The organism is Myxococcales bacterium, assembly GCA_012513515.1.
Lineage (GTDB): Bacteria > UBA10199 > UBA10199 > 2-02-FULL-44-16 > JAAZCA01 > JAAZCA01.
Genome location: JAAZCA010000029.1, coordinates 114,771 through 172,441 on the forward strand (window position 1 = coordinate 114,771; position 57,671 = coordinate 172,441).

The following is a 57,671-nucleotide window of genomic DNA, read 5'->3' on the forward strand; positions in this document are numbered from 1 at the left end:
AGCTAGCTGCAACAATAACTTCGACCATGAACAATTGACCATCGACCAAAACCACCGATCGCAGCTGTTCAATGGTCAATGGTCCATTGTCGCTGATCTTTGATCAGCCTTTTGTAAGATTAGCTTATATCCGCAAATAATCGTTATTAAGATCAAGATCAGAATCAGGATTAAGATGAAGATTGAGAATCAAGATTAAGATTAAGATTAAGATTAAGATATCGGATTAAAGGACCGTAACTATTCAATTTCCTTTAAAATTTGTTTTACAACCGCCTTCGGATCCTTGGACTGATAAACCGGACGCCCTATCACTATATAGTTGGCGCCGGCAGCTATCGCCATTATCGGGGATGAAATCCTCCTTTGATCCTGAGCCGCGGAACCTATCGGACGCACCCCGGAGGTCATGACCAAAAATTTCTCACCGCATGCCTTTCTGATCGGCTTTATCTCAAGAGGGGATGCGAGTACACCGTGCAAACCGCTCTCCTTTGCCATTTTGGCAAAACGAACTACCTGCTCCCTGACCTCGAACTGAACTCCTATATCCCCGAGGGACTCCATGCTCGTCAAAACGGTCACTGCAAAAAGAAGGGGCATCTTCGATTTGCTGCCGGCAGCGAACTGGGCTGCTTCCACCGTCCTCACCAGCATGTCATGACCGCCTGCAGCGTGAACATCGAGCATCGAAACGCCCAACTTGGTGGCAGCTCCCACCGCCTTAGCGACGGTAGAGGGAATATCGTGATACTTCAAATCCAGATAGACCTTGCAGCCGTTATCATGGATCATTTTAATGACATCCGGGCCGAGCGATGTGTAGGTAGGAGCACCGACCTCAAAGGTCTTCACGTCATCTCTTAAAAGCTTTACCATCTTTTCAGCATCTTTCATCGACTCGGCCAAAAGAGCTACGATAAGTTTGTCTTTATTGCTACCCGCCTTTTCTGCCATATAAGCCTCCCATGCAACCGGTCCTTATCCCTTTTTGACTATGCCGGCAATCCTTTCAACCACATCCGCCGGACTGAGGCTCTCGACGAGATCCCCTCTCCTGCTTTTTAACTCCACCTTCCCCGAGGCGAGCCCCTTTTTTCCTACGATTATCCGATATGGAACTCCTATGAGATCCGCATCAGCGAATTTGACTCCCGCCCTTTCATCCCTATCATCGAGGAGAGCCTCGACACCAACGGAAGAGAGGCTGGAATATATTTCAGCGGCAACCCTTTCCTCATCCCCTCCGATCCCCAGGGGTATTATCTCCACGTGAAAAGGCGCTATGGGAAGAGGCCATATGATTCCGTTTTCGTCATGATTCTGTTCTATCGCAGCAGCGGCAGTTCGACCTATACCGATCCCGTAGCATCCCATATAGATCGTTCTGCTCTCACCGTTTTCATCCAAATAGGAGGCATTCATAGGAGAGGAATACTTCATGCCAAGATAAAAGACCTGCCCGACCTCGATCCCACGATATTCCTCAAGATGCCCTCGGCATCTGGGGCATCCATCGCCGGCGACCGCCCTTCTTATGTCCGCAAATTTTGTGATATGAATATCGGCGCAGTTGACCCCCACTAGGTGCTGGTCGTCTTCGTTAGCACCTACCACAAAATCGGAAAGAGAGGCTATTTCGTTATCTGCATAAACCGGAATTTTCAACCCGACAGGACCGGAGAATCCAGACGAAGCGCCTGTGACCTTGCGAACGGTATCTTCATCGGCCAGATGACACCACTCGCAGCCTATGGCCTCTTTGAGCTTCGATTCTTTCAGCGATCTGTCGCCGCGAACAAGCCCGGCAACAGGACCAAGATCCGTATCAAAAATAAGAGTCTTCACCAGAGCGCCTTCATCGCATTTGAGAAAAGCTGAAACATCCTCGACGCTCTTGTGGCCCGGGGTATGAACTTTCTCGAACGAACCTGATTTTTTAGAGGACTTGCCGGAGGAATTACGTACCTCGGCCTTTTCCACGTTCGCCGCATATTCGCACGAATCGCATGATACGATTTCATCCTCGCCCGACTCAGCGAGCACCTGAAACTCGTGCGAACGCGAACCGCCTATCGTCCCAGTAGTGGCTTCAACTGGGCGATACCTCAACCCACACCTGGTGAAGATCCTCTTGTACGCATCGTACATAACATCGTATGTTCTGTGTGCTTCCTCCTCGGTCCTGTCGAAGGAATAGCCGTCCTTCATGATGAACTCCCTGCCGCGCATCAGGCCGAATCGCGGACGCACCTCGTCACGAAATTTGGTCTGGATCTGAAAGCAGTTCTTGGGAAGATCACGATAGGAGCGAACGTAGTTTCTCATAAGATCGGTGATAGCCTCTTCGTGCGTGGGTCCGATGCAAAATTCGCGATCATGCCGGTCTTTGAATCTGAGCAACTCCTTACCATACATCTGCCATCTTCCGGTTTCCTGCCATATCTCGGCTGGCATGACTATAGGCAGAAGCAGCTCCTGCGCGCCGCCCGCCGCCATCTCCTCCCGCACAATCTGTTCAATCTTTCGAAGGACGCGAAGGCAGAGAGGCAGGTAGGTATAAACGCCTGACGCCATCTTCCTTATGTATCCTGCGCGCAGCATGAAGCTGTGGCTTTTGACCTCGGCATCGGCGGGGGTCTCTTTCATCGTTGGAATGAGCAAATTCGAATATTTCATATCAAAAAACCTCTCGATAAATTATTTTTTATCCATCTCCTCAGCGATCTTTTCGACCTCCGAAACAAGAATTTTTTCTATGTCGGCCTCATCGCAGGTGGTCAAAATCTTTCCCGCCTTGAATATGACGCCCTTGCCATCCCCTCCGGCGACGCCGATATCGGCTTCCTTTGCTTCGCCTGGGCCGTTAACCACGCAACCCATCACAGCGACCTTTATCGGCGCCCTGATACCTATGAGACGATCCTCTATCCTGCGTGCAAGCCCCTCCAAATCTATTTGGGCGCGTCCGCAGGTGGGACAAGAAACAACTTCGGGGAAGGGCCTTTGCCTTATCCCGGCGTCTGCAAGTATCTCGTAGGCAGCGCGAACCTCCTGCACGACGTCCGCGGTGAGGGAGACCCTGAGAGTATCGCCTATTCCATCCAGGAGTAGTGTCCCTATTCCAAGCGCGGATTTAATAGCGCCGGCGAGCAGGCTGCCCGCTTCGGTGACTCCCAGATGCAGAGGATAATCCACCTTGTCGGAAAGCATCCTGTAGGATTCTATTGTATCGAGAACGTTGGAAGCCTTCACCGAAATCTTTATATCGTGAAAATCCATCCCCTCCAAAATCCTCACATGGTGAAGCGCCGACTCCACCATAGCCTCAGGAGTGGGCTTGCCGAATTTTTTCAGGAGATGTGGCTCCACCGAACCTGAGTTCACACCTATCCTGATAGGCACTCCCCTACTCTTCGCCGCCTCTATCACCGTTCTCAACTTTTCATCGGAACCTATATTGCCTGGGTTGATGCGAACGCAATCCACACCGGAATCTATCGCCTTGATTGCGAAGTCGTGACGAAAGTGTATGTCAGCAACAAGAGGTATCGATATTCTGAACTTTATCTCTTTCAAGCTGTCGGCCGCCCCCTCGTCTGGAACAGCGACTCTCACGATTTCACACCCGGCCCTGGTAAGCCTATCTATCTGCGCCACTGTGGCATCGACATCCGATGTCCTGGTGTTGGTCATGGACTGAACTGATATCTGCGCACCGCCGCCGACCTCGACATCGCCGACCTTTATTTTTCTTGTGATACGCCTAGACATTCTTTTCATGCCTCCTTCTAACAAGATCCGAGGCCAGGACTGAAGTTATTATCGAGAGAAAGAGAAAAGCAGCGGTCCCTACCGCGCCGCCTGCTGTGGTGAATGAACATGAGGCCGACGATTCTGCATCACCGTTGGAGCCATCATCTTCAGAGGCGCAGGGATTTGGTGTATCGATCGTAGCGGATGCCATCTCTATGGTATCACCGCCCTTGCTGCACTTCACTGTGGAAGCACCGGAGGATGAAGTAATTATGCCTGTCTCAAAACCTCTCGGCTTGATGATGTTGGGTTCGAAACCCGAGGCCCCTGTGTACGCGGAATTAAGAGGCTCATATGAAACCTGATAAGGGACGCCGGGAAGAATTCCATACAGGTAATATTTTGCCCCCCCTTTGCACCCGGAATGAAGAACCCCGGAAACGAACGACCTAGAATCCGTTCTTGCAATATCTTCTTCGACATCCGCACGCGACGCTATTACGTTTACGCCTTTGAGAGGCTTACCGTCGGCATCGAAAATCTCTCCGGTTATGAGGCAAAAATCGCTCTGAAATTCTGTGCTCGGATATATCCAAGAAACCGTGACTCTGTCATCCATGCTCAGAGCTCCCTGCGTGAAAGTAAGGAGCTCCGGATACATCGTCGGTATATACTTACCCTTCTCACCACATTCACCACCCCTCGTATAGAGAGTTCCCTCTCTACCGCACTCTTGAGCTATCGAGTCATTCACCTGGCTGTGATCAAGATTGATCATGTGCCCTATCTCGTGGAGTATGGTCGCCTTAAAAAGTTTTTCCGCCACATCACTTTCTGGGGCGAGTTTTCCATCATCCAGCACATATCCGTTGAAGAGAGCAAAACCCTTCGTGATATAGAGTCCGGAGTAATCAGAAAGCAGCGGAGCTGATAGACCAACTACAGTCGCCCTGTTAGAAGCCCCGAGGAGCTTAGCGGTTATATCCCCATCTTCGTCGAAGATGATGGAGCTCACCCCGGAAGATGCACTGAGATATGGATGAGAATTTTGAGAAGTCACATCCGCCGGCAGATTCCCTTCGTAGTGCGATTTGAAGGTCGAGGTTTTGACAGGCTCACCTTCGGCATTAGGTATAGTAATATCCCTCCATGTATCCAAAGCCTCATTGACCCAATCCTTACCTGTGGAATTTTCAACGCTATTTGAAACCCGGCCAGGATCTAAATACCAATTCATGGTGTCGTTCTTCCATCTAAGAGCGACCCCGCTGTCGTTGATCACATCTACAGCAAATGGCCCTCCTGCATAGGAATGGGTTTGAAGAAAAAAGATGAAAAGGGAAAAACCCGCCGCGAGAATTTTTTTCACAGCCCCTCCCCATTCTCTATTCTCCTGACCAGATCGGAGAGCAGGCTGTAGTCTATAGGGCCCGAAGTCGGAGCCGAAGCACCGGAGAACTCGATCGATTTGGCGAGGGATGTGCCAACCGCGCCCGTGAGTAAATTTTTGTTTCCTCTGCCGTTTAATACTTTGACCGAGCCATCGGCAGCGATTGAAACCTTGAACGCACCCTGCTCCAGCCCGACGGGGGCGCGCAAGCCCATGGATGTCTCCTCGGATAGAAAGACCAGGTAATCCGAACCAACCTTGTAGAGCGGCAATCCGTAGATATAAGGGGCGTTGAATTTTTTAGAATTAGAAAGGCTTCCGCCTACCTGCGTAAACTCTAATTCTTCCCTGATATCCCCCTTTAGAACTTCACTAATCTCAAAAGTATATTTCGTCGCAAAAATTCCATTCGGCAATCTTTTCGGAGCCACCCCCAAACACCTTCCCCGAAAGACTACATCCGAACCGGCGACCATTTCTTCAAGATTGACCGGCAAGATAGTCGCAGCATCCGCAACGAAAATTGCGAACAGGGAGATGCAGAGGAAAGCGGCACAGGCACTCGTTTTGATTTTCATCGGAATCTCCGAGGTAACTTAGGGCAAGCTAATTGGAAGAGCAAATAAAGTCAATAAGATCAGGGGTTTTGGAAATAAAAAAGGGCCCGACGCGCATATGTCGGACCCTTCGGCTAATTCAATCAAGAACAAACTTATATAGCATCCTCATCGACAGGAACCGAGGCATCCGCCGGGGGCTCCTCGCCTCTCATCAACTCGATGGTATAGGTAGCGCAGCTCTCACCAAACTCACCCGCATCGTCGGCCTCCATAACTTCACAGCTTCCTTCGATGCCGCCTTCGACGAAGGTCAGATAGTACACCCGCTGAACGCCCATGATAACTGACATGAGAACTATCGATCTATCTTTTAGCCTGGAGGAAAAGAGACGTGAGTAACCTTCGAAGGTAGCATTCACAAACGAGCCACCCTCCTCGTCCTCTATCTTCACCGCCAGCTTGTTCTCCACGCCGGCCTCATCGGATATAGATTCACAGCTGTTGTTATCGAGAGTCATGGTGCCGACATAGTAGCCGGAGTTCGGCCCGAAGCGCTTGCCCTCACTGGGCTGACCCGGCCTGTCTATACCACGGCCAAAACCTTCGATGGCATCGGTGTCCCTATCGAACGCCGCGCATGACGAAATGAGCAAAAGAGAAAGAATCGCCAGAAACAGCCTGAATCCCATATACCCTCCCAGGTAACTTGAGTGTGCACGCCGCACACTGCGATGGTTAGTGAAGTTCTCCCATATGATGTATCGTCTCTCCCCCGAGAAAGTTGCTACTTTTTTTAATACTTTTAAAGTGCTTATTTTACAAGTAGTTATGAGCGTAGAGAGCCTATGATAAAGCGCCCGCAGCGTTCGCACACATAAACGGAGTTGGGATTTCTCTTCATCTCGTAGGCAAGCCCGCTCGACAGCTGCATATTGCATCCGTGGCATATGCCATCGTTGGCCTCGACCAGAGCCTCGCCGTAATGGCTGATAAGCCTGTCAAACCTCGAGAGCATGCTCCCTGAGAGCTCATCCCTTGCAAGCTCTATCTTTCTCGCCAGCCCTTTTGCACCGGATGACTTTTTTGCCTCCAGGAGTTGAAGCGTAACAAGGATATCGGCCTCCCATTTGGTGGCGCGCCCTGCGAGCATATCCACCTTCACATCGGCAAAAAGCGCAGCAATCTCCTTGGCATCTTTCGCCTTCATGATGTGATCGCGGAAATCGGGATCTGCGAGTTTGGAAACGAGTCCGGCAAAGAGCCTGTTGAAAAGACCCGGCTGTTCCGGCTGCCACAGGATCAGGACTATGATATGAACATCGCCGCGGTCAGGAGCACCAAAATCTATTCCCTGTTTATGCCTTCCAATCGCTATAACGGGCTTCGGACCGACTTCCAAACGGGCATGGGGAATGGCGATGCCATCGCCAAGCGCTGTCACTGCAAGATCTTCCCTCTCGAGAACTCTTTTCAACGCCTCCGCCTTCTGCGGGATGAGATCCTTCCGGTAAAGGAGATCGATGATATCCTCAATTGCCGCCTTCTTGCTTTTATTCGTCATATCTTCGATCACATGTCCGGCGTCGAGAAGTTCCCCGAGCGGCACAACTTTCACATACTCGCTGACCATATATCTCTGCTCCTTTTCATGCTGATGGTTTAATGCTTTGTTGAAACAAAAACGCCAGCTAGGAAAGAAAATCCATACGCCTGTATCGTTTTACAGTCAAGAAATTCTGGGTCAAAAAGGAAGTCGCCCTATGAAATTTAGCGCCTTGTTATCATCCGGAATCCAAAGGATATTACACTTCCACAAGACCTTGCTGCACTCGGAAATCAGCCGATCCGGATGTATTTTCAGCAGCTCTTTCTCCGGATCGATCCTGCAAAGGATATTGTGGGCGGTCGCCGAAAGAACGACCCTGTCGTTCCCCCTGATTCTATGCGTCTTATGAACTATATCCTTTTTATCCGCTTCATCCTCGGAAAAAGTAACACAGTTGTATCTCTCCATGTGTTCTTCAAGCCTTATGAGAACCAAATCCTCAGCAATCTCAAAGCAGCCGTCAGGATAGTCGTCCGGACAGGAGTCGCGCTCAACCCACTCTATCGCGGATATCGATCCCATCGAGCCGTGGTATGATGAAATAGCGTGAGCGCATTCAGCATTTGAAGCGGCAAATGAAAATACGCAGAGCGACAAGGCGCTCGCAAATAGGGATCTCAAGATTCTCCCGACAGCCATGACACACACTCCTCCCAGATATATTTTCGGCAATTTTCAATTTTTGTTGCTCAGTCATTTCCCTCCCTCCAACCTTTATTTAAGGGCATTGGGGGAAAATAGGCAGACTCGTCCGGGCTCTGTCTTCCGGATTTTTCTCTGAGGATTGAAGGTTGACATATGTAATTCATGCCGATACTCGAATCCGAACGATGAAAATTGGAATCCCCATACCATCCCTTCTTCTGCTTATCACGGCGCTGATCTTTCCCTGCGACATGGCCAATTCGGAGCCATCCCAGGAACATCCCCTTGGAAACGGAATAGTGACTCTATACAGGCCGGACAAGGATGAGAGAGCCACATTCGCTTATCGGGATAAAAACGGCGCATACGACAGGGATGCCCTTGTCGAGATCGCCCATTTCTTTCGTTGCCGCCTCACAGATGAAGAACACGAGATATCCCCCAAATTGATTGAGTTGCTGGACGCCATGGAAGATCATTTCGACGCCCCTGAGATACAGCTGATCTCGGGATACCGCAGCCCTCTCAGGAATTCCATCATGAGCGCTAGAAGCAGGCGCGTGGCAAAAAAGAGCCTCCATACCGAAGGTATGGCCGCGGATATAAAAATAGCGGGCATCTCCAACAGACGCATCAGAAGCTTCGCTTACCGATTGGGCCGCGGGGGCGTAGGATACTACGGCCAAAAATCCTTCGTCCATGTGGATACCGGACCGGTCAGAACATGGGGCTGGATGCCGCCCGCACTTGCCGGCAGGCGCTTGGCAGGTACACAGAAGTAAGCCCGGCTTCAGGATAAACGTTTGAGTATGTCAGGAATCGGTCTGAAAAATTCTACTCCACATTCCGCGTCACCGCCTTCAAGCTCTTTCACCCACCTTGCATAAGCCTCCGCCGCATCGCTGGCCGACCCTCCGAAGGCAACGGAGAGGTGATCGCCTATTTCGACATCCACATCTGTAACGATCTTGATTCCAAGGGCGCTGGCGTCGAGGACGCGTGCCCTCTCCCATTTCCCCGAACCCTGCGGGAGAATCCAAACCTGTGCATCGACCTGAAAACGGGGAGCGCGGCGCACGTCAGCCCTTCCCTTATACAGATTCCTATAAGAGGAATCATAACGGGCGCGCTTGCCCGGATCCTTCAAGACCTCATAGGCCTCGTTTATATCCTTGGCGCACTCCTCATCACCTCCGAGATCAGGATGCATTTTAAGGGCATACATCCAGGTCTTATACACCGCGTTGATTATTTCGAGCGGAGCATCCGGCGCAACGCCAAGCAATCTGTAATAATCTTTTTTCATTCCTTTGAATCGCCTCGATACACAGCTGTAAAAAATTCCACTGCTCTCAAATTAAAAAATTCAGAAAACTCTTCTTCTCTACAGGAGAGACGAGTTCACTCCAGGTCCTTCCGCCATAGCGAATTTTTATGGGAACCTCCGAGCCTCCGTGGTCAGCGTAGGTCGCGCATATGGACGCCACAAGGTTGACATCCCTTATGGACTTCGGAGAGAGCACTATCGCAGCGGGGCCAGGGAGAACATCGGAGATTAAAAGCGCCCCCAGAGATTCGGGAAGCGCCTCGATCTTCTGATTATTTTTTTCATTCCTTCCGACGATAGCCTTTACCCCGTTCTCGAAGCGAAAAAACCTTCCGAGTTTCAGCAGCTCCACGTCATCGCACCCTGCTTCCGGCAAATCATGAAGTAAAACCTCGAGCCTCTTCGAAAAAGCCGGATCCGTAAGAAGGCAGCCCCCCGCAGGCTGAATGTAATGAACAATTCCATATTTCTTCGCGAGTTCCATCTGAGGCTTTCGCGAACGCCCGCTTATCGCACCAAGGCGCGATCTGTCGATCAACCCCTCCCTCTCCGGTTTCGTGGAATCGAGGAGCCTCGCTGATAGAGGCCTAAGAAGTATTTCGGAGCAGCCGGAATTTTTCGCCACCGTATCGAGAGACCGCCTATTCTGGGACATCGGCCTTTCGTTTAAAACCTCGCCGGTCGCAACTATATCGAAGCCCTCGGTTACCGCTATCTCCCCCGCCTTGCGAACCATCATGGCATGGCAGTCTATGCAGGGATTCATATTCTTGCCGCGGCCATGTGGAGGATTTTTGACCATCGCAAGATGCTCATCGGAAATATCCACGATCCTTATGGGAATTTTCATCTCTTTGGCTGCATCCTCGGCATTTTCAGATCCAAAAAAGGGGGTGGTGAAGGTAAGTCCGACCACCTCGATCCCCTGTTCCTCGAGCATACGTACTGCCAAAAGGCTGTCTAAGCCGCCGGAAAGAAGTGAAAGCGCCCTTATTTTTTTACCCACGCGATGTCTCCCTATTCCTGTTCGCCTGTAGCTATTCAATGGTGAGGCATAATTTAAGAGAGAGACAAAGGCAATAGAAAGGGTTGAAACTATTGATACAAAATAGAACCGATAATCGTCATTTTTCACATTTTGTAGATAAAGCCGCGATTGACGCAAGCGTAAATCTGCTCTAGATATATTAGCATGGAAAAACTCAACATACCGAAGTTCGACCCCCCGCTGAATGTTCTGGCGGTGGACGATGACGCCACCAATCTCCTGATAATCGAAAAGATGCTCAAGCCCTATGGTTGCATCGTGGAAAAAGCTGCTTCCGGCCAGGACGCGCTAAACAAGGTCTGGAAAAAACTCCCGGATATCATCCTCCTCGACGTTATGATGCCGGGGATGGATGGCTTCGAGGTCTGCAGGAACCTGAAGGGAAAGGAAAGCACGAGACTCGTTCCGATAATCATCGTCACAGCGCTTCATCAGAAGGAAGACCGAATAAAAGGAATCCAAGCCGGCTGCGATGATTTCATAAGCAAACCGATCGAACGCCTAGAGTTAATAGCCAGGGTTCACGCATTGGGACAGGTCAAGCGCCTCAACGACGATCTCGACCATGCCGAAGCGGTCGTCCTTAGCCTCGCGCGCGCAGTCGAGGCAAAGGACCACACCACTGGCAACCACTGCGACAGACTGATGCGCCTCAGCAGGGCATTCGGCGAATATCTTGGGCTGGATGAGCCCGACATCCGCACTCTAGAGCGGGTAAGCATACTTCACGACGTGGGCAAGATAGGAATCCCAGATTCGATCCTGCTCAAGCCCGGGAAGCTCACCGAGGATGAATGGGAGATGATGAGACAGCATCCCATACTGGGGGAGGAGATATGCCACCCACTGCGCTCTCTTTCCGACGTTTGCCCGGTGATCAGGCACCATCATGAAAAATGGAGCGGTATCGGATATCCCGACGGACTTATGGGGGAATCAATCCCTTATCTGGCTCGCGTTTTTCAGATACTCGACGCCTTCGACGCGCTGACCAGCGAACGCCCGTACAAAAGGGCGTTTTCAGCTCAGGACGCCCTGAAAACCATAGAGGATGAATCCTCGATGGGATACTGGGATCCAACGCTTGTAAAAAAATTCCGGGAGTTTTTAAATTCACGGGACGCCTCGAAGCCGTTGTGAAGAAGATGTCACGAACGAGAGGGATCTAGATTGAAAAAAAACTTCTTCTGTTATCCTTTCATTATCAAACGACCCAAAAAAAACAGCAACTACCGTCTCATATCTCTAGCGGTTGTGGCTGCCGTCATTTCCATCGCCTTCGCATCCTGTTCGAAAAAAAACGACCCCGAGCCGATAAAATCACTGGCGACATCCGTCACGCTGGAAGTAAACCCATCAAAACCCTCGATCAATTTTATCACCTGGAATGAGGACTATCTGCATGCCATGCGTGAAAAAATCCCAGCCTTCGAAAAGGAAAACGGCATAGAGGTAACTTGGAGGCTTCTGAGCGAAGATGTGGTGCGCGAAAAGGTTTTAATTGATCTGGCATCCGGCGCAGGAGAATACGATCTAGTCCTTACCGACGTCTGGATACTTCCGGAACACGTACATTTCGGATATCTGGAGCCGCTTGATGAATTCGCAAAATCGGATCCGGCTTTTAAGAAGGATTTCTGGTATCCGGAATTTCTCGACGCACTCACCTACGAAGACCACCTTTATGCCCTTCCAACGGAGAGCTTCGGCGCCGCGATGATGATCAGAAAAGACCTGCTCGAGAAAAAAGGAATTTCTATTCCCAAGACTACCGACGAACTCGAGGCCGCTGCAAGAATGCTGACGCTTGATTTAAGCGGCGACGGCAAGATCGACCTCTTCGGCGCGGTTTCCAGGGGAAAGGCCGGAGAGGAACCGACCATAGTGGTCTCCGGATTCGCCTGGGCATATGGGGGAAGTTGGTTTGAAGGGGGAGCTTCAACAGCTTCAGAGATACGCACCAAGCAGGCCAAGCCGTCATTCAACTCACCTGAATTCATAGCGGGATTTAAAAAATACTGCGACCTGCTGCGCAAATTCGGCCCTCCGGGAATTAAGGACTACAGCTGGTACGAAATAATAGAGCATGGCAAAAAGGGGACCGCCGCAATAATACTCAACTCGGATTTCAACGTAGGCGCTCTCGACAGACCATCTATCGGGATGAGGGAGAAATACATAGCCGCCCTTCCCGTCAAAGGACCGGCAAGGTATACTCAGGAAGCCTTCGCAATGGGTTACGGAATAAACAAGCACTCCCGCAATAAAAAAGCAGCATGGCAATTTTTGAAGTTTTTGACCGGCACGGATTTCATGGAGGACGTGGTAAAAAATCACGCCACATCCATCGCAATACGATCCCTGCGCGAGGGAGACCTCTACAGGGAGATGCACCCATACAAGACCGATGATGACAAGTTCGTTTTGGAGGAAAGCATACGCTTGATAGACTGGGATTACATGCCGAAGATTCCGGAGTACTCCGTAATTTCCAACATGTTGGGCACCGCCACCTCCGAAGTAATAGCCGGAAAGAAAAACCCTAAGGAGGCGATGGATCATTTGAACAACTCCGTATTTAAACTTATGAAGCAGTCGGGCTATTATAACTGACGGGAGCAAACGAGGCTCACCAATGTTTAAAAAGATAAAAATTAAATTTTTGATTCCAATACTCCTCCTCCAGCTGGTCGCCCTCGGCGTACTTGGCTTCATAGCCCACCGATTCAGCAGCGATCTCTTGACCACCTTGGCCGAACGCGAGTTCAATCTCACAATAGAATCAACCAGACAGCACATAGAATCTGCAATCAAGGACAGGCTGGACAAATCCAAGGCATTGCTGAACAACGCGGTGTTCATAAAGTTCAATGCGGCACAGTTTTATAAAAGCGACGCCGACGTGGCTGTTTTCAATTTCCAGAAAGGAAACGGACTAATCTTCTCCGAACCCGAGGTCGGGGGCCTCGTCAACTACCCAATCGGACTTCTCGCCAATGAAGGCAACAGGGGCATATCGAGCATGGGTCTCTTTCCATCACAGGAATACGTCGGCAGTGACGGGATGGTTCGCCAGCACGTCTATCTCGGCGGATCGAACGATATCGACTTTGAAATCGCATCCCCTGAGAAGCTCGACAGATCACAAGCCGAGTGGTTCAAGGCTGCCATGGCTGGCAACATCTTCGTGGGACGCCCCCAGGAGATGCCGCTGTATCTGAGAAAATACGATCCGGTCGAAATAGAGTCGGAAGAAGTGGAGAAAAAAGAAAACCTGATAGTCATAGCTATGCCTCATAAAATCGGCGACGCTACCGTAGGGGTTCTGATGGTGACCACTCCCCCTGATTTCATATACAATGCCCTGCCGGACCATGAAAGCTCAGCGCTGATAATGCTCGTCGATTCCAATGGAAACATGATCGCAGAGAGCGGCAACCTCTCTCTTGAAAAATCGATTCCATCTTTCGATCCGGCCAGAGTTACGGCCAGCGGAGCCGACTCGATACACGAAGAAGAGGATCTTCTGGTCTTGCACGAGCCGATCGACGAATCCGGATGGACTCTTTCGATGTTCGCAAAGAAAAGCGATATCTACGGCGCCGTATATAAACTCAGAAATAATATTCTGTTCATAGTAGCGATCTCAGTCACCATAATGGCACTCTGCGTATTCTTCATCATAGGCAAATTGCTCCGGCCGATCATAAAACTGACAAACGCCTCCGACAGGATGGCCGGTGGCGAACTCGGGCTGCAAATCGACAAGAGTTCCGACGATGAAATAGGAAGGCTGACTGAATCATTCAACAAGATGAGCACCTCAACCAAAAAGATGCATGACAGGCTCGCCCGCATAAACTTCGTCAGGAAGCAGATGCTGCAAATAATCAGCCACGAGCTTAAAACCCCCCTCAACGGAATCATAGGATTCTACGAGCTGATGAAGGATGAAATCATGAAAGGTTCCTCCTCCAGCATGGAGGAGTTTCAGGAATGTTTCGATGGCTTGGGCGGAAGCATCGAAAAATACAGAATGCTCGTCGAAAGGCTCACTAAAACCACGAGTGTGATGACGGGCGAAATGAAGGGGATCGATGAGGTGGATGAACCATCGTCGCTTATGGAATCTCTGCAAGCCGCTGTCGATGAAGCCAAAAGGCACCGCAGCTCGATCGAACTCAAATTCGACATGGAAGATTTTGCCGCAACCAGGGTCGCGGCTCCATTTGGGGCGGTGAAGCTGATCTTCGAAGAGGCCCTCTCCAACGCGATAAAATACTCTCCAGCTGATAGCCCGATAGAGATATTCCTATCCAGAGGTGACTCAGAGGCAATAATAGAAGTACACGACAACGGAACAGGTATCCCTCAAAAATATCTGGATGAGGTCATAGAACCTTTCTTCGAAGTCGCCGATTCTCTCTACCACTCCAGCGGAAAATACAAAGAAGGAGGAGGCGGACTCGGCCTTGGTCTTACAATCATAGGAAATGTTCTCAGGAGATGCGGCGGCAAGATGAGAATCGAATCGAAGGAAGGAAAAGGCACCTCCCTCATCATCTCCCTTCCGTTGGCATAGATAAAATTATTACAAAGAAATGTGCCCTGCCCAGCCAATCGCACGCCGATAAATCATTTTTTCCTATTGTGAATATCGAGCCCCGCTTTGGCCAGAAGCTCTAGGACCTCGCTCTTGGAACGACCGGTCTCCTTGGCTATGCGACTGATATCATCAACCAGCCCTCTAGATAGATAGAAGGCGTAGCTCTGTTTGCGACTCTTGCTATCCGGTTTCTGTTTTTTCTCGATCAAAGGCATCTGGGCCTCCTCTCCATCTGAGCTTATATATTGTAACAGGCATTGCAAATTGAATTCAATCTTTGACTTATATTTTAGAATATATTAGAATTTATATAGGAGAACAGATGAAATATAATAATTTCAGGGAGTTAGAAAAGAAAGTGAGTCTTCTCAAGAAAAGGTGCCCGTGGGTGGCTATGCTGCTTCTTCATTGCTTAAAAACACGCGACCCCAGGGCATTCCGTGCCATGCGCGTCATGCTAGCCCGCCTGAGCCTCAACGAGGCATGAGCAGTTCAGTCAAGCGTCATTCAATGTCTTTATGGTGAAGTAAAAGGAGCTGCCTCGCCCGACCTCGCTTTCAACCCAGAGCTCCCCGCCCATTAATGAGACCAGCCCCACCGATATTGGGAGACCAAGGCCGGTCCCCTCCTCTCCCTGCTTCGAATTAATCTCGGATGAAATCGATATGCCGCGAACGATGTCATTGATCCTCTCGCTGGAAATTCCAGAGCCGCTGTCCTTGACTGAGAATATTATATCACCGCGTTTCGAGCTTCTATTGGAGGCTGCCTCCAAGAGTATGCTGCCGCGCTCCGTGCATTTCTGAGCATTGCTGAGCAGGTTTATCAGAACCCTGGAGAGTTTATGACCGTCGGCGTTTACCACCTTGCGCAGATCATCCGAAATCACCACCTTGAGCTCCACGCCCTTCTCAGCACACTGCGTCCTCACTGTTGCGGCGGCCTCCTCCACGATATCTGCGATGTTGACGTGGGATGGGTGAAGAACCATTCGCCCGGATTCCAGCCTGAAGAGATCCAGGACCTCGTTTACCAGATGAAGCATGTTCTGGCCGCTCTTTCTGATTATCCCGAGGCTGTGTTTTCTCTCCTCATTGCTTTCCGAAGATTCCAGTTCCTCGGAAAGACCGATTATGCCCGCAAGCGGAGTTTTCATTTCGTGGCTCATATTCGTAAAAAATTCGCTTTTCATGCGCCCCAGTCCGCCAACGCTCCAGCTTCCCGGACGCCTGAAGCGGAAAGCGCCAGCGATGACCGCAAACAGGAGCACAGCAGCGATGACTTGGGCTATGACCATTGCGCAGATCGTGTAAAAAAAACGGGCTTGCTCCGCATGGGCAACCTTATTTTCAAGAGATGAAACGGATGGAAGATTCAGGGGAATATTCCCCAAAAACATTTTGAGAATCGGGCCAAGGCTCTCGGCGGAAAAAAACCTTAGTTGTTCCACTATAGCCGCGACTGAATACCTTGAAATGAGATGCAAAATTGCGACATTCATAAGCGCAGATAAGGCTAGCGCGAGGAGCACGAAAAAAAACGAGCGCCTGGATAATTTATCCCTCAATATTGGTGACATAGGGGCTCAGATATAAGTTTTTTCATCACCGCTGAAAAGTTTTTTCTGGCGCAAAAACACCCAGCCCACCGATCGAAATCCGCGAGAGCTCTACAACTAACCAATATATAAGACTTTTATAGCAACTTGCAGAGCGTTTGAGAGCGGAGAAATGCCCCTTGAAGTCGAATGGCAAATTTCATACAAGCCGCGGATGGTCGTAAACCCATTCAAAGAAAGAAAACCCCTGTCCGGCTTCACGACATTTCGCATCGGGGGCCCCGCCCCAATAGCCGAGGTCTCTTCGCCAGAAGAGCTGCTCGACGCAATTGGAGATGCAAACTCGCGCGGCCTTGACTGGATCGTAATAGGGCATGGCTCAAACATACTCGCGCACGATGAAGGAGTCGATAAGGGAGTTATAGTTTTTTCCGACGATTCGGAACCGAAGCTTAAAGATTGCATCATAGAGGCTTCAGCTGGAATCCCGCTCGCGACTCTGATAGATTTTTCGCAGCTGCACTCCCTATCCGGCTTGGAAAACCTAGCGGGAATTCCGGGGAGTCTCGGCGGGGCCATAGCGGGCAACGCTGGCGCTTATGGATCATCCATATCGGACTGCATATACGAGATTGAAATCGCCACGAGAAAAGGAAATCCGCTTAGAATTCCCAAGGAAAAACTCTCATTCTCATATCGCAACAGCGCAATAAAAAGGGAGCGGATCCCGATTCTTCGGGCCATTCTTAGGCTCACCGTGGGAGAAAGATCCGAGATATCGGAAAGAATTGCGGAACGCATCGAGGATAGAAAAACCAAACACCCGGATTACAGAGTCGTGCCCACCGCGGGCAGCTTTTTCAAAAATCCGCTGAATTCGGACGGCGACAGAGTCGCCGCAGGAAAACTTCTGGATGAGTGTGGATGTAGAGGGATGAGGATAGGAAAAGCCACTACATGGCACAGGCACGCCAACATCATAGTCACCGACGGAAAATCCTCCTACGCCGAAGTCCGAGCACTCGCCACCATGATGGCTGAAAGAGTTCGCGAAAAATTCGGGATATCGCTCGAAAACGAAGTTCTTTTCCTGATCTGATGATCTCAGCAAGGATGTGTTCCGCAGGAAAAAACAATATCTGCGCAAGAGGAATTAATTTCAGAATTAAATCACGATCCCTTGCTCATCGCCATCAGGCTTTTGATCTCAGCGGAACGAAGGTCGCGCCACTTGCCTACGGCGAGCCTTCCGAGCTTGACCGGTCCTATCGCAATACGCTTTAACTCCCTCACCTGACAGCCGATATGCTCGAGCATCCGACGGACCTGGCGGTTTTTCCCTTCGCGGATGCTTATTTCCAAAAGGGTATTATCTCTTTCGCGTTTCTTGAGCGTCACGCGAGCCGGAAGAGTTTTCCCATCTTTAAGAGAGATCCCACTCCGCAGCTTTTCCAGATCCGCATCCGTAGGAGTCCCCTTCACCCATACGCGGTAGGTCTTCCATATCTCGTGACGGGGGTGCGTGAGCAGATTTATGAAATCCCCATCGTCAGTGAGAAGCAAAAGCCCTTCCGATTCGAAATCCAGCCGTCCGACTGAGTTCAGCTTGTCCTTGAAATGCCTGAGCGTGGTCCATATCGTCTCGCGCCCCTCGGGGTCGGACTTCGTAACCATCTGAAATTTCGGTTTGTGAAAGGCGAAGTACTTCCTCTCTGCCTTGACGATGAGCTGTTTATCCTTCAAAAAAACTTTGTCATTAAAGATATCGACCACGGTGCCAAGCTTATTCACAACTACGCCGTTGACCTGCACATCGCCATTTAGGATGGCCTCTTCAGCAGCGCGTCGGGAAAGATCACTCGACAGAGCGATCATCCTCTGCAGGCGCATCTTCTGCGGCAGATCCATCTTGTGCGGAGAAGAATGGATTCTCTTCCCCGGTAGGAATTTCCGATTCGGCCTCCCCTTGTGCCCCGAATGTCTCTGCTGCATCTGATCCCCCCGGAATTAGATCTGCAAGCTGCGGCGCCTCTTTCGGGAAAATGTCCTTTTCGATGCGCCTCAAGCTCTTCAAACTCTGTTCCAAATCATCCAGCGCTTCCATATCCTTGCATTCCGCCTCTTTGTCGGCCTCAAGGGGATAGGCGCGGATGAGCTCGGCAGATTCTTCTGGCTCACCTTCAGGCAAAGCTTCGTCATCGACGATGACCTCGGTTGGTTCATCGCCGTCATCGACCACGCTATCATCCAAAGCTGCAGGAACCGGTTCCCTGGAATCGGTCTGGGTGCGACGCTCGCGCAAAAGATCGTCGACATCTTTCAAGGTCGGAAGTTCTCGCAAGGTGTTCATGTTAAATATTTCCAGAAACTCCTTTGTCGTTCCGTACAAAAGAGGTTGCCCAGGTTCATCCTTGCGACCGACTATGCGAAGGAGCCTTCTGTCGAGCAATGTCTTTAAAACGCCGCCGCTGTCTACGCCACGGACCTTTTCTATCTCGCTTCTAACGATGGGTTGTTTGTAGGCGACTATCGCCAAAGTTTCCAGAGAAGGCGCGGAGAGGCGCATCGGTTTTGGAACGTTGATCTTGCGAAGCCATTCGGAGCAGGAGGGCTTGGTTCTGAACTGATAGCCTCCGGCCACAGTTGCAAGATGCACCCCGCGCTCTGCGGATTCATTCCAATCCTTCTCTATAGAGGCTATACATTCGCGAACAGCGTTTTTCTCAACACCTGTTTCCTGAAGCGCAAGAAGAATCCCGTTCTCGGTTATCGGTTCATCGGCTACGAATATCATCGCCTCGATTATCGGTTTCAGCTCGGACGTTTCCATTATGCTCCTCCCCATATTCTCATTCCATCGAAGGATTATAGCCACTTTCTGATTTTGACTCGGACGAGGAAGCGTTCGACTCCGTGTCGAGCCTGACCAACTTATCTATCTCCTCATCCCCAACCTCTTCCATCACACACTGAAGATGTATCGGGCCGTGGGCCGAGGATTGATATATGCGTATCATCTTGAGTTTGCTCATCTCTAGCAGCGCCAGAAAAGTAACGACTATAAAAGCACGGCTGTAGTCGCCGGCGAGCATGTCATCTATCGTCTTGGTCATTCCTTTTTTTAGCTGCGAGATGATCTGATAGATTCTCTCGTTCACAGAAACCGTATCCATCGCGACGTTGTGAAAATTCTCGGGCGGAATTTTTTTCAGAATATTCGAAAAGGCTGAAATTAAATCGTAGATGTTCCCCTCTATCGGCCCCTCTTCGAGGGACTCGATCTTCTCCGGCGACTGCTGAACGAAGACGTCCCTGTCTAAGAGTTGTCGCTTCATGAGAGCCTCAGAAGCCTCCTTGAACTGCTGATATTCCAGAAGCCTTCTGACGAGATCGGACCTCGGGTCCTCCTCCTCAACCTCGCCGTCATCAGACTCGTCCGGAAGAAGCAATCTCGATTTTATATGGGCGAGTTCGGCGGCCATGAGAAGAAACTCGCCAGCCAGATCGATATCGAGCTCTTTCAGGGTATCGAGGTATCTCATGTACTCCTCAAGAACGAACGAGATCGGAATGTCACAGATATCCAGATCGTTTTTCCTGATCAGGTGCATGAGCAGATCCAGCGGCCCCTCGAATATCTCGAGATTTACCCTGTAATCTCCAGCTGCGATATTAAGAGTCATATACCATCCACGCGGCCGCACCGATACAACGCGACTATTTGTAGTTTATCTTTATGGCCTCTCGAACCTGCTGCATTACCTCGCAGGCCACCTTCCTGGCTCGAGCGGAGCCCTCTCTTGCTAGATTCAAAAGTTCCCCTTCCCTTCCGCTCCAGGAATCGCGCCTCTCCCTTATAGGTTTCCAGAACTTATGCGCATTCTCGATGCACATCTTTTTGCAATCGACACACCCTATCTCAGCCCCTCTGCATTTGGAAGCAACCCCACCAACCGCATCGGCATCGGTGAATAATTTATGATAAGCGAAGATGTTGCAAACAGAAGGATCGCCCGGATCGTCGCGTCGTTTCCTCGCAGGATCGGTTATCGCCTGCATCATCTTCTTCCTGATCTCATCCTCGTCGTCGGAAATGTAGATAGCGTTGCCGAAACTCTTGCTCATCTTGCGACCGTCTATCCCAGGGACGCGCGCAGACTCGGTCAGCAGAGGCTTTGGCTCGATGAAGACCTCCCGCTTCATTATGAAATGGAAGCGCCTCACCAGTTCTCTCGCAAATTCAAGATGCGCAATCTGGTCCTCTCCCACCGGAACGAAATGCGCCTTGTAGATGAGTATGTCGGCAGCCTGCAGGAGCGGATAGCCCAAAAAACCGTATGTGCTTAGATCTTTGTCGGAGAGCTGCTGCTGCATGTCCTTGAATGACGGAACCCTCTCGAGCCAGCCGAGGGGGGTTATCATCGACAGCAGAAGGTGAAGCTCAGCATGCTCCGGCACCCACGACTGTACGAAGATGGTGGATTTTTTGGGATCGAGACCGCAGGCGATCCAATCTTTCAGAATCTCCTCCATCAATGGAAAAATTTCCCCGCTCTCCTCGTAACCAGTAGTAAGCGAATGCCAATCGGCTATGAAATAGAAACACTCGTAATCGTCCTGTATATCCACCCAGTTTTTAAGGGCACCAAAATAATTCCCCCAGTGTAATTTCCCGGTGGGGCGGTTTCCGCTCAGAACTCTTCTCTGGCTCTGCATCTGAAATTTTCTCCTTAAACTAAAATCCGCCCGCAGGCGCTTCCGGTCACGGCAGAAGGTAGTTAGCCACAAAAAACACGGGAATAAGCATGTACCTTAACAACCCGCTCACGAACAGGGCAAGTAAAATAAAGAAGCTGTACCTCGAGAATTTGTCGTATCCACGAAGGCTTGCTACCGGAAGAATACCTCGGAGAACCGTTCCCCCGTCCAGAGGGGGAAGTGGGATCATGTTGAATATTCCAAGGACCAGATTCAGAATTACGCCCATCTCGAAAATAGATAGCGATATGCCGATTACTGAAGAAAGTACCCCGCCCGGCACTAAGTTTGGAAGGATGTAAGGAACCGCAGCATATGTAAGCCGCACGAGGATGGCAAAGACTACCGCCAGAAAGAAATTGCTCAGTGGGCCGAAGGCGGCGACCCAAAGGCTCGACCTCCTTACGTCGCCGCGAAACTCGCTGGGATCGACCGGAACTGGCTTGCCCCATCCTATGACCGGAGCGCCGGTGAGAATCCCAAATATCGGAAGCATCACTGTGCCGACAATATCCATGTGGGCAAGCGGATTCAACGTGATACGGCCGAAGATCCTTGCGGTCCTGTCGCCAAACTTCTCCGCCATAAAGCCATGCGCCGCTTCGTGAAAGGAGAGCGAAAAAAGAAAGAGCGGATAAAAGAGCAAAAGCTCCATCAGTCGATTTTGCATATCCGCTGCAAGTATTTGTATTCCCTCATTTTGTCAACGCAAAGGATAAGTAAATCAACCATTTTGGGGCAGCAGCGCCGCACGCAGGTTGAGAGGATCGAGTTGCCAGATATTTTCGATATCCGACATGGTTTTCCCATATTTGTAAAATACAGGGCTATAGTATGGATCCGTCGCAGGGTCGCCGCTGGGGCGGATTAATCTGAACAGCTCATCCTGATTGAGTCCATGCCCCAGATCGAGCCCCAGCCCGCCTCCCAGCGAAATCCATTCGGCCCTCAAATCCATAGGCGTCATATCGCCGGAATATTTTGGATACGGAGGGGCAACTCCGAGAAAGGCTTCCATCGTCTGCAGATCATTTCTCGCCAGCGGTTCCCGCTCGTAAAACTGCGTCCATCTTGCGGCCAGCTCCGCGCACTTTTTAGCCGAAAATATCTTCGAGGGTACAGGGGCTGTCTCTGGAGCGAGTATGTCGTAAAGCTCGGGATTGTTCCTCCTCCATTTCGCAAGGATTTTCTTGCAGGACTGGGCGGACATTTTATATTCAGCGAGATACATCGAACCCAAATCCTTCATAGCCCGAGGTAAAACAGCTTCGATAAAACCTGCGAGAAGTTCCTCGCCCTGATTTTCCCCACCGGCCATCACCCTGGCTATCAACCTGCCATATTTATCCGAGTAGTCCAGGGAGCCCTGAATTCCCTTGTCCACTCCTAGTATGGTATAAGCCGGGGCAAGGCTGATACCCGTTTCAGCAAAATGGTGACCAAAGGCCGTCGTAACGACGTTTGCGATCTTGCCGCTATACACAATTCTCAGCCCTATCAATACCTCCAGAGCTTTTCTGTCCGCAGAGGAAAGGCCGTATGTATCGCTCAAATACATGGCTATCGCCCTCTTCTGGCGATTGAGCTTTTCACTGGGATTGGACTCCGCCGTATCGATTCCATCCATCCTGATGTTGATTCTGGTATCAAACCACTCCCCATCTTTCAAAAATGCTTCGACGCGCGCGGTATCCCCATCGGCAAATGGTTTATCCGCAGAGAGGCGAACCTCGACGGGAGCGAATCTTCCCTCCTCCATGTAGAGGGGCATCCCTCCAAAAAAGTTGCGATTGATAGATCCCCATGTTTTACGCGCCAGGTCGGTATCGGTCTTTCTGCCAAACAGCATCTCTCGGCCGACTCGAAAGGCGAGCAGCGAGGTAACCTGGCCGTTCCTATATTTTAGTTTAGCCTGCGGAAGTGTCCTGCTCACATTGATGAAAAAGGACTCCGCAGCGGAAGGAAGCCCGAGCTGTGAGAACGGCATCGTAACTGGTACTGGAAATCTTGCTGCAGTGGCTGGAATTGCGGAAACGGGGGAAATCATAGCTGCCTCCTTAAAGTCTGTTGTGGCCGTCCCCCGGCGACGAGTCGGATAATACCACTACGCCCCCAACTGTCAATTAATATTCCAATTTTTCTTCCTTTTCCGGGGGGATCATCGCTGACCATGGACCATGGACAATTGACCATCGACCAAAACCACCGATCGCAGCTGGTCTATGGTCCATTGTCAATCGTCACCAGTCACGGTGGTTACGGCTAGGCCCTAGGATGAAATTTCTTATAGAGCTCCTGTAGGTGCCTTCTGGAAAGATGGGTGTAAATCTGCGTTGTCGCGATATCGACATGCCCCAGCATCATCTGTACGACGCGCAGGTCGGCGCCGCGTTCGATTAGATGGGTCGCAAATGAATGGCGAAGCATATGCGGGGTAACGTTTATCTTTATCCCCGCCTTTCTCGCATAAAATTTGATGATCTCCCATAGGCGCTGCCTGGATATCCTGCCGCCGCGCCGCGAAAGAAAGAGTTCGTCAACAACCATCCCGCGGGCCAGCTTGCCTCTCCCCTCTTCCAAGTATAACGCAATCGCCGCAATTGCCTCCCCCCCCATCGGGACCACCCTCTCCTTCGAACCCTTGCCGAAGGGCATGCAGTATCCCTGCTGAAGATTGATCCTGTCGGTGGTAAGCCCCGACATTTCGGAGATCCGAAGCCCGGAGGCATAGAAAAGTTCTAAAATCGCGTGATCGCGAACTCCGAGCGTCGTCTTCACATCGGGCTGGCGAAGCATCAGGTCCACCTGCTCGATTGAAAGAAACTTCGGAAGCTTCTTCCACCTGCCGGGAAATTCGATCTGCGCGGTAGGATCGGTGGATATTATTTTTTCACGGGTCATGAAGGAAAAGAAACCACGCAAAACAACTAGGTACCTGGTGATGCTTCTGGTGCCGATTCCACCCTCGGCAAGGGAGGCGAGAAAGGAGAGCGCCAAATCCTCTCCAATCTCTGCGACCTCACCTATTTTCCGTTTCTCAGCGTATTCGGCGAAGGATCTCAAATCATGCGAGTAGGCCTCGACCGAATTTTTTGCGAGCTGCCTCTCCACCCTGAGATGGTTGAGATAAAAATCGATTCTTGAATAGAGATCGGACTGCATTTGTCCTCTATTTCCCCTTGTACGCAACATGATCTTAATTTATCCTGCTCCGCATGTCCAGAATACAACAGTTCAGGGAAGGATTTCACTTCATTTCAAAGGGATTTAAATTCATACTTGCGAATAGATCGACATGGCTTCTGGCGGCCCTGCCCATGCTGATCAACCTGATTATTCTCATCGCCATGATAGCGCTGCTCATAAACTACTACGGCGATATATATTCATTCATAACTTCCCATCTGTGGGAAATAAGTTTCGATCCATCCGGCAGATGGTATCTTTACCCATTGGCAGCCCTCCTCTGGATCGTCAGGCTTATCCTCAGAATCGTAATAGGACTAATAAGCCTCATATTGATACTGGTAGTCTCCTATTGCATGAGCTTCATAATCGCAGCGCCATTTAACGATGCGCTCTCCGAAAAGGTGGAGAGGATAGCGACCGGAAAAGATCCGGAGAAGTTCACCTTCGCGAAGTTCGTGCGCGATCTGGCAAGGACGGTGAAGGTCGAGTTGATAAAAGCGGCGGTACTGATATCCATCCCCATCGTGCTTTTCGTCGTCAGCTTCATACCGATCGCAGGCCCTGCGTTGTACATGGCCCTCACCACGATCTTCGGCGCATGCGACCTCGGATTTTCATTCGCAGAACTCCCCATGGGAAGACGCACCGCCCCTTTCAGAGAAAGACTTTCATTCGCCAGAAAAAACTTCTGGATGTTGACCGGATTTGGCATTCCATTCGCAATCCCATTTTTTGCCATAATCTTTGCACCAGCCATGGTGGCGGGCGGGACGCTGATCTACATATCCTTGACATCTCCCCCTCTCGATAGCTAGAGATGCCCGGCAATGCCAGTGCCAATAAAAAAGAAGACTTCCTCCCCTCCTGAGATAGCGAGAACGCCCTTTTTCTATCCGGCACGCATCTCTCTGCGGGATTACGACCGCATAATACTGGAGATAGGCCCCGGACGCGGCGATTTTCTATTTCACCTTGCGGAAAAAAATCCTGAGGCGGTGATCGTCGGAATAGAGATAAAGGAAAAGCGCGTCGCCAAACTGATCAGACGCGTCGAAAACCGCGGGTTGAAAAATGTGGTCATCATTTTAAGCGATGCCAAGGACGTTATTGAAAAGATTTTCGAAAATTCATCAGTGGAAGAAATTCATATAAATTTTCCAGACCCGTGGCCAAAGAACAGGCATTCAAAAAATCGTTTGATCACTGAGCTCTTCTTGGAGAAATGCGCGCTAATATTAAAAGATGGTGGGGCGATAAACTTTGCCACCGACGATTTTACTTATGCGCAGGCGGCTGAAAAATCAGCCCTCTGCGTTAAGCGGATCAAGCTTGCCCCTCCCTCCGAGGACCAGTTCCCCACCTATTTTGCGATGAAATGGAAAATGAGTGGAAGAAAATTGAACTATTTTAGGTTTGTAAAAACCTGACTTCAGCACAAAAACGGATCCCTAATTTCACTTGTCAACTTTTCGTCTGTTTCCAATCGCGGAGCCGGGGCCCTGTGCAACCGTGCGGTTTATCGATTCGATTCGCCTTCTCATACAGCCGTGACAGTCATCAGCCGACTCATTTATGCATGCCTTGTCAGGATATATCTCGTAATGAACCCTGTACTTCACAGGTGTGATATTTGGCATCAGGACATTTGCCCCCCTCTGAAGCCCGAGCTCGCGCCCCTTGGCCAGATTGAGCGTAGCCAGCGCCGTGGTACTGGGGATATTCGCTCGCGGACATACTATTCTGGAAAGCGCCAGGACCTTGTAGGTCATCAATTCACTATTTGGAACCTGTTCATCCTCTGAAATATTTTTATCAGCGACGGTTTTTGCAAGAGGAGTTTCCGGGTGAAGGATAAATGGGCCAACTCCGATCATGTCGAGATCGAGGGAACGAAACAGCTCGAGATCGCTTGCAAGATCCTCATAACTCTGACCCGGTATCCCAACCATGACGCCGCTGCCTATCTCATAGCCTAGACCTCTCAGATCGTTCAGAATTGAAATTCTATCGACCTCATCTCTCCCATCACAGGGAGGGTGTATCGAACGAAAGAGATCCGGATTGGAGGTCTCGAAGCGGATGAGGTAGCGATCTGCGCCGGCATCGCGCCACGCAGAAAGTTCTTCGACAGAACGCTCACCCAAGCTCAAGGTGATAGCAAGCCCGGTTTCGCCCTTGATCCTTTCGATGAGATCGGACATCCATACTTTCTTGATTCCGGGATCTTCTCCAGCCTGCATAACGAGGGTCCCGTAGCCAAATTCGGAGGCCTTTTTTGCACAATCCAGAATTTCATCTGCGGTCATCCTGTAGCGCTTGACTGAATGATTGCCAACCCTGAGCCCACAATATAAGCATCGTCTCACGCAATAATTGGAAATTTCGACCAGCCCGCGCAGATGGACACCATCCCCAACTGAAGTCTTTCTAATTTCATCAGCCTTAGCCCAAAGCTCTTCGAGCCTCACCTCATCGTATTCACGCAGCCAACCGAGTATTTCTTTTCTGTTCACAGCTCGCCTCTTCTTGCCGGTCACGGCAGTTACGGGATGAGACTATCGAATTATTTAATCAAATTCATGAACTCGGATCTCGTCTCGGGACGCCTGCGGAATGCTCCGTGCATGGCGCTCGTGATCACCGAGGTGCCGCGTTTCTGCACTCCACGCATCTGCATGCAGAGATGCTCGGCCTCAACGACGACAGCCACCCCTTTTGGTTGGAGGACATCCATCAAAGTATCGGCAATCTGATTTGTAAGACGCTCCTGAAGCTGCAGCCTGCGCGCGAAGAGATCCACCATTCGCGCTATTTTCGATATGCCAACTATCTTATCGTTTGGAAGATAGCCTACATGGGCATGACCAAAAAACGGCAGCAAATGATGTTCGCACATGCTGTAGAGGGGGATATTCTTTACGAGAATCATCTCCTCATGCTTATCGGAAAAAACCGAGTTCATTATGAGCGAACGCGGGTCCTGCAAATACCCCTCCATCAGAAAAGCCAGCGAATGCTTCACCCTGCCGGGAGTTTTCAAAAGCCCCTCCCTGTCGGGATCCTCTCCAATAGCAATCAAAAGATCCCTAATTATCTTTTCCATGGGTATCCCCTTCAGTCCTGCCGATGACATCGATCAGGGCGCTCCTAATCGAGTCCTTGCCATAATCGGCGATATCTATATCCGCATAGATCCTGCCGTCCGGATCCGTAAAAATTATCGAGGGCATTCCTATGACTCCATAACGGTCCATTATAGCCTTTATATCCGGCGTCTCCACCGTGGTATCTATCTTCAGAGGCACCAACCGATATGTAAGCCTAGCTAGTTCTTCATCCCAAAAAAGACAATCCAGTTTTCTGCATGGAGGGCACCACTTGGCCGAAAAATAGACCATCATCGGACGCCTCTCCCGCGATGCCAAGGCGGATGCTACGTTGACGTCAGTAAGCCACTCCACGTCCGGAACCGCTTGGTGGAAGATCCTGCACGAACCGCTTATAAGCGCGGACCCATAGAACAAAGCCGGAATAAGAATCAAGACCCCAAGCATCCTCCTGATCCATACGGTCCACTTTCCCCCTCGTAATTTTCCGGTAAGTTCACCAAATCCGGCGCCAAGGGCTATGAACAAAAGCCCCATCCCCATCGAGAACAGCATAAGTACGGCGAAGCCAAGGAGGTAATCCCTCTGGAGCGCAACATATCCAAGCATGGACATGAGCACCGGTCCGGCACACGGAGATGCTATGAGACCCAGCCCCATTCCCGCAAAGAAGGAGCCGAGATAGCCATCCCCCCCCAACGCATGAAGTTTTACATGCCATCTGCAAGGGAGCCTCACTTCAAAGAGGCCGAACATCGAAAGGCTCATCGCTACAAAAAAGAGAACTACAGCGGCCAAAAATATTCTACTCTGGAACAGGAAACCCAGGTTCTTGCCCAACCCTACAGCGAGGAGCCCCAGCACTGAATAGACTATGGAAATTCCCAGAGTCAGGCAGAAGGACAAGAGCATATTTTCCAAGAACTTCTTATGGGGATGAACTCCGACAAATACCAGGACCGTAGGAATGATCGGCCAGACGCATGGAGTAAGAGATGTGAGAATGCCCGCCAAAAATACGAGCAGAAGTGTCAGCGCGATTCCCCCACCCGCAAGCCTACCCGCGGAGATATCCTCATGAATGCTCTTCAACCTTGAAAGCTGGCTCTTAGCGCTTTTTAACGCATCTGACGACTGTCGCCCGCTTTCCTTCTCAGCGACGGGGGCCTGTTTTATCACATCGACCAGAAAGGTAACAACTCGCATCTCCGGCCTGAAGCAAATTTTGTCGGAGCACCCCTGAAAGGATACGTTGGCCACGACCTCCCGTTCACCGATGGAAAGCTCATCCGGGACCCTCCCTGTTATCTTGAGATGGACATCCGAATCGTACGCCTTGACGAGCCTGTTAAAAAACGGGTCCCTTTTCCTGACAGTTTGCGGATAGTGAACATCGGTAACTATCAGTCCCTCGAAACTCGAAAAGTCTATATCCGTCTCCTCTGCGTAGAGGTAATGCCCCTCCGGGACGCGTATCTCTACCGACAGGGTAAAAGACTCTCCCTGTCTGACCCGTTTGGATTCGTCGTTCCAATGGACGGAAAAGGGCCCACCGGTCGAGATGGAGGAATAAGCGACCGCGCTGAAAATCTGCGTAAGGAGGATAGTTAAAACGGCAAAGATCGTTCTCTTCATAGGCGGCTCAACCTACATTATAGAAAAGTTGTGGTCAAACACCTCCTTTGCCCTTGAAGTAAAGAGGATAATTCGATATTCTGCCGTCGTATGAAGCCCGAAGATATCCTAATTTTGAAGCACGCCTTTGCAGTAGCCGGAAAAGTCGGAGCGAAAGCCGTCTTGCTTCATACCGATCCGATTGGAGATCTCTACTGTAACGAAAAGATCCCGAAGAAGATAAAGCTAATCCTGCTCTCAAAAAAGAAAAAAATCGAAGAACCTGAGGGAAAAGAAAAAAGTCTGGCATCGATAGCCACCGGCGTAGTCGCTATCCCGAAGATCCAGCTGATGAGAAATGCCCTTATAAAGATTTCCACCACCCTCGCCCTCTCCATGGACATGATATCTCCTGGCGACAAGCTGGTGTTCGCCGTTGGAGGATCGGATACGGGTTGTCTGGATCAGATCCAGATCGTGGATACGTCCAAGGAATCGGAGTTCATAGCTGCGAAGGGGGCAGCCAAGATATCCGAAAGCGTTCCCCCGGAACTCTTCCAGACTGTCCTCAACCTCGCCGTCGAGCTCGCCGACAAGGGACGCGAGGGAAAACCGGTAGGAACGATCTTCGTAGTCGGCGATCATGAAAAGGTGATGCAGCTCTCCAAGCAGATGATAATGAACCCCTTCAAAGGTTACGAAGAGGAGGAGAGGAACATACTCTCCCCCTCGCTGAAGGAAACCATACGGGAGCTATCAGCCATGGATGGTGCCTTCGTCGTCGCCGACGACGGAACGGTTCTAGCCGCCGGGCGATATCTGGGGGCTGCGAGCGATGAGTCGACACTTCCAAGAGGGCTGGGCAGCCGGCATATAGCGGCTGCCGGAATCACCGGCTTGACTCAGTCCCTCGCCTTTGTTATCTCGGAGTCCTCTGGTGATGTCAGAATTTTCAAGGGCGGCAAGATCATCATGCACATCGAGAAGGCCCCCAATAGAAACAACCGCTAACGGAGGTTTGAAAGACAGCTATGAACAACAACCGAAGAGGAATCACAGAAAAAATGAAGTTCGATGTCAGGGTGAGTGAAAAGCTGCTCCAGGACGGAACGCTCGATACCAAGGATTATGAAAAGTATCTGAAAGAGCTTCCGGATGAATCCGCAAATATGTCATACATATCGGTCTTCGACGAAGAAACCGAGCAGGACGCGGAAACCACCGAACCAATTGAGGGGTTGACCTTCATTTCAGGCTGACGGGCAGTTCAATTCAAAAAAAAGGCGTCCCGGAATTTTGCTGCAGGTCCGGGACGTTTTTGTTTTTTATACGTTTGAGATTCAGGACCTTCGCACCACGCCCCGCCTCAGCAATTCGAGGCCCATTCTGACGTATTGATAACCGCTGACGACTATGAACAGGGCTGCTAGATACATAAAAAGGTACTGAGCGGTTTCAAGCGGCGAACGGAGCGCCTGCCCCGCATGAAGCCATCCCCTCAAAAGCCCGAGGCTGGCTGTCATCATCTGCATCAGAGTCGCCAGCTTGGAAGGCCAAATCGCTCTGTACGGAAGCTCTATCTTTTTGTTCTCGAGATAGAAAATTCCGCTTACTATCATCAGATCGCGTATCAGCGCTATCGCGAAAAACCATAAGGGTATAAAACCACCGATGAGCAGGAGTACAAAGCAACTCTGCATGAGCAGTTTGTCGGCAAGGGGGTCTATGAGTCCGCCCAGCTTGGACTGTTGTCCGTACATGCGCGCAACGGTGCCGTCTATGAGGTCGGTGAAAGCCGCAAAGCAAAAGACGATGAAGGCCAGCATCCGCGCCTCAGCTATATACAGATAGATAAAGACGGGCGTTAGGAATAGGCGGGAAAATGTCAGAATATTGGCGAGATTGGCGCTCATTTGCTCCCTCCGTTCCTTTGAATCTTTAAAGTATCATTAAAATATCCTTCGCAATCCTTACTTCAAGAGTTCGACAGACTCCTCTGATCGAATTTAAGAACGCATCTCCCTCATCGGAAGAAGTGGAACAAGCTGAGCCTGCCGCCGCAATACTGCGATTCTTCGTAACGGAAACGATTCACAATATCCAGCAAAAACATCCCGGAGTTTCCAAAAGCGGATCAGAAGTTGACCGCGTAGCGCCTGTACTTCTGATAATACTTCTGATGGAGCTCGCACTCGACGAGGATGCAGTCCCCTTCGTAGATGCTTTTGAAGACGTGCCCGGTGGAATAAAGCTTAGAGAGAATATCCCCTCTCTCCATCGGCAGCCTCAAGGTGGTCCTGCGAAACTCAATCCTGAGAACCCTTTCGATTTCTCCCAGAAGTTCTTCGACGCCGGCCCCGGTACGAGCCGATACGCTGATCGACGATTTTTCTCCCCTGTATGCCGACGGCAGGTCGGACTTGTTAACGACCTCTATGAGGGGCTTCTGAGACATTTCGAGCTCAGAGAGCACATCGCGCACGACCTGAAGCTGAGCCGGCGCCTCCTCGTCACTGCCATCGACGACGGCCAACAGCAGATAAGAATTTTCCACTTCCTCGAAGGTCGCCTTGAATGATTCCACCAGTTCATGCGGAAGTCTCCTTATAAAGCCGACTGTGTCGGCCAGAAGCACTATTCTTCCCGAGGGAAGCCTCAATTTCCTCACCGTAGGATCTAGCGTGGCAAAGAGTTTATCCTCCACAAAAACGCCAGCACCTGTTAGGGCGTTCATGAGGGTCGATTTCCCCGCGTTGGTGTATCCAACGAGGGAAACCAGAGGAATCGGAACCGACTCGCGTTTCATCCTGTGTATTCTGCGATGTTTTCTGACGCCTTCCAGCTGGCCTCGAAGATGTGAAATTCTGTTGCGAACGCTTCTCCTGTCGTATTCGAGCGCCGTTTCACCGGGGCCTCTCGTTCCGATCCTCCCCACCTGCTGTGAAAAGAGCTCTCCCCGCCCCACCAGCCTCGGAGCGAGATATTCCATCTGGGCGAGTTCAACCTGAAGCCTGCCCTCCTTCGTTTGCGCACGCATCGCGAATATGTCGAGTATGACCGCCGTTCGGTCTATGACGAAAAGGCCGATCTCCTTCTCCAGGTTCCTGTTCTGAACCGGGGAAATTTCATCGTCTATAACTATAGTGTCAGCGCCGACAGCTTCAGCAAGTTCCCTTACCTCCAGAACCTTTCCACTGCCTATAAAGGTGACAGGATCTATCCGCTTAATTTCCTGGCTGATCTTGGCAACCACCTCACCACCTGCCGTGTCTATAAGCCTCGTAAGTTCGGCAAGCGATAGTTCCATCTGACGACGACTGCTGCCAGCTCTTCTGACCCCCACGATCAGCGCCTTATCTATTTCGCGTTTTTTTTCAGAGCTGAGCCTCTTTGGCATGTTTTTATGAAATGAACTTGGTCACATTACGACCGAAGAGTTTGTTAACCGCAGTCACGAGTTGCGGAGATGGAGTTAACTTCAAATCATCGGGCAGGGCCAGGATCGTCTCGGTCTTGCTCGGAACAACGAGATGAACAAAGCCCGGGCATTGCCCTGGATATCTCGACAGGACATTTTTGAGCTGCGCCAGATGCTGGGGGGCAACCTCCGGCTGGCTCAAAAAGAAATGAACGCTCTTGGTCATTTTTTCAGAAACCTCGTCGATAGGCATTATCTGCGTCGCGATGATCTTGACATTTTCACTATCGACATCGGCAGTCCCCATGACAAATACCGGCTGATCGCTTTTGATCAGCAGATGAACATCGGCATAGAGGTCTGAAAAGATAACCGCCTCGGCGGAACCTTTTAGATCCTCTATCGTGGCAAAGCCCATCCTATTTCCCTGTTTTGTGGTTATCTCGCGAAGCTTCGATACAACCCCGCCGAGTTTAACCTCCTGTTTGTCATTGCAGGATGCCAACTCGACGGTATCGGTATTGGCATACTGCGAGAGCAGTTCCTCGTACTGGGCCAGGGGATGCCCCGTGATATAGAATCCGAGAGATTCCTTCTCATACGCAAGAAGCTGCCGCTCGCCCCATTCGGAAACATCGGGAAGTTTTGGATCGGAGGAAAAACCATCGGATGAACCGAGCAGATCGAACAACCTCGCCTGCCCTGAAATTCTGTCCCTCTGCCTGGAGGCAGCCATCTCCATCGCAGTATCGAGGGATGCTAGAAGAGCCGCCCTGGGAGCCTTAGTAAAATCGAAGGCGCCGCATTTTATTAAGCTCTCGATCACCCTCTTGTTTACCCTTCTAGAATCTATGCGATCGCAGAAATCGAAAAGCGTCCTAAAAACTCCACCATCATTTCTCGCCGAAACGATGTTCTCTATCGCCCCTTCGCCCACATTTTTTACAGCGCCAAGGCCGAATCGTATCGTCCCATCGCCAACAACAGAAAAGTCCATCATACTCTCGTTGACATCCGGAGGAAGCATCCTGATTCCAGCAGTCTTGCAATCATTGATGTAAAAGAGAACCTTGTCGGTGTTGTCCTTTTCAGCGGTAAGGAGCGCCGCCATGAATTCGGTAGGGTGATGAAATTTAAGGTAAGCGGTCTGATACGCAACAAGGGCATAGGCAGCGCTGTGGGATTTGTTGAAGCCGTACTCGGCAAACTTCGCCATCAGTTCAAAGAGGCGCTCAGCTTTCGCCTCCGGAATCTTGTTCTCGAGCGCCCCCTTCACGAACCTCTCGTGCTGCTTGGCCATCTCCTCCGGTTTTTTCTTGCCCATGGCACGGCGAAGAAGGTCCGCTTCTCCAAGGGAATAATTGGCAAGGACGTTGGCAATTCGCATCACCTGTTCCTGATAAACTATGACGCCGTAGGTCTCTTTGAGAATTTCCTCTAGCTGCGGCAGTTCATATTTTATCGGAGTCCTGCCATGCTTCCTGTTGATGAAGTCATCGACCATCCCCGATCCGAGCGGACCAGGACGAAAGAGGGCCACGAGAGCGACGATTTCAGAAAAAGCACCGGGTTTCAACTTCATGACAAGGTCGGTCATCCCCGAACTTTCCAGTTGGAATATCCCCGCCGTGTCCCCCTGCGAAAGTTTTTTGTAAACGAGAGGATCGTTCAAAGAAATGGATTCGATATCTATCTTCTCCCCGCTCCCCTTCTCTATCAGCTTGACGCAGTCATCTATGACGGTGAGCGTCTTGAGACCGAGAAAATCGAACTTGATGAGACCGACCTTCTCCACACACTTCATATCGAATTGAGTTACAATTTCATCCTTCTGCCCCTTGTAGAGCGGCACCAACTCCGACAGAGGACGATCGGATATCACGACTCCTGCAGCGTGTGTTGAAGCGTGGCGCGGAAAACCCTCAAGCACCTTCGCCACTTCCAGAAGCCTTGCGATTTCATCCTGCTTTTTAGCGATCTCCTTGAGCTTCGGTTCGATCTTTATCGCATCGGCCAGAGTCATCCCGAGCGTCGCCGGGATCAGCTTCGCGATTCTGTCTACATCGCCATACGGAATCCCCATCACCCTGCCGACGTCGCGCACCACAGCGCGGGCCTTCATCGTTCCAAAGGTGATGATCTGGCTGACATTGCCGTATTTTTTCGAAACGTATGATATAACCTCGTCGCGCCTGCGCATGCAGAAATCGATATCCACATCGGGCATGCTTATTCTTTCCGGATTAAGAAAACGCTCGAAGAGAAGGCCGTGCTCTATCGGATCGATGTTCGTGATCTCCAGGCAGTACGCAACAAGCGAACCTGCAGCCGATCCACGCCCGGGACCGACGGGGAGTTCGATCCCCTTGGCGTAGCGTATAAAATCGGCGACGATCAAAAAGTAGCCTGCAAAACCCATCTTGATGATCGTTTCAAGCTCGGTGCGAAGCCTCTCCTGATAAACTTTTTTGAGATCATCGAGGTGATCCCTGCCGCGCGAGATGAGCGTCCACCTTTTCTCAAGCCCCTTGATGACTTCCTCACGAAGATGGCTCTGAAGGTCCATGCCATCCGGAGGGGAATACTTGGGAAAATAGTATGTATTGAAATCGAAATCCATGTTTAGCCTGGCGGCTATTTCAACGGTATTGGAGATCGCTTCGGGGAAATCAGCAAAAAGTTCGCTCATCTCATCGGGGGATTTAAGGTAGAACTGATCGCTGTCTAACCGCATCCTCTTTTCATCGTCCAGGGTTTTGCCGGTCTGGATGCAAAGCAGGGCATCATGGGCGGCCGCATCGGACCTGTCTATATAGTGGACATCGTTGGTTGCAACTAGGCCGATCCCTTTCCTCTTGGCAAGTTCGCACAGCCCTTCACGGATCTTAAGCTGACCTTCGATTCCGTGGTCCATGAGCTCTATAAAGAAATTGTTATTGTCGAAAAGGGAGGCATAAAAATCGACCGCCTTTTCCGCCTCATCCATCCTACCATCTGAGATGAGTTGAGGAATTTCCCCCTTGAGGCATCCGGAAAGGGCTATAAGCCCCTTGCTATGCTGTCGCAAAATTTCCTTATCTATTCTAGGTTTATAATAGAAACCTTCTAAATAACTTGAACTTACAAGATGGCAGAGATTGCGGTACCCCTCCCTGTTTTTGACCAGCAGTGTGAGGTGGGTAAGCGCCCCCTTCTGGTTTAAGTCCCTTATCAGCCTGCTCCCCTCGCTGAGGAGATAGACCTCGCAGCCGATGCAGGGCTTGACGCCGTGCTTGGATATCTTGTCGTAGAAATCTATGGCGCCAAAAAGGTTTCCATGGTCGGTGATCGCCAAAGCCGGCATCTTGAGCTCAGCTGCCCTTAAGGCGAGCTCGGAGGTGGGCGCCGCCCCGTCGAGCAGGCTGTAATACGAATGGACGTGTAGATGTACGAAGTTTGAGTGGATCATATTTTAAACAGGACCATCCTTATTGCACATGGGGCAAAAATGTCTGCTATTTTTTTCGCTATTTTTGCGATGAAAAACAGGCGAAACTACCTTACTCGGCCAAGAAGGCGCAAGAACCCATCGAGAACAGTGATTGGATGCGGGGGACAACCCGGAATATAGAGGTCTACTGGTATCAATTTATCCACCCCGCCCTTTACATCCAAATGACCGATGAAGGGGCCGCCGGATATGGCACAGGCGCCCGATGCGATTACTATTTTTGGCGAAGGAATCGCGGCATATGTCTTTTCAAGCGCCAGCGCCATGTTGTTTGAAATTGGGCCGGTGACTAAAATCCCGTCGGCATGCCTTGGCGAAGCTACAAACTGAATTCCAAAGCGCCCGAGGTCGAATACTATCGTCGAAAGAACGTTGATATCCGCCTCGCAGGCGTTGCATCCACCGGCGCTAACCTGCCTGAGCTTCAGCGAACGCCCGAAAAGACGAAGCATCTCTTTTTTCAATTTCTCCGCTAGGCGAAATTCCGCTTCACCGACGATAAGCCCCTCCCGCACACAGGAGGCCAACCGATAATCGCGAGTGAATTTTATCACTCCCTCGCCGCATTCCCTCTCGCAGTTTCCGCAGAAGATACATTTGCCAAGATCTATGGAAATTCGTCCTTCTCCGCTGCAGCTAAGCGCACCAACAGGACAGCTCTTGACGCAGAGGCCACAATCTTTTCCGCAGGCCGAATCATCTATCGAAGGCATGCCCCTGAATTTAGCGGGCAAATTCGGTTCAGCATCGGGAAATGCGACGGTCCAGCTTTTTTGCTGCAATCTGCTTCGAATTATCTTTAACATATCGCAAACCTCATAGATCGTATCCGCAGTATGAGAGGTTAAAGCTCTTATTGATCAGCGGAAAATCGGATATCTGTCCGTTGCGAAGCGCCATCTCAAGCCCGCTCCAGTTATGGAACGAGGGATCGACGATCTTATAAAAAGCGATCTTTCCATCTTTTCCGGTCCCGGCCACGTGGCAGATTTCGCCGCGCCACCCCTCGACCATCGAAACAACGAATGAATCCGGAATCAGAGGCCCAAGGTCGGATTTTACATCCCCTTCCGCCAGCGACTCGAGCTGATTTCTGATGAACTGCGCCGATTTCACAATCTCCAACCACCTGACGTAGGCGCGGGCGAAGACATCCCCCCTGTGCCATGTCGAAAGAGGGAGATGGGCGAATCTAAATATCCCCACTGGAAAATCGCTTCGCACGTCCATGGCAATACCTGCTGCACGCGCCGCAGGGCCGACTATCCCCAAAGCGCGGCATAATTCCTTAGGGAGATGACCTGTATCATCAAAGCGCGCAAGCACCGATGGGGAATCCCACAGAAGTTGCGCCGCCGACTCTAAGTCACGCATATGGGCGTCGAGACTTTTAAGGATCGCGGAAATTTCGGAAGAACTCAGATCGAAAAGCACACCTCCAGGACGCAGGAGCCCCCTGCCAAAACGGCTTCCGCATATTCGGGCCTGCAGATTAAGGAAATCGCCGCGCAGCCTCCCGCAGTAGGATGAGGTCGGAAGGTATCCAACATCGCCCGCAAGAGCGCCGAGGTCGCCCGCATGGTTGGCGATGCGTTCGAGTTCAAGGGCAACCCCCCTGATCATCTGCGCTCTAAGGGGAACCCGGCAGTTAGCAAGCGACTCCACAGCGTGACAGTACGCCGTAGAATGCCCTATGCTCGTATCCCCCGCTACGGTCTCCATATAATGAATAGTTCTTCTATCAGGTCCGCCGACTATTCCCTTCTCGACGCCGCGATGCTGATAGCCTAGATGGATTTCAAGATTGAATACCTCCTCTCCGTGGCATTGAAACCTGAAGTGCCCCGGCTCTATGACGCCGGCATGAACAGGACCCACCGCAACCTCATGTACCCCTTCGCCTGAAAGTTCGTAATACTTATACCCTTCGCGCTTGCGCACGGGCTTGAGCCACGGATGCCCCTTTGGCTCGGCACCGGTCTGTTCGAAAATTTCGCGCTCGAATATATGCGCCTGTGAACATTTTGGAGTGATGGAATCGTACGAACCCTTGACCGACGTGCCGAATGCGGAGAGGATCCCCGTCTTGTCTTCCGACAGAACGGCGTAGATCATCACCGAACCGCCGGAGGACGGAAGACCAAACATCGCACTGATTCGGAGCCCTGAATCCGTTTCCTTTATTACCACCCTCTCGAAATCTTCATTGGAGATTATCGGCAAATCAGATTTCTTTATTACTTCGCAGTTTCTCAAATCGGATCTCATCGTAAGCCTCCGAGTTCTCCGGCAGCCTCAAGAATAAGCGAAGTCAACGCATCGGGAATGCACAGACCCAAAATGAGCACAGCCAGCATCATCACAACCGGAGGGATGAATGAAAGGATAGGCTCGCGGTTCACACGCTCGGCAGGCAGCTGGTCCATGTTCCCATATGCCATCTTGAAAAAGGGCCCTACCATTCCCACGAAGACAACGGCCAGAAGCGCAAGATAGGCAACGGCGATGAAAATCCGATCCTGATCGACCATCCCCTTCAGTATCGAAAACTCGCTGAAGAAGGTGCCGAAGGGAGGAGAACCGGTGATCGCAAAAAAACCTGCCACCCATACCACACCGGAAACAGGCAAAAACCTCAGCACCCCTCTCACTTCAAGTGATGATTTTGACCTGTAGAAGGTGAGGATGTTTCCAGCAGTGAAAAACAGGGCAGCCTTGGCAAGGGAATGGTTAACCGCATGCAGCATGCTTCCGTAAACAGCTATCCCCCCGATGCCCACACCTACCGCCAGTATCCCCATGTGTTCGACGCTGGAATACGCAAGCATCCTCTTGTAATCGTTTTGCCCGAGGATAAAGATCGCGGCGATCGCCATCGAGAAGATGCCGAAGATTATCAACAGATCGCGTCCTAACTGTCCCGCCCCCGCTGCATTGAGAAGCTGCTGCGCCCTGATAATCCCCAAAAATGAGCAATTGAGAAGCGCGCCGGACAGAAGGGCCGATACGGCGGATGGAGACTCGCTATGAGCATCCGGTAGCCAGGTGTGCATCGGAGCAAGTCCCATCTTCGTTCCATATCCAACGATGAAAAGCAAAAAGGCCCCCTTCAGCCAGAAAATATTGATATGGCCAAGTGATGCCCTGTTCATGAGCGATGATAAAACAAGTGAGCTGTGAAGACCCCCTTCCGACACAGCAACTGCAAGAAAAAAGTTGCCCAGCAAGGCGATCACGATTCCCACGGAGCAGATGAGCAAATATTTCCACGCGGCTTCCAGCGATCTCTTGTGCATATGATAATAGATAAGCGGCGCGCTAGCCAAAGTTGTCGCCTCCACACCCACCCAGATCATGCCAAACTGGAGACTGACGCAGACGAGCGTCATCGTGGAAAGAAAAAGCATCATGCATCCGCAATAGACCGACTCGCTGAAATCGATAAAGGTGGAGGATCCTTCGAAATCCCGCTTCTTTACAAGAGCTCCGGCGTTGCCGGATCCGACCCTGTATATCGTCGAAAAAAAGAAAAGAAAGCTGGCTACGCTCAAAAAGAGTAGCCCCAATGAATCGAGGGCAAACCACCCCTGATAGAATGGCGCGGGTCTCGTGTGCCAGCACCACACCACAAGAGAGAGATGAGCAAAGGCCGTCGATATCATCAGCGCGCGGGCGGCATAGGCCTTCCTCATGAAGAAGGAAATGATTCCGGCCAAAGCTGGTAGAAGCACGAGTGCGAGTATCATATTCATCAATCCTTGAGAGCCGACAGAAGAGAGGTGTCGGTTCCATCATACTCCCTGTGTATGTGATAGACGGCAAGCCCCATAACGCTTACCGCAAGCAGCGCATCAATGAGGATTCCAAGCTCGACGATCATCCCCGCTTCTATATCCAGCGCAAATCCGAAGGCGAAAATACCGTTCTCGAGAATTATATAACCCAGAATCTGGTTTATTGCTTTTCTTCTGGCTACTATGAAGAATAGTCCGATCAGCATGGTGGAAAGTGCAACTGCGAGGGCGAGAACCGAATGCATATGCCCCACGGCCGGAACCCTAGAGGCGAGCCAGAGGGATATTATGAATAGAGCAACACCGATGAGAACGGAAACCGTATACCCGACTATAGGCTCTATCTCCCTTCTAAGATTCGTGCTGGAGAGCACCCTGTTTAGCAAGAAGGGAAAGAGAAAACCCTTAAGCGCTATACTGACAAATGATATGAGATAGGCTCTGAAGAGCTCCCCCTCCGAATGGGCAAAAATAGGAATCAACCCCAAGAGAATTCCCTGCACGGCCACAACTCGTATCGACGAACGAATTCTGGATGTCACCAGCAGATAAAGATTTGCCAGAACCAAAAGTATGAGTATGGAATCTATCGCGCTCTTCACAAATTCACCCCAATAAAAAAGAAATGAGAAAAGCCAGCATTGCCACAGAAGCAGCTCCGCTCAAAAGCTGCGGCACGCGCATCATCTTCAACCTCGCCATCGTGGATTCAACAACGCCTACGGCTATCGCCGTGATGAATATAATAGATATACTCGATAGCAGGGAAAGTGCACAACTGGAGGAACTGGAAGGAAATATCACGCCGCCGAAGAGCGATGAGAAGATCCACAATTTCAAAGCCGCACCATAAGTTATAAAGGCGAGATCAGGTCCGCCCAAATCCAACACCATAACCTCATGGATCATGGTCAGCTCGAGATGGGTATTTGGATCGTCAATCGGTATCCTGGAATTTTCAGCCAGAAGCACTATGAACAGAACCACGGCCGCAAGGAATATCGCCATACCATGCCCTCCCCAGGAAGAGGCCAGTCCGGAATATATTCCGGAGAGGGAAAAAGAATCGGATACCCTCGCAAGAGTGAGCAGTGATATCATAAGCGTCGGCTCGGCCAGCGCTGAAAACATGACATCGCGTGAAGCCCCCATCCCTTCAAAACTTGAACCGGCATCGAGAGCGCTTAGCACTACGAAGAATCTGGCTACTCCGAGAAGATAAGCAAAGAGTATCAGATCGCCTGAAAAGGAGAGGAATGATGCGCCTCCTCCCAGAGGGAGCAGCGATAGAGAGATCATCACCGCAACGAGTGAAATCGCAGGCCCTATTTTGGAGATCCAGGTGGCGCTCCAGCTGATCACCGCACCTTTCCTGAGAAGTTTTATTATGTCATAGTAATTCTGGAGCAAGGGAGCCCCCTTGCGACCAGCAAACTTCGCCTTGGTTCTGTTGATGATGCCGGGCACAAGAGGTGCCAGGACAAGAGCTGCTGCAATATTTATCAAACCAATCATATTCATCATAGTCCACCAAGCTTCCATAGAAGCAAAGCGAGCAAAGTGAATGCTATATAAAGGATGTACAGATGCACGCTCCCATTTTGCAGCCACCTGAACGCGAATGCAGTTTTTTGGATAAACTTAAAGAGTGGAGCAAAGATCCCCTCTCTGAAGATGTCAGCAGGATGCGCCTCGTAGGATCCGCCATCCGGAAAAAAATCCTTCAGGACCGGAGGCGAAGTCCTGATTCTCACCAGCGATTTAAAAAGGCCGACGAGCGGAGCGGCGAATGACGATGCCGTGTACTGCATTTTAGGAGATGGTAGCTCATATCCGCAATCCCACGTCGGAGAAGTTGTCACCTCTCGCCTGCGGAGCAACCGCTTTCTCAAATACATCACCGCACCTGTAAGAAATATCAGCACAGTGGCAGCAGAAGCGACAACTATCATCGGCCATCGTGCAAATGAAAGAGCGCTGCCAGCAGATTCACCATCCAGGGATATGGAAGAAACAAGGACGGGAATCATCAAACCCAAAATTAGAGGACCGCAGAGTCCTATGAAAGCACAAGCGCCGGACAGGACGATCATAGGCAGACGCATGGCCATCGGGACTTCGGAGGACTTCGATGCCCCCTCTTCGCGTGGCTCACCTAAAAACACAACGCCAAAGGCCTTTGCAAAACACGCCGATGCCAGCCCTCCTATTAACGCCAAGCCTGCGATGGTTATTAAAGCCGGAACAAAACTCCAGATCCCTGCAAGGTTTGAGGCTGAAAGATGTGAAATGTACAATATCGCTGAAAGATAGATCAGCAACTCACTTACAAAACCATTGAGCGGAGGAAGCCCTGCAATAGCAACCGAGCCAACAAGGAAGGAAGCCCCGGTGACCGGCATGCGTTTCAGGAGACCGCCGAGACGATCTATCGAGGTCGTTCGGGTCGAGTACAAAACCGAGCCGGCGCCAAGAAAGAGCAAGCCCTTGAAAAGGGCGTGATTAAGAACGTGCAGAAGAGCTCCGGCAAAACCAAGCGCAGCGACGACATTCGCCCCACTGGCCACACCAACAGTACCGATTCCGATTCCAAGAAATATGATCCCGATATTTTCAACACTGTGATAAGCAAGAAGCGACTTCAGATCGTGCTGCGCAAGCGCGTACAAAACGCCAAGAACGCCGGAGGTCAAGCCGATGAAAATAAGCAGGTACCCCAACCAGATATGATCGAACCCAAAAAATATCATCATTCTAAGCAGGCCGTATATACCGGTCTTTATCATCACCCCCGACATTATCGCGGATATATGCGAGGGCGCGGCGGGATGGGCTTCCGGAAGCCATACGTGAAGCGGTATGACACCGGCCTTGCTGCCAAACCCCACCACCGCCAGAAGGAACATCCCAAAAAGTTCCGGGCTAGCGAGCGAGGACAACGTGCCCCATTCGGAAAAATTGAAGCTGCCAGCCCTGACTCCCGCGATCGCAAAAAACAGGAACAAAAATGCCGTCCCTATGTGCGTAGCCACGAGATAGGTCCATCCAGCTGACCTGACATTTTTCCTTTCACTGTTGAAACAGACCAGAAAAAATGAGGAAAGTGCCATTATTTCCCACGCAAAGAGAAATAAAATTGCGTTGCGCGCGATGATGACTGCGACCATGCTAACGATCAGAAGCGACAGATAAAACCATGAGGAGCCGGTCGATTTCCTACCCGCAAGCTCAGGCAGATATCTGGCCCCATAGAGGGCTGAAAGAGCCGACAGTATAAAAACGGGGATCAGAAATAAGGCCGAAAGAGAATCGATTCCGACATCGAAAGATCCGTAAGGGACGCTCCATTCGGCAGAAAAACTCAACGGGACTGAAGCAAAGAGCGCAGCAAAAACCTGAAAAAGACCCAAGATAGCGCCCAAAGAAATACCAAGCGAGGAAAAGAGAGCGGCTTTTCTGGAAGAATTACCCAGCAGAAGTGAAAGCACTCCCCCCAATAGGATGGCGACGATGGAAAATCCTGTCAGGATCATAGCGCCACCTCATCTTTCTTTATCTTGCAGGGGAAGGATTCTATTCTTTCCAGATCTCCGAACAAAAGCTCTGGAGAGGCGCGGTCGATGAGAAGCTTTCTGAATGAATCGTCATGAATAGCAAGGCTAATCATGGAAAGAAGATGCAGATGCTCCCTTATAGTGTTGCTGATTATAAGGAAAAAGATATCCACGGGCTTTTTGTCGGCAGCACCGAAGTCAATCGGATGTTCCATGAAACAAAGGGATACGCTGGAATCGGAGCGACCAAGCACTATGGGCTTTCTAGGGTGCGGAATAGCTATCCCATAGCCAACTCCGGTAGAACCCAACCCTTCCCTGGATAGAAGAAGCTGATACAGAAATTCTTCATCCACGTCATTTGGAATGCGCAAAGAGGAGACTATCGAACGAAGTGCAGACTCCCTATCGGTTCCCTTGAGGCCGTAGTGAATTCCACCGAGACGCAATGCCTTTGAAAATGACGAAAAATCGAAACCGATATCATCCGAAGATCTGAGAGCAGCCCTTGAAAGGCGGAGCCCTCTCACCGATGCCCAGTCAAGCACCTCGGATTTTATAAATCTGTTTTGCCCCTTCACACTATAGCAAGGCAGACCGTCACTCTTCACCCATCTGGAAACGGTGCCCTCGGAAACATCGAACATATCGGCAATATCACTAATTGTGAGTCTCATGGTTGCGCATAGCTACACTATCGCAGTGATAAAATCAACATGCTCGCCCAATAACTTCGACCATGGACAATTGACCATCGACAAAAACATCAAGAAGCTAGAATCTAGAAGTGAGAAGCGAGATTTCTACAAGCGAGGTTTTTCTAGCTTCTAGCCTCTCGCTTCTAGCTTCTAGCTTCTGTTTTTCCCCGGTCACGGTCGTTGCGGGGATGATAGCCTTCACAAACCACGGCAGTTATTCCCACTCTATGGTGGCGGGAGGTTTCGATGAGATATCGTACACGACGCGGTTGATCCCCTTCACCTCGTTGATGATTCGATTTGATATCGCACCGAGAACTTCGTACGGGATATGCGCCCAATCGGCGGTCATACCATCGATCGAGGTCACCGCTCGCACAGCAACCACGTTCTCGTAAGTTCGTTCGTCCCCCATGACGCCTACAGACTTCACCGGAAGAAGAACGCAAAAGCACTGCCAGATTTTATTATAGAGCCCCGCCGCCTTTATCTCCTGCATCAGGATATCGTCGGCATCGCGCAGAAGGTCGAGACGATCCCTGGTTATATTACCTACCACCCTGACCGCAAGCCCAGGGCCGGGAAAGGGCTGTCTGGCTACGATCTCCTCAGGCATACCGAGTTTTCTGCCAACCTCGCGAACCTCATCTTTGAAGAGCTCCCTGAAAGGCTCCACGAGGCTAAGCCCCATCTTTTCAGGCAATCCTCCGACGTTATGGTGACTTTTTATCATAGCCGACGGCCCCCTGAAGGAGACCGACTCGATGACATCCGGATAGAGCGTTCCCTGTGCAAGATATTTCACATCTCCAAGTCTTTTAGCCCTCTCCTCAAACACCTCTATGAATACTCGTCCTATTATCTTACGCTTTTTTTCCGGATCCTCGACGCCGGAAAGCTCGGAAAGAAATTTCTGTGAGGCATCGACGACTTCGAGATTGATGTGAAAATTATCGCGAAAAATTTTCTCGACCTTGGCGGCCTCGGATTTCCTCAAAAGGCCGTTATCGACGAATATGCAGGTGAGCTTCTCTCCTATTGCGCTGTGCAAAAGCATGGCGGCGACCGAGGAATCCACCCCTCCGGAGAGACCCAGTATCACCCTTTCCTCCCCAACCCTGTTCCTAATCTCATCTCTCTGAATCTCGATGAATGAATCCATCGTCCAGTCGGCCTTGCATTCGCATATCTTAAAAAGAAAATTGGAAATAAGAGCGCCTCCCTCCGGAGTATGCGTAACCTCAGGATGGAACTGGACGCCAATCACCGTGTTGGCAGCGTTGGAAATGATCGCACACGAGGAGTTGTCGCTACGCGCGATCACGCGAAATCCGTCGGGAATTCTTTCGACCTTGTCGCCGTGGCTCATCCATACCGGCATCGGCCATGACTTGATCCCCGAAAATACCGGATGCGATTCGTCGGCTGTGAGCATGGCGCGCCCGTATTCCCGTTTGCCGGCACGCACCACCTCTCCTCCGAGCAACTTCGATATCGACTGCATCCCGTAACAGATCCCCAGAACGGGAAGACCTAGAGAAAGCAGCTTCGGATTCAGGACCGGGGAGCCCTCTTCGGTGACAGATGCTGGAGAACCGGAAAGGATTACTCCTTTTGCTCCAAATTTTTCCACCTCCGAGAGGGGCCAATTGAACGGATGAATTTCGCAATAGACATTGGCCTCTCGAACGCGCCTGGCTATCAGCTGGGTATACTGCGAACCGAAATCCAAAATTAGAATTTTACTGTAGTCCATTGAAAGTTTATTCCATTGAGTAGTTGGGAGCTTCTTTGGTGATTATGACGTCGTGGACGTGCGATTCGCGAAGACCTGCGGGAGAAATCCTGACGAATCTGGCCTTCTCGACAAGCTGCTCGATCGTCGCACAGCCGGAGTATCCCATCCCCGAGCGAAGACCGCCCATCATCTGATAGAGTATTTCCCTGAGGCTCCCCCGGTAAGGAACCCTGCCCTCGATCCCTTCGGGGACCAGCTTTTTCTCTTCACGAACTTCGCCCTGAAAATATCTATCCTTGCTGCCGCGCTTCATCGCGCCTATGGAGCCCATACCGCGGTAGGCCTTATAGCTCCTTCCCTGATAGAGAACGACGTCGCCGGGGGCTTCATCCGTCCCGGCGAACATAGAGCCTATCATCACCACCTGCGCACCAGCGGCCAACGCCTTGACGATATCACCTGAATACTTGATTCCGCCATCGGCTATAACCGGGATTCTCTTTTTTCTAGCCACCTGGGCGACATCGTAGATAGCGCTTATCTGCGGCACTCCACACCCGGCGACGACTCTGGTTGTACAGATCGATCCCGGCCCCACGCCGACCTTAACTGCGTCGGCACCGGCATCTATAAGATCCTTGGCGGCATCACCGGTAGCGATGTTTCCCGCTATTATTCTCATCTCAGGATAGGTTTTTCTCAGTCGCCTCACCGTATCGACGACGCCAGAGGAATGCCCGTGCGCAGTATCGACCACGATAACGTCGGCTTCTGCTTCCACGAGAAGATGTGCCCTCTCCATCTCGGCATCACCAACGCCAACGGCTGCGCCCACGCGCAGCCTGCCAAGAGAATCCTTTGCCGCATTGGGAAATTTTTCCACCGTCTTGATATCGCGAACTGTAATAAGACCTTTTATGTTGAATTCGTCGTCAACCAGGGGAAGTTTTTCTATCCTGTTCTTATGAAGAATCTCCTGAGCCTCCGGCAGAGATATCCCCTCTCTCGCGGTGACCAGGCGCTCGCGCGGAGTCATGACATCCCTGACGAGCTTCGAAGGATCCCTTTCGAACTGGATATCCCTGTGCGTGATAATCCCTACAAGTCGGCCGCCATCTGCAACAGGAAATCCGGAGATGCCCGACTTTTCAATCATAGCGAAGAGGTCTGCAAGTAAGACATCCGGACGAACGGTTATCGGCTCGCTGACGATCCCGCTCTCGAACTTCTTCACCTTTCGGACCTCGGCGGCCTGAAGCTCGCCGGACCAATTCTTATGGATTATTCCAATTCCACCCTCTTCCGCTATGATGATAGCGGTCTCCGACTCGGTGACGGTGTCCATTGCAGCGGAGATGATGGGAATCTTTAGTTCGATATCGGCGGTGAGCCGCGTCGAGATATCTGCATCTTTTGGAAGGACGTTCGACGCCCTAGGGACAATCAGGACGTCGTCAAACGTGATACCATCTTTGATCTTATCGGCCAACATGGCGGGATCTATATAGATTCCATAATCAATGTCAAGCTGTTAGCTTGTTTTTGAAGATCAATCCAGCCATCTGGACGGAGGAGAGGCTGAACTGCCGCCGCCTGGCACCACAGGCTCGGTTTCCTTCTCGGCAGGAACTACGACAGCCGATGCAGGCATGCCGTTTTCGGGAGGTTTGTAGTTCATGTATCTGTTGGTAGAAACATGAAAGATAACCCTGCGGTTCTTGGCACGACCCTCCTCGGTCTCATTGGAGGCGGCCGGCTTCACATCACCATGCCCATAAGGCAATAGATCGACTCCGGGGCGAAGCCCATGACTCCTCATATAAGATATGACTACGTTGGCCCTCTTTTCGGAGACGATCTTGTTAGCCGCCGGAGTTCCCATGGAATCTGCATGCCCCTCGATGCTTATTCGGCTGATCCAGTTGGTAGCATTGATGGTAGCAATCACCTGATCCAGAGCTTGGGCAGCCTGAGAATCAAGAGTGGAACTGTTGAAGGCAAAATAAACCGGTTTCAGACTCTTCACCTCTCCGCCGCTGACCCCTGCTCTTTCAGCATCCAATTTAGCGTACTTGACCATCGTATCCCACTGGTCCTCGCCGTAATCCTGACGCAGCATATAGAACTTCGGACAGGATGGGTCGTCTATCCCGTAGCGAAAATCCGCCGGATTCGCAGGGCACTGACCGGATATATCTACCGCATCCTTGAGGGTATAGAATTTTGGACACGCGCTATCGTGAACGCCGTGCTTAAAATCAGCCGGGTCATCGGGACACTTGAGCCTCATTTCTGAGACGCTCAGGGAGTAGATGCTCCTAATCTCGTCCTGCGAATAGGTATCAGAAAGCACGAAGATTTTAGGACAAGAAGGATCGTGCTGGTTCGGGTTATAGAGATCGGGGCTTGCGGGACACCTTACGACGAGGTCTGCCAACTCCCTCAGCTCGTAATATTTCGGACACTGCTCGCTATGAACGCCGCTCTGAAACTGCGCTGGATTATCCGGACAGTTCATCTTGAGGGCATACAGTTCGTCAGCGGAAAGCTGTTTCTTGAAGAGCGCGTTGTATTTTATCCACTCATCACTATCGAGCTGGCGATATTTCTGTGTATTTAGCCGGTATTTCACGGAAAGGATTCCCCTGCCCCTAGCACCAGTCACACCGCAGACCAGACAAGTGCCGCCACCGGCCTGCAACGTAACACCAGTATCCTTGATATCCCACCTCGCACCCAGATAGGCTTCGGCAGGAGTGGTATCTCTGTCCTTGAAAAAATTATCTATCGAAGTCTGGGCATTGACCTCGCCGAATAGCCATACATCCGGAATCGGTATGAAGGAGGCCCCTCCGCCGACCAGAAATCTGTGCCGATAATCCACGTTGCGGAAATCGACCTTTTTACCCCCCTGATAGCCAAGGTTCATGGCAAGGGCGACCTTTGGATGGAGCCTCGCATCCAAGGCGACCTTTATCCCCCCGGTGAGACCGTCATCTCCGACATAGCGCTCCGATTTTCCAGTAGGAGCTGTTATGAACGGAATGAAGGCGAGGCCGATATATTTGTCATAGGGTGTGAGCACCCTGGCCTTGAATTCGGCACGAACGTCCCCGATGTTGAAATAGTTTTTCAGAGGATCGGCGGAGGGATCGTTCGGAGCCTTGAACTTGTTGATGACTACCAGCGGAAAATCGACGCCTATCTGCAGCCATTCAAGTATTCCAAAGGCAGCGACGAAATCCTCGACCAAAAGCTGATCTATTATTCCGCGAACTCGCTGCGTTCCTTGTCTGAGCTCCATCGGATGGTAAGCGTAAGAACTAACGACACCGACATCGAACTGCAGCTTATGAAGCGTCTCAGAACTGTGAAGCATGAAATATGGATTCCTGCCGATGGCGGGCTTGAAAAACTGGGCATTGAAATGCTCGGTGGAGGCATTGGAAACGGATGCCATGGATAGAAAAAGCGCAATGACGAGAGCAGAGCCAAAATAGCGCGAAAACCTTCCCATCTCCCCCCCCATTCCTGATAATGCCGCACTAAACCATCAAGATTATCGAGAAGTTAGCAGATAGATCAGGCAGTTGCAACGCGTTTTTCCGATATCCTCTAAAGCCCCTCGCCTGCCCTCAGCTCTTCTTCGATCGTTTGCGCGGCGAGTGTTCCTTGACTTCGAAGGTGAAGATGCGGCCGCTGTTGGAAAGTATATAGAGCATATCGTCCGCAACGACGAGGTCGCCGTAGCTCCCCCCCCTTATGTACCGCTGAAAAAGTATGTCACCGGTATCGCTGTCGATGAGATAGAGGCGCTGCTTGGTCGAAGCGACCGCGACATAATCCTTCCCGGCGGCGGGTGAAGAGAGCCCTGCTTCCTCAAGATCCTGCTGCCAGATAAAATTTCCCTCTATGGGATCGAGCGCGGCAACCCCTCCACCGCCCGAGACGTACATCCTCTCTCCGTACAGTATGGGATCACTCGAGCCTCCGGCGTTGGCATCCCAGTCTATTCGCCCGGTAACCGTATCGATACAGAAAAGGGAATTGTCGGCGGTCGTAACATAGACTTTGTCGCCGACGAAGAGCGGCCTGCTGTCCACGTCAAAAACCTGAGATCTTCTGTCGCCAAGCTGCCTTGTCCAGACGATCCTGCCATCGCTTTCCCTGTAAGCGATCAAAAGTCCGGAGGACGAACCGAGGTATATCAGGCCGTCCCTAAGAACGGGGGCTGCTGCCCTCCGAACGGAAAATCCGAAATCGTCATCGAAGGCTTCGGTATGCCAGAGCTCGACGCCGCTCCCCCTGTCCAGCGCGAAGAGCCTGCCGGACATCGTGGCGATATAAACGCGATCGCCGGTAACAAGAGGTTGGGCTAGAACGGAGGTGTCAACCTTGCTCTTCCACCTCTCCGCGCCGGTCTCGACATCGAGAGCATAAACGTTCGCCTTGCAGTCCCCGAAGAAAACATCTCCGCCGGAAACTGTCGCTTCAGCCTGTATCGCACCATCGGCTTTGTAGGACCAAATCTTGTTTTTGAGTTTGGTGTCTATCGAATAGAAATACCCAGCATCGACCCCTACGAATATCTTTCCGTCGCTGAGAAGCGGCGTGGAAAACTGGTACGGTCTGCTGTTCCAGAATGAGGATTTCTTGAGGCTCACCACCTTGCGTCTGGAAAGTTCGATCCTCCTGTCCGACTTGATGTACGAACTGAGTCTCCTGTATTGTTCCGGCCTTCTCAGAGATTCGTGGCTCAAAAAATGGCGCTTTGGCGGAGGCCGATACCTTGCCGACGCATCAGAACAGATACTGAAGATGACGACCACCGCAATGGCGGCAACAAAAAACCTCATCACTTGTTATCCCCTTTCAGCGCCAGCCATATCAAACGTTCCTCGCTCTTGGCCTTGGCTTCAGCATCGTACTCCTCCGCTTCATCGACCACCTGTCGGTAGAGCTTCAGGGCCTCATCGAGGTTGCCTGAATTTTCCAGGATGAGAGCGGCCCTATAACGGCTATCCGCGCTCATGATATTGGATGGATCGGCTGCAACTTTGAGATAAGTCTCGGCAGCTCCCGCCGGATCCCCCGAGGCCAGTTCGGCATCGGCAGCTCGATACATGGCGGCGACAAAGAGCATTGGGTTATTGCGCGACTTGCCCGCCAATTTGCGAAAGCCTTCGATCGCCTCCTCAAATCGCCCCCTTTCGATATAGATCTCACCGAGCTGCATGAGGGCCTGTTTTCCGGCGGCGGTACCGAGATATGAATCCACCACAGATTCAAGTGCTTCCATCTGATCTTCGGAATGGTGGGACATTTGCTGCGCGGCATAAAGTGCGTCCGCAGCCTTGTTCGAACGCCATTTCCAATATCCGCTGGCCCCTATTACTATTGAGAAGAGAAGCCCTGCTACAACGACTATCTCGAGGGCGCTCTTCCAGTGTTCCTTCAACCACAGGACGACGCGAACGGTCCAGTTGACGAAGTCATCATGCGGTTTCGATTTTTCACGCGGCAATCTCTTATAGGTACCTATGGCACACCTCCCCGGCGCTCTATGCGCCCCAACCGCGCCGCCCACAGCGGCAATTTTATGTTTCGGATATCAGCCCTTTTTCCCATCTGCGCCCAACCAAAATTACCGAAGCGACAGTCAGAATGAAGAGCCAGCCCACGCCTGTTATCATGGCGATCCTACCGGGATATCCTCCGTAGGGACTATCGAGGCTATCAAATAGCGCGCCCGCCAATAGAATCAAGAGGATAACTGGGGCGACGTATTTCAGCGAACGAACCCATATTCGCGGGCGACCGCCTGTCTTTCCACTGACATAATCCGAAATCCTCGGCGCAACGGAGAGCCGTCCAAACACCGAAAACTCAGCAAACCCCGCAAACAGCATGCCGATCCGGCATTCCCTGTTCCGCGCATACCAGTTCACGGAGCTATCCTCCTGCGGTGCAATACCCCTTTGAACTGAAGGGCTGCAACGAGCTCCGCGCTGAATAAAAACACGAGCGAGAGATAATAAATCCACATGATCATAAGCACCACCGCCGTAAGAGAGCCGTAGATGAGATTATATCTCTCTATCGCTGTCACCAGATACCAGCGGAATGCGAATCTGGCAGCGGCCAAGCCGAGGGAAAAAATCACTCCCCCAACAAAGGCGTAGCGCACATAGACCTTCTGGTTCGGCACGACGACGACCGTTATCACGTAGGCCAGAAAGGAAACCATTATGAAATAGCTCTTTCCGGTCATCAGCCATGACAAGGGCAGATGAAACCCCGCCTGCGCGAATATCCCCTCGAAGATCCTCGCCGCGGTTGGAAGAGAAAAAAGAAGTGTAATTCCGACTATGATGACCACCCCAAGCAATCTCGAGTGAAGGAAAATCCTGCGCTTCTCCGCGTTGAAAACTACGTTCAGCGCCCTCTCGATGGAGGCGAGCACCAGCGTCGATACGAAGACGAGAAAGATAGTGCCATACAAGCTGAACGAGGACCTCTGCTTGAGCAACAGTTGAAGGTTGTTCACAAACTGCTCCCGCCCAAACGGTATAGCGTTGGTTACAATTTCTACAACCCCGCGAAGGGCATCATCGGACCCTCCTATGAAATAACCGAGAAGCGATACAATTATCATGCCCATCGGTATCATCGCCAGCATCGAGCAGAAGGCGATATTTTCGGCCATCGCGTGACAGTCATTATTGAAAAAGGATTTCACAACTGAAACTATAAATTTCATCTGCCAGTCCCTTCTCACTTTTTCCTACACACTATCTTAACAGGAATTCCCTCAACGCCCAGCGCAGCCATGATCTTCTTTGTGAGGTATCTCCTGTAGGAATATGGAACAGCCGCGGGATAATTGGAAAATAGGGCAAAAGTCGGAGGATTCTTACCCGTCTGTGTGGCGTAGTATATTCTAACCTGTTTTCCACGAAAGACGGGGAGATGGTGGTTGTCCAGCGCCTCCTGGATGATATCGTTCAGCTTCGACGTGGAAATTTCCGTTGAAAGGGCCTCCTGGATCTCGTCGATTTTTCTGAATAGCTTGAGGCAATTCGTTCCGCTCATCGCAGAGATGGGGAGTATAGAAAGATCATGCATGTCCCCCAGTCCCTTCCTGAGCCTCTCCTCATAAAGCTTCCATTCAACCTCGGCCAGATCCCACTTATTGACCAGAAGCACACATCCCTTTCCCTCTTCGCGCACAAATCCGGTAAGGTTTATATCCTGTTTGGTCAGGCCGTCGGCCGCATCGATGAGCTGCAATACGATGTCGGCCCTGTTCACCGTACGAAGGCTGCGCATCGCGGTAAACTTTTCGAGGCGGTCGGAAACTCCCCAGCGCCTTTTTACGCCGGCCGTATCTATAAAGACGTATTTTTTTCCGTCGAACTCTATCTCGACATCTATCGCATCTCGAGTCGTTCCCGCCATTTCATGGGCCACTACGCGCTCTTCCCCCGCCAGCCTGTTGATCAGAGTTGATTTGCCTACGTTGGGCTTACCAACTACCGCGATGGTAAGGGCATCCCCCTTTTCGCGTTCCTGCCAGTTGTCGGGAGATAGTTTTTCAAAGACCCTGTCGAGAAGATCGTCCACGCCAATTCCATGCTCAGCGGAAATCGCGGCGATCTCATCGACGCCAAGTTCGTAGTAAGCCATTCCAAGGTCGCGATCCTCCGGTTCGTCCACCTTATTGACGGCAAAAAGCACGGGTTTTTCAGACTGCCTCAGTTTTTCCACCACGCTTCTATCCGCCGCCGTCGGATCGTTCCTCGCATCGAAAAGGCAGATTATCAGATCCGCTTCGCTTACGGCTATCAGACTCTGTTTTGTGATATGCCTGCCGAGATCGGCGTCGGGATCGAGATCGAGGCCGCCAGTATCGACGACGATGAACTTTTTCCCGCACCACTCCCCTTCCGCATAATGACGGTCGCGCGTGACCCCGGGGATATCGGCAACGATCGCCTTGCCGCGACCGACGAGGCGGTTGAAGAGGCGGGATTTCCCTACGTTGGGCCGCCCGACTATTGCGATAATTGGAAGCATTAAACTCTCCGGATGCACAACTCCCCCCGCAGCGGCGGGAGGTTCGCGGTGATTAGACGATTTTCTTAGACAATTCAAGGAGATATTGCGCAGATTCGAAGAGGGATAACCAGGCAAAGGTTGAGGTTCCGCCTACGCCATCGCACATAGTCCGTACAAATCAGAAGATCAGAAGCTCACCTTATTCAAAGTTTCCCTGATCATCTTCTCTTTGTCGGCGATGAGCTTCGCCATCCCTTCCTCACGTTCCGAAAGCAGTTTTTTCACACGACTGAAGGGCTGACACCCCTTGCCGCGGGCATCTATGCGAAAGAACTCTACCTGCGAATTTCTGTATCCGTAGGCTCCGCATGATTTCCCCTTCGCCTTGGAGTCGAGGACGGTCGCCCTCATCTCTTCGCATATTCTCCTGTTTATTTCCTCGAGATAACTCTCTGCGGAGAGGTCGAAGGATCGCAAGAGGTCGCATTCGGCCTTCTCACCTTTATAAAAATCCAGACCGATGTTGAACTTGCAGGAACCGCTTCTGGAGTATGATGCCGAATCCAAAACGGTTCCAAAAAAATCAGCATGTGGGACGAGCTGATCACATCCCTCCGTCGATGGAGTCACCCCGTCGCGCAACGGGTCTATGGTGGTGATCTCTACAAGACCATCATCACCCTCCTCCTCGCCATCAGTGGCAAGTTTACGCATGGGTTTTTCCCCAAGGAGCGCAGGAGCCATTTGGAGCTCCACCACCCCGTCCCCGATATCGGCTTCAGAAATTTCAGGAGACTCCACCAAAAGATTCGCATCAGGTTTAGTTTTTGATCCTTGCGACAAAACGCCTGAGGCGGAACCCGGTGAAGATATCGTTGAGGCAGTCTTGACGAAGGCGATGCAGCGATCAAAGCTCGGGAAGGGTCCAAACTTTTTATCACCTTCGCCGAAAAGTAAAAACTCGCCGGCCCTTTTTTCGTTTTGATCCACGCACTGCGTAACATATCCCTCACAGCGATCGGGATACTTGGAGCCCTGGCATTTTTGTTTCGCGTAATCATCGGGGTCCGGTGAGGAATCAGCCGCCCGGAGGTCAACCTTCGGTTCTGGCTTTGGTTGAGGTTGAGGTTGAGGTTGAGGTTGAGGTTCAGCTTTAGGTTCGGGTTCGGGCTCAGGTTGAGGTTCTGGCCTTACGTCTTCAGATAAATTGTCCCCTTTGCTCCTGAGAAAACCTGCGACAAGGTCGAGGGCGGAATTAGGTTCAGGTTTAGGTTTAGGTTCAGGTTTAGGTTCAGGTTTAGGTTCTGCTTCCGGCCCCAACTCTTCCAACGAGTCATTTTTTTTGCTCCTGAGAAAATCTGCGACAAGATCGAGGGCGGAATTAGGTTGAGGTTGAGGTTGAGGTTGAGGTTGAGGTTGAGGTTGAGGTTGAGGTTGAGGTTGAGACTTGGAAATGCTCTCAGGCTTATCGGCACCCTTTAAAACCCCACATGAGGTCGCAGCAGAACCCACAGAGATAGAATTCTTCATGAAATAATCGGCAGCGCTCATGCACTGTGTAAAGCTGAAGGGGGTAAGATAAAATCCGCTCTCTGTGCATATCCTCCCGCCGACGTACTGGTCTATCTGCATTTCAGTGCACTGCTGCAGGTACTTCTTGCAGTCCTCTGACTTGGAGGGATCGATCCCGCGGGACTGTAGAGATGCCGCAGAACAGATTTGAAGTTTTTTTTCCACTGTGGACATACTAACCCCCTCAAAAATGGAAATTTCCCCAGCCATTATCGTCCTTCCCTGGGAAATGTTGCTAAATTTGGAAATTGTAAACAAATCGGATCCTCAAAGATAACCAACTGATAAATAAACAAAAACGCGGATCGAGCTCTTCCTCGAACCGCGTCTTGTGGCGGAGGACGGGATCGAACCGTCGACCTAGGGGTTATGAATCCCTCGCTCTCACCAACTGAGCTACCCCGCCATAATTCCCAAAAAAGTGCGCCGCATATGCCATAACCGATCTTTTTACGCAAGATGTATTGATCAGAGGACTCCTTTGCAAATAGAGAAGACCCACTTCGCGTCATCGAATGCCTGTTTGGCATCCTCTTCCTTGTAAAATTCCGAGGGAGTAAGGTCTTCGCTCCCGTAAAAAGCCAGCTCTCTATCGCGGCGAAGGTTCCTTGAAACCCTCCCCAACTGGGCGACGTGGGGCTTTACCGAAGCCGGAAGGGCCGCAGCGGCATTCGCAAGAATGTCGCTGACATCGTGAAGCCTCGGAACTTCTACATTGGCGACACGAAGCAGCCCCTTCATGCAAAGCTCCACGATCTCCTGCGCCTCCCTTACAACATCGGCATAACTCTGCCGCTGCATCAGGACTTCAAGTGCTGCAAGCCTGTGGCCCGCCCTAGATATGTAGTCCGCAGCGAGGCTTTTGTTTCTCATATTACCTCCAGATCCAATAAGAATGCCCGTTGGATGTGTATCTTCTGACGCGCCCCTCATCGATCAACTCCTTTATCTTCTTGAAGAGATCGGTCAAGGCGCTCCCGCTCTCATATAAAATTCGTCCGGCAGTGGCGACCTCAAGCCAGAGGCCGCCCGCCCGCTCCGCATCATCTGGAATATTTACAAAGTGTGGATTCAGTGTTGCACCCTCATACCAGATGACGTTGTCGTCCCACCACTTGTAAAGACTTCTCTCAATCGGAGTCCCCCTGTTAAGAACTATGAGGAGATCGATATCGGAGGCTGAAGTAGCATCGCCGGTGGCGTACGACCCGAAGAGGGCCGTCCCGCAAAGGGTGGGACCAAAGTGTTTTTTTAACTGCAGGGAGAGGGCTCTTAAGTCCTCGAAAAAGGCCGGTTCCGGGTCTTGGACTTTCGCCTTCAAACCATCAGCAAGCAGCGAAACACAGAGCTGATTTAATGAGAGCTTTTTAGACCTCGCCATGGCAGATAGGGATTCGTGCATATCTGCTGGAATTCTAAGAACAAATTTCCCTGAACGCGAAGACATGGTACTATAGTACTATGCCAGGTATCGGTGGTCAAGGATCTCGATTGATTTCGGCTTATGACAGCGAGTTACTTTGCTCCGTCTGATGGTTTTACTTTGCTCCGTCTGATGGTTTTATCAAAAATAACAGTGGGTTAGTTTGCTCCGTCCGATAATTTCGTCTGATGATTTTGACGATTTTTAGAAATCAAACCGGAATATTCTGGACGAGGTGCTCTTCATGAAGAAGTCCCCTCCCTCATGGATGATGACGTATATGCTGTCCGAACCCTCCTTGCGGGGTAGAACTGCTAAGTCCACTATCGCGCCGGGAAGCTTCGGGGTCCGCGATTTTTCGACGAGCCCGAGCACCGGATCGGGCCTGAAAAAGACGACCATCGAATCCTTCACGTAGGGAGTTCTTCCGACGATGCTGCGTATCGGCATCTCGTTTTGAACAACCGCCACAAGGATTCCATCCACAGCCTTCATAGCAACCGGAGGGATATCGAATATCGCTATCTCGCTCGATTCCTCGCCCATGACATTTCTCGATGACGCCGGAAGATAGTTGACGCTGCCCCCGAACTTTTCCGAACTCTTCCAGAAGCGTTTGAAGGATCTCTCTTCGCGCCTCATTATCTCAAGCGGTGAATAGCTCTTCTGCAGCAAGACGAAATGCTCCTCTCCCATCTCAGGCAGAATAAGAAAATCGTAAAGCGAAGCGAAGCGTGGCAACAGGAGTTTATCCCTCTTCTT

Annotated in this window: 53 protein-coding genes, 1 tRNA gene and 1 pseudogene (1 of these 55 only partly in view); 10 read left to right on the forward strand and 45 right to left on the reverse strand. The window is 51.1% G+C overall.

Annotation, left to right across the window (positions count from 1 at the left end; all coding sequences use genetic code 11):
- Positions 1-240: 240 nt before the first annotated feature.
- The 8 genes from pyrF to GX659_06090 all read right to left on the reverse strand — a co-directional run bounded on the left by pyrF (position 241) and on the right by GX659_06090 (position 7,951).
- Positions 241-957 (reverse strand): orotidine-5'-phosphate decarboxylase, encoded by a 717-nt coding sequence (pyrF, locus tag GX659_06055; GenBank protein NLD28349.1) that lies wholly within the window; start codon positions 955-957, stop codon positions 241-243.
- A gap of 24 nt (positions 958-981) precedes the next feature.
- Entirely contained in the window at positions 982-2,679 is a 1,698-nt protein-coding gene (locus tag GX659_06060; GenBank protein NLD28350.1) for a proline--tRNA ligase, read from the reverse strand.
- Positions 2,680-2,700: 21 nt separating this feature from the next.
- Positions 2,701-3,783 (reverse strand): flavodoxin-dependent (E)-4-hydroxy-3-methylbut-2-enyl-diphosphate synthase, encoded by a 1,083-nt coding sequence (ispG, locus tag GX659_06065; GenBank protein NLD28351.1) that lies wholly within the window; start codon positions 3,781-3,783, stop codon positions 2,701-2,703.
- Positions 3,767-5,125: a hypothetical protein gene (locus tag GX659_06070; protein NLD28352.1), complete on the reverse strand. Its 1,359-nt coding sequence runs from the start codon at positions 5,123-5,125 to the stop codon at positions 3,767-3,769. The genes ispG and GX659_06070 overlap by 17 nt, the downstream gene beginning before the upstream one ends.
- A complete protein-coding gene (locus tag GX659_06075; protein ID NLD28353.1) occupies positions 5,122-5,724 on the reverse strand; it encodes a hypothetical protein in 603 nt (200 codons plus the stop codon). Before GX659_06075 ends, GX659_06070 begins: the two co-directional genes overlap by 4 nt.
- A gap of 134 nt (positions 5,725-5,858) precedes the next feature.
- Positions 5,859-6,395: a hypothetical protein gene (locus tag GX659_06080; GenBank protein ID NLD28354.1), complete on the reverse strand. Its 537-nt coding sequence runs from the start codon at positions 6,393-6,395 to the stop codon at positions 5,859-5,861.
- Between the two features lie 137 nt (positions 6,396-6,532).
- Positions 6,533-7,336 carry a PTS transporter subunit EIIA gene (locus tag GX659_06085; protein ID NLD28355.1) on the reverse strand — a complete coding sequence of 268 codons (804 nt, stop codon included), beginning with the start codon at positions 7,334-7,336 and terminating at the stop codon, positions 6,533-6,535.
- A 111-nt stretch (positions 7,337-7,447) separates the two neighbouring features.
- Complete coding sequence (locus GX659_06090; GenBank protein NLD28356.1) at positions 7,448-7,951, reverse strand: hypothetical protein; 504 nt, start codon at positions 7,949-7,951, stop codon at positions 7,448-7,450.
- 191 nt (positions 7,952-8,142) lie between these two features.
- Here GX659_06090 and GX659_06095 point away from each other — a divergent pair, with 191 nt between their 5' ends.
- A complete protein-coding gene (locus GX659_06095) occupies positions 8,143-8,739 on the forward strand; it encodes a YcbK family protein (GenBank protein NLD28357.1) in 597 nt (198 codons plus the stop codon).
- Positions 8,740-8,747: 8 nt separating this feature from the next.
- On the opposite strand, the gene GX659_06100 is transcribed toward GX659_06095, so the two are convergent.
- Together GX659_06100 and GX659_06105 are read right to left on the reverse strand one after the other, a co-directional pair.
- Positions 8,748-9,263 (reverse strand): DnaJ domain-containing protein, encoded by a 516-nt coding sequence (locus GX659_06100; protein ID NLD28358.1) that lies wholly within the window; start codon positions 9,261-9,263, stop codon positions 8,748-8,750.
- A 46-nt stretch (positions 9,264-9,309) separates the two neighbouring features.
- On the reverse strand, positions 9,310-10,290 hold the full coding sequence (locus GX659_06105) for a tRNA 4-thiouridine(8) synthase ThiI (protein NLD28359.1): 981 nt from the start codon (positions 10,288-10,290) through the stop codon (positions 9,310-9,312).
- A 186-nt stretch (positions 10,291-10,476) separates the two neighbouring features.
- Between GX659_06105 and GX659_06110 the strand changes: the two genes are divergently transcribed.
- The 3 genes from GX659_06110 to GX659_06120 are packed head-to-tail and all read left to right on the forward strand — an operon-like array spanning position 10,477 to position 14,914.
- A complete protein-coding gene (locus GX659_06110) occupies positions 10,477-11,472 on the forward strand; it encodes a response regulator (GenBank protein ID NLD28360.1) in 996 nt (331 codons plus the stop codon).
- Between the two features lie 30 nt (positions 11,473-11,502).
- Positions 11,503-12,945, forward strand: a complete 1,443-nt coding sequence (locus tag GX659_06115) for a sugar ABC transporter substrate-binding protein (protein ID NLD28361.1) — start codon at positions 11,503-11,505, stop codon at positions 12,943-12,945.
- Between the two features lie 22 nt (positions 12,946-12,967).
- Positions 12,968-14,914, forward strand: coding sequence for a sensor histidine kinase (locus GX659_06120; protein ID NLD28362.1), 1,947 nt, complete (start codon positions 12,968-12,970; stop codon positions 14,912-14,914).
- A gap of 53 nt (positions 14,915-14,967) precedes the next feature.
- On the opposite strand, the gene GX659_06125 is transcribed toward GX659_06120, so the two are convergent.
- Positions 14,968-15,153 (reverse strand): hypothetical protein, encoded by a 186-nt coding sequence (locus GX659_06125; GenBank protein NLD28363.1) that lies wholly within the window; start codon positions 15,151-15,153, stop codon positions 14,968-14,970.
- A 107-nt stretch (positions 15,154-15,260) separates the two neighbouring features.
- On the opposite strand from GX659_06125, the gene GX659_06130 reads away from it, so the two are divergent.
- Positions 15,261-15,425 (forward strand): hypothetical protein, encoded by a 165-nt coding sequence (locus GX659_06130; GenBank protein ID NLD28364.1) that lies wholly within the window; start codon positions 15,261-15,263, stop codon positions 15,423-15,425.
- Between the two features lie 9 nt (positions 15,426-15,434).
- Here GX659_06130 and GX659_06135 read toward each other — a convergent pair whose 3' ends face one another.
- On the reverse strand, positions 15,435-16,517 hold the full coding sequence (locus tag GX659_06135) for a hypothetical protein (protein ID NLD28365.1): 1,083 nt from the start codon (positions 16,515-16,517) through the stop codon (positions 15,435-15,437).
- Positions 16,518-16,668: 151 nt separating this feature from the next.
- On the opposite strand from GX659_06135, the gene murB reads away from it, so the two are divergent.
- Positions 16,669-17,595 (forward strand): UDP-N-acetylmuramate dehydrogenase, encoded by a 927-nt coding sequence (murB, locus tag GX659_06140; GenBank protein ID NLD28366.1) that lies wholly within the window; start codon positions 16,669-16,671, stop codon positions 17,593-17,595.
- Between the two features lie 71 nt (positions 17,596-17,666).
- Here murB and GX659_06145 read toward each other — a convergent pair whose 3' ends face one another.
- The 7 genes from GX659_06145 to xerD form a co-directional block, all read right to left on the reverse strand.
- A complete protein-coding gene (locus GX659_06145) occupies positions 17,667-18,371 on the reverse strand; it encodes an rRNA pseudouridine synthase (GenBank protein NLD28367.1) in 705 nt (234 codons plus the stop codon).
- A complete protein-coding gene (gene scpB, locus GX659_06150) occupies positions 18,352-19,326 on the reverse strand; it encodes an SMC-Scp complex subunit ScpB (GenBank protein ID NLD28368.1) in 975 nt (324 codons plus the stop codon). Before scpB ends, GX659_06145 begins: the two co-directional genes overlap by 20 nt.
- Positions 19,327-19,345: 19 nt before the next feature.
- Positions 19,346-20,179, reverse strand: a complete 834-nt coding sequence (locus GX659_06155) for a segregation/condensation protein A (protein NLD28369.1) — start codon at positions 20,177-20,179, stop codon at positions 19,346-19,348.
- 34 nt (positions 20,180-20,213) lie between these two features.
- Positions 20,214-21,212: a tryptophan--tRNA ligase gene (gene trpS / locus GX659_06160; protein NLD28370.1), complete on the reverse strand. Its 999-nt coding sequence runs from the start codon at positions 21,210-21,212 to the stop codon at positions 20,214-20,216.
- 46 nt (positions 21,213-21,258) lie between these two features.
- Complete coding sequence (locus GX659_06165; protein ID NLD28371.1) at positions 21,259-21,924, reverse strand: site-2 protease family protein; 666 nt, start codon at positions 21,922-21,924, stop codon at positions 21,259-21,261.
- Positions 21,925-21,978: 54 nt separating this feature from the next.
- Positions 21,979-23,301 carry a hypothetical protein gene (locus GX659_06170; protein NLD28372.1) on the reverse strand — a complete coding sequence of 441 codons (1,323 nt, stop codon included), beginning with the start codon at positions 23,299-23,301 and terminating at the stop codon, positions 21,979-21,981.
- A 215-nt stretch (positions 23,302-23,516) separates the two neighbouring features.
- A complete protein-coding gene (xerD, locus tag GX659_06175) occupies positions 23,517-24,416 on the reverse strand; it encodes a site-specific tyrosine recombinase XerD (protein ID NLD28373.1) in 900 nt (299 codons plus the stop codon).
- A gap of 53 nt (positions 24,417-24,469) precedes the next feature.
- On the opposite strand from xerD, the gene GX659_06180 reads away from it, so the two are divergent.
- A complete protein-coding gene (locus tag GX659_06180) occupies positions 24,470-25,258 on the forward strand; it encodes a hypothetical protein (protein ID NLD28374.1) in 789 nt (262 codons plus the stop codon).
- A gap of 12 nt (positions 25,259-25,270) precedes the next feature.
- Entirely contained in the window at positions 25,271-25,870 is a 600-nt protein-coding gene (trmB, locus tag GX659_06185; GenBank protein ID NLD28375.1) for a tRNA (guanosine(46)-N7)-methyltransferase TrmB, read from the forward strand.
- A gap of 27 nt (positions 25,871-25,897) precedes the next feature.
- Here the strand turns inward: trmB and hydE are convergent, their stop codons facing one another.
- The 3 genes from hydE to GX659_06200 are packed head-to-tail and all read right to left on the reverse strand — an operon-like array spanning position 25,898 to position 29,185.
- Positions 25,898-26,956: a [FeFe] hydrogenase H-cluster radical SAM maturase HydE gene (gene hydE, locus GX659_06190; protein NLD28376.1), complete on the reverse strand. Its 1,059-nt coding sequence runs from the start codon at positions 26,954-26,956 to the stop codon at positions 25,898-25,900.
- 50 nt (positions 26,957-27,006) lie between these two features.
- A complete protein-coding gene (gene folE / locus GX659_06195; GenBank protein ID NLD28377.1) occupies positions 27,007-27,546 on the reverse strand; it encodes a GTP cyclohydrolase I FolE in 540 nt (179 codons plus the stop codon).
- Positions 27,530-29,185: a hypothetical protein gene (locus GX659_06200; GenBank protein ID NLD28378.1), complete on the reverse strand. Its 1,656-nt coding sequence runs from the start codon at positions 29,183-29,185 to the stop codon at positions 27,530-27,532. The genes folE and GX659_06200 overlap by 17 nt, the downstream gene beginning before the upstream one ends.
- Before the next feature lie 90 nt (positions 29,186-29,275).
- On the opposite strand from GX659_06200, the gene GX659_06205 reads away from it, so the two are divergent.
- On the forward strand, positions 29,276-30,175 hold the full coding sequence (locus GX659_06205; GenBank protein NLD28379.1) for a hypothetical protein: 900 nt from the start codon (positions 29,276-29,278) through the stop codon (positions 30,173-30,175).
- 20 nt (positions 30,176-30,195) lie between these two features.
- The gene (locus tag GX659_06210) at positions 30,196-30,423 is read left to right on the forward strand and encodes a hypothetical protein (protein NLD28380.1); all 228 of its coding nucleotides are present in this window, start codon (positions 30,196-30,198) and stop codon (positions 30,421-30,423) included.
- 81 nt (positions 30,424-30,504) lie between these two features.
- Here GX659_06210 and GX659_06215 read toward each other — a convergent pair whose 3' ends face one another.
- From GX659_06215 to GX659_06325, 23 genes and pseudogenes are all read right to left on the reverse strand, one after another.
- Entirely contained in the window at positions 30,505-31,077 is a 573-nt protein-coding gene (locus tag GX659_06215) for a CDP-alcohol phosphatidyltransferase family protein (protein ID NLD28381.1), read from the reverse strand.
- A gap of 221 nt (positions 31,078-31,298) precedes the next feature.
- A complete protein-coding gene (hflX, locus tag GX659_06220) occupies positions 31,299-32,561 on the reverse strand; it encodes a GTPase HflX (protein NLD28382.1) in 1,263 nt (420 codons plus the stop codon).
- 4 nt (positions 32,562-32,565) lie between these two features.
- Positions 32,566-36,030: a DNA polymerase III subunit alpha gene (gene dnaE, locus GX659_06225; protein ID NLD28383.1), complete on the reverse strand. Its 3,465-nt coding sequence runs from the start codon at positions 36,028-36,030 to the stop codon at positions 32,566-32,568.
- An 86-nt stretch (positions 36,031-36,116) separates the two neighbouring features.
- Complete coding sequence (gene nuoB / locus GX659_06230; GenBank protein NLD28384.1) at positions 36,117-36,878, reverse strand: NADH-quinone oxidoreductase subunit NuoB; 762 nt, start codon at positions 36,876-36,878, stop codon at positions 36,117-36,119.
- Between the two features lie 10 nt (positions 36,879-36,888).
- Positions 36,889-38,340: a hydrogenase gene (locus tag GX659_06235; protein NLD28385.1), complete on the reverse strand. Its 1,452-nt coding sequence runs from the start codon at positions 38,338-38,340 to the stop codon at positions 36,889-36,891.
- Entirely contained in the window at positions 38,337-39,818 is a 1,482-nt protein-coding gene (locus tag GX659_06240) for an NADH dehydrogenase FAD-containing subunit (GenBank protein ID NLD28386.1), read from the reverse strand. Before GX659_06240 ends, GX659_06235 begins: the two co-directional genes overlap by 4 nt.
- 5 nt (positions 39,819-39,823) lie before the next feature.
- A complete protein-coding gene (locus GX659_06245; protein NLD28387.1) occupies positions 39,824-40,468 on the reverse strand; it encodes a hydrogenase in 645 nt (214 codons plus the stop codon).
- A gap of 4 nt (positions 40,469-40,472) precedes the next feature.
- The gene (locus tag GX659_06250) at positions 40,473-41,381 is read right to left on the reverse strand and encodes a hydrogenase (GenBank protein NLD28388.1); all 909 of its coding nucleotides are present in this window, start codon (positions 41,379-41,381) and stop codon (positions 40,473-40,475) included.
- Between the two features lie 5 nt (positions 41,382-41,386).
- Positions 41,387-43,399: a hydrogenase gene (locus GX659_06255; protein NLD28389.1), complete on the reverse strand. Its 2,013-nt coding sequence runs from the start codon at positions 43,397-43,399 to the stop codon at positions 41,387-41,389.
- The gene (locus GX659_06260) at positions 43,396-44,097 is read right to left on the reverse strand and encodes a PTS transporter subunit EIIA (protein ID NLD28390.1); all 702 of its coding nucleotides are present in this window, start codon (positions 44,095-44,097) and stop codon (positions 43,396-43,398) included. The genes GX659_06255 and GX659_06260 overlap by 4 nt, the downstream gene beginning before the upstream one ends.
- Positions 44,098-44,332: 235 nt before the next feature.
- A complete protein-coding gene (gene guaA / locus GX659_06265; protein ID NLD28391.1) occupies positions 44,333-45,874 on the reverse strand; it encodes a glutamine-hydrolyzing GMP synthase in 1,542 nt (513 codons plus the stop codon).
- A gap of 7 nt (positions 45,875-45,881) precedes the next feature.
- Positions 45,882-47,348 carry an IMP dehydrogenase gene (gene guaB, locus GX659_06270; GenBank protein ID NLD28392.1) on the reverse strand — a complete coding sequence of 489 codons (1,467 nt, stop codon included), beginning with the start codon at positions 47,346-47,348 and terminating at the stop codon, positions 45,882-45,884.
- Positions 47,349-47,405: 57 nt separating this feature from the next.
- Positions 47,406-49,373, reverse strand: coding sequence for an OmpA family protein (locus tag GX659_06275; protein ID NLD28393.1), 1,968 nt, complete (start codon positions 49,371-49,373; stop codon positions 47,406-47,408).
- Positions 49,374-49,491: 118 nt separating this feature from the next.
- Positions 49,492-50,715 (reverse strand): PQQ-binding-like beta-propeller repeat protein, encoded by a 1,224-nt coding sequence (locus tag GX659_06280; GenBank protein NLD28394.1) that lies wholly within the window; start codon positions 50,713-50,715, stop codon positions 49,492-49,494.
- Entirely contained in the window at positions 50,712-51,380 is a 669-nt protein-coding gene (locus GX659_06285) for a tetratricopeptide repeat protein (protein NLD28395.1), read from the reverse strand. The genes GX659_06280 and GX659_06285 overlap by 4 nt, the downstream gene beginning before the upstream one ends.
- 73 nt (positions 51,381-51,453) lie before the next feature.
- Positions 51,454-51,804, reverse strand: a complete 351-nt coding sequence (locus tag GX659_06290; GenBank protein ID NLD28396.1) for a hypothetical protein — start codon at positions 51,802-51,804, stop codon at positions 51,454-51,456.
- Positions 51,801-52,616 carry a YihY/virulence factor BrkB family protein gene (locus GX659_06295; GenBank protein ID NLD28397.1) on the reverse strand — a complete coding sequence of 272 codons (816 nt, stop codon included), beginning with the start codon at positions 52,614-52,616 and terminating at the stop codon, positions 51,801-51,803. Before GX659_06295 ends, GX659_06290 begins: the two co-directional genes overlap by 4 nt.
- A 14-nt stretch (positions 52,617-52,630) precedes the next feature.
- Entirely contained in the window at positions 52,631-53,932 is a 1,302-nt protein-coding gene (gene der, locus GX659_06300; protein ID NLD28398.1) for a ribosome biogenesis GTPase Der, read from the reverse strand.
- A gap of 1,080 nt (positions 53,933-55,012) precedes the next feature.
- Positions 55,013-55,351: pseudogene (locus GX659_06305) on the reverse strand (hypothetical protein).
- 467 nt (positions 55,352-55,818) lie between these two features.
- Positions 55,819-55,892 (reverse strand) — tRNA-Met (locus GX659_06310).
- A gap of 62 nt (positions 55,893-55,954) precedes the next feature.
- Positions 55,955-56,359: a HEPN domain-containing protein gene (locus tag GX659_06315; protein NLD28399.1), complete on the reverse strand. Its 405-nt coding sequence runs from the start codon at positions 56,357-56,359 to the stop codon at positions 55,955-55,957.
- A 1-nt stretch (position 56,360) separates the two neighbouring features.
- Complete coding sequence (locus GX659_06320) at positions 56,361-56,933, reverse strand: toxin-antitoxin system HicB family antitoxin (protein ID NLD28400.1); 573 nt, start codon at positions 56,931-56,933, stop codon at positions 56,361-56,363.
- Between the two features lie 180 nt (positions 56,934-57,113).
- Positions 57,114-57,671: the 3' portion of a VCBS repeat-containing protein gene (locus GX659_06325; GenBank protein NLD28401.1), read on the reverse strand. 549 nt of this gene lie beyond the right edge of the window; 558 of the gene's 1,107 nt are visible here — the last part of the coding sequence; its start codon lies beyond the right edge, outside the window — the gene reads right to left on this strand; the stop codon is at positions 57,114-57,116.

Bases quoted from the DNA above. Each gene is read 5' to 3' on its own strand.
- pyrF (NLD28349.1), bottom strand. From the start codon at position 957: ATGGCAGAAAAGGCGGGTAGCAATAAAGACAAACTTATCGTAGCTCTT.
- GX659_06060 (NLD28350.1), bottom strand. From the start codon at position 2,679: ATGAAATATTCGAATTTGCTCATTCCAACGATGAAAGAGACCCCCGCC.
- ispG (NLD28351.1), bottom strand. From the start codon at position 3,783: ATGAAAAGAATGTCTAGGCGTATCACAAGAAAAATAAAGGTCGGCGAT.
- GX659_06075 (NLD28353.1), bottom strand. From the start codon at position 5,724: ATGAAAATCAAAACGAGTGCCTGTGCCGCTTTCCTCTGCATCTCCCTG.
- GX659_06080 (NLD28354.1), bottom strand. From the start codon at position 6,395: ATGGGATTCAGGCTGTTTCTGGCGATTCTTTCTCTTTTGCTCATTTCG.
- GX659_06085 (NLD28355.1), bottom strand. From the start codon at position 7,336: ATGGTCAGCGAGTATGTGAAAGTTGTGCCGCTCGGGGAACTTCTCGAC.
- GX659_06090 (NLD28356.1), bottom strand. From the start codon at position 7,951: ATGGCTGTCGGGAGAATCTTGAGATCCCTATTTGCGAGCGCCTTGTCG.
- GX659_06095 (NLD28357.1), top strand. From the start codon at position 8,143: ATGAAAATTGGAATCCCCATACCATCCCTTCTTCTGCTTATCACGGCG.
- GX659_06100 (NLD28358.1), bottom strand. From the start codon at position 9,263: ATGAAAAAAGATTATTACAGATTGCTTGGCGTTGCGCCGGATGCTCCG.
- GX659_06110 (NLD28360.1), top strand. From the start codon at position 10,477: ATGGAAAAACTCAACATACCGAAGTTCGACCCCCCGCTGAATGTTCTG.
- GX659_06120 (NLD28362.1), top strand. From the start codon at position 12,968: ATGTTTAAAAAGATAAAAATTAAATTTTTGATTCCAATACTCCTCCTC.
- GX659_06125 (NLD28363.1), bottom strand. From the start codon at position 15,153: ATGCCTTTGATCGAGAAAAAACAGAAACCGGATAGCAAGAGTCGCAAA.
- GX659_06130 (NLD28364.1), top strand. From the start codon at position 15,261: ATGAAATATAATAATTTCAGGGAGTTAGAAAAGAAAGTGAGTCTTCTC.
- GX659_06135 (NLD28365.1), bottom strand. From the start codon at position 16,517: ATGTCACCAATATTGAGGGATAAATTATCCAGGCGCTCGTTTTTTTTC.
- murB (NLD28366.1), top strand. From the start codon at position 16,669: ATGCCCCTTGAAGTCGAATGGCAAATTTCATACAAGCCGCGGATGGTC.
- GX659_06145 (NLD28367.1), bottom strand. From the start codon at position 18,371: ATGATCGCTCTGTCGAGTGATCTTTCCCGACGCGCTGCTGAAGAGGCC.
- scpB (NLD28368.1), bottom strand. From the start codon at position 19,326: ATGGAAACGTCCGAGCTGAAACCGATAATCGAGGCGATGATATTCGTA.
- GX659_06155 (NLD28369.1), bottom strand. From the start codon at position 20,179: ATGACTCTTAATATCGCAGCTGGAGATTACAGGGTAAATCTCGAGATA.
- trpS (NLD28370.1), bottom strand. From the start codon at position 21,212: ATGCAGAGCCAGAGAAGAGTTCTGAGCGGAAACCGCCCCACCGGGAAA.
- GX659_06165 (NLD28371.1), bottom strand. From the start codon at position 21,924: ATGCAAAATCGACTGATGGAGCTTTTGCTCTTTTATCCGCTCTTTCTT.
- GX659_06170 (NLD28372.1), bottom strand. From the start codon at position 23,301: ATGATTTCCCCCGTTTCCGCAATTCCAGCCACTGCAGCAAGATTTCCA.
- xerD (NLD28373.1), bottom strand. From the start codon at position 24,416: ATGCAGTCCGATCTCTATTCAAGAATCGATTTTTATCTCAACCATCTC.
- GX659_06180 (NLD28374.1), top strand. From the start codon at position 24,470: ATGTCCAGAATACAACAGTTCAGGGAAGGATTTCACTTCATTTCAAAG.
- trmB (NLD28375.1), top strand. From the start codon at position 25,271: ATGCCAGTGCCAATAAAAAAGAAGACTTCCTCCCCTCCTGAGATAGCG.
- folE (NLD28377.1), bottom strand. From the start codon at position 27,546: ATGGAAAAGATAATTAGGGATCTTTTGATTGCTATTGGAGAGGATCCC.
- GX659_06200 (NLD28378.1), bottom strand. From the start codon at position 29,185: ATGAAGAGAACGATCTTTGCCGTTTTAACTATCCTCCTTACGCAGATT.
- GX659_06205 (NLD28379.1), top strand. From the start codon at position 29,276: ATGAAGCCCGAAGATATCCTAATTTTGAAGCACGCCTTTGCAGTAGCC.
- GX659_06210 (NLD28380.1), top strand. From the start codon at position 30,196: ATGAACAACAACCGAAGAGGAATCACAGAAAAAATGAAGTTCGATGTC.
- GX659_06215 (NLD28381.1), bottom strand. From the start codon at position 31,077: ATGAGCGCCAATCTCGCCAATATTCTGACATTTTCCCGCCTATTCCTA.
- hflX (NLD28382.1), bottom strand. From the start codon at position 32,561: ATGCCAAAGAGGCTCAGCTCTGAAAAAAAACGCGAAATAGATAAGGCG.
- dnaE (NLD28383.1), bottom strand. From the start codon at position 36,030: ATGATCCACTCAAACTTCGTACATCTACACGTCCATTCGTATTACAGC.
- nuoB (NLD28384.1), bottom strand. From the start codon at position 36,878: ATGTTAAAGATAATTCGAAGCAGATTGCAGCAAAAAAGCTGGACCGTC.
- GX659_06235 (NLD28385.1), bottom strand. From the start codon at position 38,340: ATGAGATCCGATTTGAGAAACTGCGAAGTAATAAAGAAATCTGATTTG.
- GX659_06240 (NLD28386.1), bottom strand. From the start codon at position 39,818: ATGATACTCGCACTCGTGCTTCTACCAGCTTTGGCCGGAATCATTTCC.
- GX659_06250 (NLD28388.1), bottom strand. From the start codon at position 41,381: ATGATTGGTTTGATAAATATTGCAGCAGCTCTTGTCCTGGCACCTCTT.
- GX659_06255 (NLD28389.1), bottom strand. From the start codon at position 43,399: ATGATCCTGACAGGATTTTCCATCGTCGCCATCCTATTGGGGGGAGTG.
- GX659_06260 (NLD28390.1), bottom strand. From the start codon at position 44,097: ATGAGACTCACAATTAGTGATATTGCCGATATGTTCGATGTTTCCGAG.
- guaA (NLD28391.1), bottom strand. From the start codon at position 45,874: ATGGACTACAGTAAAATTCTAATTTTGGATTTCGGTTCGCAGTATACC.
- guaB (NLD28392.1), bottom strand. From the start codon at position 47,348: ATGTTGGCCGATAAGATCAAAGATGGTATCACGTTTGACGACGTCCTG.
- GX659_06275 (NLD28393.1), bottom strand. From the start codon at position 49,373: ATGGGAAGGTTTTCGCGCTATTTTGGCTCTGCTCTCGTCATTGCGCTT.
- GX659_06295 (NLD28397.1), bottom strand. From the start codon at position 52,616: ATGAAATTTATAGTTTCAGTTGTGAAATCCTTTTTCAATAATGACTGT.
- der (NLD28398.1), bottom strand. From the start codon at position 53,932: ATGCTTCCAATTATCGCAATAGTCGGGCGGCCCAACGTAGGGAAATCC.
- GX659_06315 (NLD28399.1), bottom strand. From the start codon at position 56,359: ATGAGAAACAAAAGCCTCGCTGCGGACTACATATCTAGGGCGGGCCAC.
- GX659_06320 (NLD28400.1), bottom strand. From the start codon at position 56,933: ATGTCTTCGCGTTCAGGGAAATTTGTTCTTAGAATTCCAGCAGATATG.